The 41,430-nt window shown below is 70.1% G+C and carries 26 protein-coding genes, 2 tRNA genes and 2 pseudogenes; 18 read left to right on the top strand and 12 right to left on the bottom strand.

Annotation, left to right across the window (positions count from 1 at the left end; genetic code table 11):
- The first annotated feature begins 752 nt into the window (after positions 1–752).
- The 5 genes from D473_RS0100150 to D473_RS0100130 all read left to right on the top strand — a co-directional run bounded on the left by D473_RS0100150 (position 753) and on the right by D473_RS0100130 (position 16,829).
- Positions 753–1,121 carry a YbaB/EbfC family nucleoid-associated protein gene (locus D473_RS0100150; RefSeq protein WP_083917869.1) on the top strand — a complete coding sequence of 123 codons (369 nt, stop codon included), beginning with the start codon at positions 753–755 and terminating at the stop codon, positions 1,119–1,121.
- 85 nt (positions 1,122–1,206) lie between these two features.
- Positions 1,207–1,560, top strand: a complete 354-nt coding sequence (locus D473_RS0100145; protein WP_026126460.1) for a hypothetical protein — start codon at positions 1,207–1,209, stop codon at positions 1,558–1,560.
- Between the two features lie 11 nt (positions 1,561–1,571).
- Positions 1,572–11,753: a WXG100-like domain-containing protein gene (locus D473_RS23855; RefSeq protein ID WP_051042898.1), complete on the top strand. Its 10,182-nt coding sequence runs from the start codon at positions 1,572–1,574 to the stop codon at positions 11,751–11,753.
- A gap of 102 nt (positions 11,754–11,855) precedes the next feature.
- On the top strand, positions 11,856–13,448 hold the full coding sequence (locus tag D473_RS0100135) for a hypothetical protein (protein WP_020380406.1): 1,593 nt from the start codon (positions 11,856–11,858) through the stop codon (positions 13,446–13,448).
- 93 nt (positions 13,449–13,541) lie between these two features.
- Positions 13,542–16,829 (top strand): right-handed parallel beta-helix repeat-containing protein, encoded by a 3,288-nt coding sequence (locus D473_RS0100130; protein WP_017607062.1) that lies wholly within the window; start codon positions 13,542–13,544, stop codon positions 16,827–16,829.
- A gap of 448 nt (positions 16,830–17,277) precedes the next feature.
- Here D473_RS0100130 and D473_RS0100125 read toward each other — a convergent pair whose 3' ends face one another.
- The 3 genes and pseudogenes from D473_RS0100125 to D473_RS0100115 all read right to left on the bottom strand — a co-directional run bounded on the left by D473_RS0100125 (position 17,278) and on the right by D473_RS0100115 (position 19,057).
- Positions 17,278–18,075 carry a peptidoglycan recognition protein family protein gene (locus D473_RS0100125; RefSeq protein WP_017607061.1) on the bottom strand — a complete coding sequence of 266 codons (798 nt, stop codon included), beginning with the start codon at positions 18,073–18,075 and terminating at the stop codon, positions 17,278–17,280.
- A gap of 138 nt (positions 18,076–18,213) precedes the next feature.
- Positions 18,214–18,723, bottom strand: a pseudogene (locus D473_RS23850) (RNA-guided endonuclease InsQ/TnpB family protein); the annotation flags it as partial.
- Between the two features lie 261 nt (positions 18,724–18,984).
- Positions 18,985–19,057 (bottom strand) — tRNA-Arg (locus tag D473_RS0100115).
- A gap of 419 nt (positions 19,058–19,476) precedes the next feature.
- Between D473_RS0100115 and D473_RS0100110 the strand changes: the two genes are divergently transcribed.
- Positions 19,477–20,580 carry a D-alanyl-D-alanine carboxypeptidase family protein gene (locus tag D473_RS0100110; RefSeq protein WP_033352323.1) on the top strand — a complete coding sequence of 368 codons (1,104 nt, stop codon included), beginning with the start codon at positions 19,477–19,479 and terminating at the stop codon, positions 20,578–20,580.
- A 75-nt stretch (positions 20,581–20,655) separates the two neighbouring features.
- On the opposite strand, the gene mscL is transcribed toward D473_RS0100110, so the two are convergent.
- The 4 genes from mscL to D473_RS0100090 all read right to left on the bottom strand — a co-directional run bounded on the left by mscL (position 20,656) and on the right by D473_RS0100090 (position 23,210).
- Positions 20,656–21,096, bottom strand: a complete 441-nt coding sequence (gene mscL, locus D473_RS0100105; protein WP_017607058.1) for a large conductance mechanosensitive channel protein MscL — start codon at positions 21,094–21,096, stop codon at positions 20,656–20,658.
- A 172-nt stretch (positions 21,097–21,268) separates the two neighbouring features.
- Complete coding sequence (locus D473_RS0100100; RefSeq protein WP_026126459.1) at positions 21,269–21,919, bottom strand: SAF domain-containing protein; 651 nt, start codon at positions 21,917–21,919, stop codon at positions 21,269–21,271.
- A gap of 140 nt (positions 21,920–22,059) precedes the next feature.
- On the bottom strand, positions 22,060–22,410 hold the full coding sequence (locus D473_RS26175; RefSeq protein ID WP_026126458.1) for an FmdB family zinc ribbon protein: 351 nt from the start codon (positions 22,408–22,410) through the stop codon (positions 22,060–22,062).
- Between the two features lie 164 nt (positions 22,411–22,574).
- Positions 22,575–23,210, bottom strand: a complete 636-nt coding sequence (locus D473_RS0100090) for a 5-formyltetrahydrofolate cyclo-ligase (protein ID WP_017607054.1) — start codon at positions 23,208–23,210, stop codon at positions 22,575–22,577.
- 193 nt (positions 23,211–23,403) lie between these two features.
- On the opposite strand from D473_RS0100090, the gene galU reads away from it, so the two are divergent.
- The 8 genes from galU to D473_RS0100050 all read left to right on the top strand — a co-directional run bounded on the left by galU (position 23,404) and on the right by D473_RS0100050 (position 30,483).
- Positions 23,404–24,351 carry a UTP--glucose-1-phosphate uridylyltransferase GalU gene (gene galU, locus D473_RS0100085; protein ID WP_017607053.1) on the top strand — a complete coding sequence of 316 codons (948 nt, stop codon included), beginning with the start codon at positions 23,404–23,406 and terminating at the stop codon, positions 24,349–24,351.
- 92 nt (positions 24,352–24,443) lie between these two features.
- Entirely contained in the window at positions 24,444–25,664 is a 1,221-nt protein-coding gene (glp, locus tag D473_RS0100080; RefSeq protein WP_017607052.1) for a molybdotransferase-like divisome protein Glp, read from the top strand.
- Positions 25,665–25,838: 174 nt separating this feature from the next.
- Positions 25,839–26,348: a cyclic pyranopterin monophosphate synthase MoaC gene (gene moaC, locus D473_RS0100075; protein ID WP_017607051.1), complete on the top strand. Its 510-nt coding sequence runs from the start codon at positions 25,839–25,841 to the stop codon at positions 26,346–26,348.
- Entirely contained in the window at positions 26,341–26,853 is a 513-nt protein-coding gene (locus D473_RS0100070; protein ID WP_026126457.1) for a MogA/MoaB family molybdenum cofactor biosynthesis protein, read from the top strand. Before moaC ends, D473_RS0100070 begins: the two co-directional genes overlap by 8 nt.
- 242 nt (positions 26,854–27,095) lie before the next feature.
- Positions 27,096–27,785, top strand: a complete 690-nt coding sequence (locus D473_RS0100065; protein WP_017607049.1) for a GNAT family N-acetyltransferase — start codon at positions 27,096–27,098, stop codon at positions 27,783–27,785.
- Between the two features lie 398 nt (positions 27,786–28,183).
- Positions 28,184–28,801: a divisome protein SepX/GlpR gene (gene sepX / locus D473_RS0100060; protein WP_017607048.1), complete on the top strand. Its 618-nt coding sequence runs from the start codon at positions 28,184–28,186 to the stop codon at positions 28,799–28,801.
- Between the two features lie 56 nt (positions 28,802–28,857).
- Positions 28,858–28,931 (top strand) — tRNA-Ala (locus tag D473_RS0100055).
- 1,066 nt (positions 28,932–29,997) lie between these two features.
- Positions 29,998–30,483: a hypothetical protein gene (locus tag D473_RS0100050; protein WP_017607047.1), complete on the top strand. Its 486-nt coding sequence runs from the start codon at positions 29,998–30,000 to the stop codon at positions 30,481–30,483.
- Between the two features lie 24 nt (positions 30,484–30,507).
- On the opposite strand, the gene D473_RS0100045 is transcribed toward D473_RS0100050, so the two are convergent.
- The 3 genes from D473_RS0100045 to D473_RS0100035 form a co-directional block, all read right to left on the bottom strand.
- Positions 30,508–30,819 carry a sec-independent translocase gene (locus D473_RS0100045; protein WP_017607046.1) on the bottom strand — a complete coding sequence of 104 codons (312 nt, stop codon included), beginning with the start codon at positions 30,817–30,819 and terminating at the stop codon, positions 30,508–30,510.
- A gap of 153 nt (positions 30,820–30,972) precedes the next feature.
- Entirely contained in the window at positions 30,973–31,176 is a 204-nt protein-coding gene (locus tag D473_RS0100040; RefSeq protein WP_017574366.1) for a cold-shock protein, read from the bottom strand.
- 299 nt (positions 31,177–31,475) lie between these two features.
- Complete coding sequence (locus D473_RS0100035; RefSeq protein ID WP_026126456.1) at positions 31,476–33,110, bottom strand: dolichyl-phosphate-mannose--protein mannosyltransferase; 1,635 nt, start codon at positions 33,108–33,110, stop codon at positions 31,476–31,478.
- A 436-nt stretch (positions 33,111–33,546) separates the two neighbouring features.
- On the opposite strand from D473_RS0100035, the gene rsmI reads away from it, so the two are divergent.
- Together rsmI and D473_RS0100025 are read left to right on the top strand one after the other, a co-directional pair.
- Positions 33,547–34,431 (top strand): 16S rRNA (cytidine(1402)-2'-O)-methyltransferase, encoded by an 885-nt coding sequence (rsmI, locus tag D473_RS0100030; RefSeq protein ID WP_017607044.1) that lies wholly within the window; start codon positions 33,547–33,549, stop codon positions 34,429–34,431.
- Positions 34,432–34,513: 82 nt separating this feature from the next.
- Positions 34,514–35,176, top strand: coding sequence for an AIM24 family protein (locus tag D473_RS0100025; RefSeq protein WP_017607043.1), 663 nt, complete (start codon positions 34,514–34,516; stop codon positions 35,174–35,176).
- Positions 35,177–35,261: 85 nt separating this feature from the next.
- Here D473_RS0100025 and secD read toward each other — a convergent pair.
- Together secD and D473_RS0100015 are read right to left on the bottom strand one after the other, a co-directional pair.
- Positions 35,262–37,905: pseudogene (gene secD / locus D473_RS25380) on the bottom strand (protein translocase subunit SecD).
- 83 nt (positions 37,906–37,988) lie between these two features.
- Positions 37,989–38,372, bottom strand: a complete 384-nt coding sequence (locus D473_RS0100015) for a hypothetical protein (RefSeq protein WP_017607042.1) — start codon at positions 38,370–38,372, stop codon at positions 37,989–37,991.
- Positions 38,373–38,658: 286 nt separating this feature from the next.
- Between D473_RS0100015 and metG the strand changes: the two genes are divergently transcribed.
- Together metG and D473_RS0100005 are read left to right on the top strand one after the other, a co-directional pair.
- Positions 38,659–40,527, top strand: coding sequence for a methionine--tRNA ligase (gene metG / locus D473_RS0100010; protein WP_017607041.1), 1,869 nt, complete (start codon positions 38,659–38,661; stop codon positions 40,525–40,527).
- 76 nt (positions 40,528–40,603) lie between these two features.
- The coding region (locus tag D473_RS0100005; protein WP_017607040.1) for a TatD family hydrolase at positions 40,604–41,430 on the top strand (827 nt) is incomplete at its 3' end.

Here is a 41,430-nt window from a genome sequence, read left to right as displayed (position 1 = left end):
TTTCACTGGAGAGGCGGGTCGTGAGGGGTCGGAGTTCCCGGTCCCGGGGTCTGGTGATCTCGGTGATCGGGGTGGGCTGGATCTGTCGTCCTCGGCCGGAGATGGTTTCACTGGAGAGGCGGGTCGTGAGGGGTCGGAGTTCCCGGTCCCGGGGTCTGGTGATCTCGGTGATCGGGGTGGGCTGGATCTGTCCTCCTCAGCAGGATCGGGTTCCTCGGAACTCCTCGGCACGGAAGGCGTGAGCGGCCCCGGAACCAGTGGGGGCCCGTCTTTGATCGGAAGCGGCGGTTCGGTGCTCACACCGCCGCCCCCGTCGACGGGTGACGGAACAGGTGGCACCGGCGCGGGCGAGCTCACGGCCCGGCCCGACTCCGGATCGGCCGGCGGAGCAGGCGGGGCCGACGGAAGCAGGGGACCGGGCTCGAACGGTACCGACCCTTCGGGCGGCTTCGGCGGGGGAACCGTGTCGGAGGGTTCCGGGGCCGCACCACCCGGGCAACAGGCGGCTCCGGGACAGACGGGGGGCGCCGGAGGGTCACCCATGATGCCGCCCATGATGCCGCCGGGCGGTGGCGCGGGCGGAGGCGGAGGCGGAGGCGGGGGTGCGCAGGAGCGCAGCCGCACCACGTGGCTCGCCGAGGACGAAAAGATCTGGGGCACCGCGGCTCGGGGCGGCCCCTCCTCGTTGGGACGGCCGGTCCCCGGACGCGACAAGGGAGTGAGTGGCGTTGGACATGTCTCTGCAGGCCCGGATGGAGGAGTCTCTCCGGGAGCTCCGTTCGACACAACAGCGCCTGGCACGGGCAAGCGCAAACCTGGAGTCGGCTACCGCCGAAGCCGTGTCCAAGGATCGGATGGTCAGCGCGACGGTGAACGCGAGAGGGGAGATCGCTGAGCTGAGGTTCCACACCGACAAGTACCGGTCGATGGCCCCGGCCGAACTCGCCTCGGCCGTCAAGGACGTGGTGGAACGGGCCCGGCGCGATGTGGCACGGCAGGTCTCCGACGCCATGGGAGGCCTGGCACCGGGAGACTCCGCGGCCCGCGCGCAGGCGGTCGCCGGTGATCCCTCGGCCCTGTTGCAGGAGCTGGGGCTGGGGCCGGTGGAACCGCCGCGGTGACGGTCCGCTCTCGGCACGGGTGTCGACCGCCCGGCCCCTGAACCACTCGGACGACGTGACGACACAGGACAGGGAGGAGCATGCCATGACCGACCGCATCTCGGTCGACCCGGACGCGGTGGCCAAGGACAGCGCCGGCATCGGAGAACTCGCCGAAGAGATGCGTGCCATCCACCGGTGGCACGAGGACGCCACGGAAGCACTGGGCCGGTGCTGGGGCGAGGGCGACGCCGTGGCCAAGTCGTTCGAGGAGAACTACGTTCCGGCCCGCGACCAGTTCAGCGACTTCCTCACGGCGATGACCACCGCGCTGGAGAAGACCGAGGAAGGCCTCATGGACACCGCCGAGCAGTACGCGCTCGACGAACAGTACGGCCTCGACAACGCCATGCGGCTCACCGGTGTCCAGGACGGCGGAGACATCGGCGGGAGGCACTGACACCCATGGGAATGGAGCTGCCCCCCGAACTGCGGAACCTGTTCATGGTCCTGACCGGGTCCGAGTGGCCCACGGCCGACGAGACGCGGCTGTGGGAGCTCGCCCAGGTCTACGGCACCACGGCGGACCGTCTGGAGATCGATCTGCCCCAGATGGTCATCCGGATCAAGAACAGGGTCCGGGAGAACTTCGACGCCACGGCGGCGGACTTCTTCGACGAGTCGGTGGACCAGTTCACGGCCGGGGAACGCAATTACCTCGGCGAAGGCACGGCGGTGGCCCGGGAGCTCCAGGAGTACGTTCACAACGCGGGCACACAGGTGCAGTACGCCAAGTGGACGATCATCGGCCAGCTCGTGCAACTGGCCGCGGAGATCGCGTGGGCGATCGCCATGGCTCCGTACACGTTCGGGGCCTCGATGTCCCAGATCCCGATCTTCCAGGCGATCGCGCGGACGGTCATCGGCCGGGTCATGTTCCGGCTGCTCTCACAGCTGCTCCAGCAGATGATGATCAGCCAGTTCTTCGCGCTCACGATGGACGCACTGATCCAGCGGATCCAGATCGACAACGGGGTCCGCGACGAGTGGGACCAGGACCTCACCGAGCAAGCCGCGCAGGGAGCCACGCTCGACGCCCTGTTCGGCACCGCCGCCGCGTTCGGCGGCCAAGCGCTGTCGGACCGGTTCAACCGCCTCCTGGGCAACAACACCGGGCCGGCCATCGCCCACCGGCTCGACGACGAGCTCCCGTCAGGACTCGGTCCGGGGGCAGGCGGCGGGTTGCCCGAAGCGGTCGGTTCGGTGATGGGCCGCAACAACGACGAGCTGCTGCGCCCGTACGGCATGGACAACACTCCGGGGTGGTCGCGGCCGGTCGACGGTGAGCGTTTCCGTACCGACATGGGGGAGGGCTTCGCCGACTCCTTGGGGACGACGATGGGCCGCGACCAGGCACGGGAGTTCGGGGAGCGCTACGCCGACGCGTTCGCCCGCAACTGGGGCCGCAGCGGTCTGGACGAGGCTCTGAACAACGTGGTGGCGACACACGGCCGCGACCTCGACCCGCGGATGCGTGACTTCCTCACCACCGGGGTTCCCAACGGGGTACGCGAGGGGCTCTCCGATGTCGGTACGCACTGGAAGACCTTCCTGGCACAGCTCGGTGGGCAGGGCATCGCCAACGCCGGCCAGGGGATGCTCAGCGAGGGTTTCTACAACCTGCTCTTCAGCGATGAGAAGTCCTTCTCGATCACCTGGCTCTCGGGGGTGTCCGGCCTGGTCTCGGGTGCTCTGCAACAGTCCCTGACCCAGGGCGGGCTGCTGCTCGTCGCGCACCTCGAGCGAGCGGGACTTCCCGACGGGGTCCCCCCGTTGCCCGAGCCCCCGATGGGCTCGGCCCCGGACGGGGGCACGACTCCCGGGGCCGGGGGGACGGCGCCTGGGGGCGGCGGAGCCTCCCCGGAGACCACCGGCGGAACGCACGGGGAAGTGTCGGCCGCCGACCGTTCCCCCTCGGGCCAGGGGGAGGGCGAGGGAGCGAAGGCCCCGGACCCGCAGCCCGCCTCGCCCGAACGCGTCACCACCGAATCCTCCGGGACGGACGGACCGACCACCGCGCCGACCGGTTCCTCCACCGGAGCCGGCCGCGACGGCGACCCGGCCCCGGAAACAGCACCGTCTCCGAACGACCACGGTCCCTACCGGCCCGCGGCCCCACCGGCAGAGGACGGCGCCTCCGAGGAGGACGCCGTGGCAGGGCCGGGCCGCGACCAGGGCGGCGACCGGGACCCGGACAGCACGACGTCTACCGAAGACGTCCATCTCCCCGCTGCCCCGGGGCAGGAAGAGCAGGCGCCGGAAGAGTGGGCGTCCGACGCCCCGGAGTCGGAAGGGCGGGCACCGGAAGGGCCGGAACAGGAAGAACGGGCGTCCGACGCCCCGGTGCCGGATGCGGAGGACGGGGCCGGTACGGAGGGAACCGGTGCCCGGTCCCCGGAGGAGCGCCCCTCTTCCGTGGCCGTAGGCCAGGAGCACGAGGACGGGATCCCCCCTTCCACGGAGGGCGAGACCCCCGTGGCGGGCGAGGACGGTCCCACCGCCGGGGGAAGCGATGGTGCGGCCTCCGATGGCGCGGACCGGGTGCTCGGAGGTGAGGAAGAGCAGGTCCGGGGGACGGCCGGCCCCCCTCCATCGGCCTCCGACAACGCCGGAGACGGCCCGGGCCGTCCCGGCGCTCCGGATCCTTCGACCACCCGCTCCCCTCAGGAGGAGGCCGACCCCGACGCGCCGGCCCCCGTCTCCTCCGGGCTGCACCCGCCGGCGAGCTGGCAGGCCACCCGTGAGGGCGCCGAGCCCGCACGTGTGGGCACACACCCCGGCAGGTCGGGGGTCGACACCCGCGGGGTCGAGATCCTGGACGGATCAACCAAGGACCGCCCGATCACCTCGATCGCCGAACGCGGCTTCGACGTACGCCGGATCCCGCTGCCCGACCCCGAACCCGGCGGCCCCGACCACGTCACCGAACTGACGGTCCGGCTCCGTTTCGACGCCGGGGAAGGGGTCCGCCCGGAGGAGGCCGAAGCAGCGCGACGTACCTTCCTGGATCGGGCCGACGAAGTCCTCAACCAGCGGTACCGGCTCCCCGGCAGCGGGGACCAGTTCCACGTCCGGGTGGAGCCGGTCGGCCCCGAGGGCCGTCCGCACTCCGAGACCACCTGGTCACGCGACAACCCCGACCTGCCCGGACGCAGCGACACCGCCCATTGGCGCCTCGACGACGGGGCCGACTTCTGGCTGCACGAGTTCCTGCACCGCATCGGCCTCAATGACGAATACCTCGACCCGTCCCGGGAGGAGGGCGGCCGTCCCCCCGCCGTCCTGCGGAGTTCACCGGACTCCACCGCCGTGCACCGGGCCGGCGGTTACATGGACGCGCCGGTCGGGCGCGGGGGACGCCCGCCCCAGGTCCTCAACCACTACCTGGAGCAGATCGAGGCCCAGGTGCGGGAGGCCTCCCGGTACGATCCACCGGCCCGCCCGGCCGACCTGCCCGAGAGCTCCCACCGTGACCTGACGGCCCTGCTGGACCCCGAGGGGACGCGGGACGGCGCCGACACGATGGACCTCTTCGGTGCTGCCTACGACAGGCACGTGCGCGGCAGGGACGAGGAACGTGTCCGCGCCGACCTCCCGCCCCGGCTGAGGGGCGAGTTCGACCGTACGGTCACCGAGTGGACCGGCGACGGCAGGTGGGAGCGCGCTCTCGACGCGGCCCGCGGGGCCGGGATGGAGGGGCCGCTGTCGCAGATGCCGACCCCGGCCGCGCCCGTGACCACCCAGGGGGACGGCGACCACCGGGCCGCCGCGCCCTTCTCCCGGTTCTTCGGGTCAGGCGGTGACAAGAGGCGGGGCGAGGAGAGCCATCAGCTGCAGGAGCGGCCGCGGCACGGCCGGAACCGTGGTGAAGGCTCCGGAACGGGGGAGGGGCCCTCGAGCCCTCCCCGCAGCCGGGTCCAGCCGGACGGGGACGCGTCGGACCCCGTGGACACCGAGGGCGACACGTCGAGTCCGGGCCGGTTGCCGGACGGGAACAGGGTCGAGGGTGAGACCGAGCGCCTGCTGACGGAGTTCACCCGCCCCGGTTTCACCCTCGAAGAGGGCGGATTCCCCGGAGTGCGCCGCAGCGGTGCCGACGTCGACGGGCTGCGTCAGCGGCTGCTCGACTTCATGCACCGTCAGGGTGTGGAACCGGTGGGCGAGGGATTCGGAGAACGGGTGGCCCGCTTCGTCGACAGGCCCTCGGGCCCGGAGCTCGAGATCCCCGTCCGCGGTCGTTCTGGGAACACAGGAGCAGCACAGGGGCAAGCCGGCCCGCCCGAGCGCGGCCGTCTCCGGGTGAGCGCCGAGCAGGTCTGGTACGACACCACCGACAGCTCCGGAGCGCGGAACCGTCCGGCCCACACGGCCGAGTCGCGTGCCAAGGCCGTGGGGTCCGGCTCCCAACAGTCCCGCAAAGCGGTCAACGTCGCGGCACCGCTGACCATCATCGGGGACGTCGCCGGCCATGTCTCGCTGTTGTCCCCCCGGGGCAAGGTTTCCTACGCCCACCGGCAGCGGGGCACCGACTACCAGACGAGCAGGGAACGCCGCCACAAACGTAAGATCGACGTCGTCGGAGACACGCCCGCACGCTTCACCGGGCATCTCGGGATCAAGGCCGCCCTCGACCTGGACCCGCCCCGGACCGCGGGCCCCGACGGGAACGGACCGCCTTCGCAGCAGCCTCGGGAGGGGGGCGATCCAGCGGACCGACCGGCTCGGGAGGAAGAGGCCGAGGGCCGCCGGACCGTGGAGTACAGCGATGCGCTGAACGGTGTGTTCGACGTGGTCCTTCCCGGCAGATTGCGCACGTCCGGCCAGGCAAACGCCCCCGAGAACTTCCGCACCGACCACGCCGGTGTCCCGGTACGTGCCGCGCGCTTCTCACGTGCGTTGAAAATCCTCCCGGGCCCTGGATTGGACCAGCTCCGGAGGCGGCTGCCGAATGTGTCGATCGAGACGTCGAAACTGCACGAGAACCTGGGCCGGATGGATCTCGGTGAGGTGCTGCGCCTGCCGTACAAGGACGCCGAGGGCCGTTGGCAGTACGCCGAGATCAGCGGTGGCCCCGTCGCCTACGACCGGATCGGCCCGGAGATGTCCGACTCCTCGTTCTCCGACACGGACAAGACCTCTTCCACCGCACAGACCAGCGCGAGCAGGTCCAACAAGCTGGACGGCCGGATCGGTCTGGGTGCCCGCATCGGATCAGAACCTTCGGTGGTGGTCAGGGCCGGTCCGGACTTCGGCGGCGGCGGCAAGTACGTGGGCAAGTCCACGCGCAGCACCGAGCACGGGAGCGAACGTGTGCGCGGCCCCGGCGCCAAGGGCGATTCCGCCTATTACACGGTGGAGCGCAGGTACCGGATCACGACCACCGAGGACCGTCCGGTCCCGGCACGGCCACGGGCCGGCGCGCAGGGGGGCCGCGGAGCCGGGGGCCGGGCCGGGCCGTACACGCTGTCGCTGACCACCCTCGACCAGGTACTGACCTCGGAGGCCTCGCAGTTGGCCCGGGCCGGGACCGGGGACGGCAACGGCGGAGACGGCGGCCGTGACGGCAGGGCCGGAGCCGACGAGACCCGGAGCGGTGCTCACGGGGACCAGGACGCCCCCGCACAGCGCGGACCCAGCACCGGACGCCGGCACCTGGGCGATTCCGTTCCGGTCCAGGCCGAATGGAGCGACGGGCACCTCCGCGATTCCCGGCACCGGGCCCCCTTCACCGCCGTGGCGGACCGTGTCCACAGGCAGGTCTTCGCCGCCCACCCCGAACTCGTCAACGATCCCGGCGCCGCGAGCGACCCCCACCGCGGGTTCTTCGGGCAGGTGTGGAAAGGACCGGACCTGCGGGCGGCCAACACGATGGCGATCTACGAACAGGTCGAGCGCGCGGTCGCCGAATCGGACACTCTGCTGTCCGGGGGGCTGCCCGTCGTTCTGCGCACCGGGGGCATGGGCAACGCCCTGACCCCCGCGGGCAGGGACGATCGCGACGGGGCCGGCTTTCTCACCGTCCGTGTGACCGGATCACTGGAAAGGGGCCGACCGGACGGTTCCCGCAGCGACGGGTCCCTCAGCTCCGGCCTCAACGCGTGGACGACGCAGGGCTCGGGCAAACAGGTCACCACGTCCGGCGGGGCCGACCTGTCGGGCGGGGCCCAGCTCCGTTTCGGAGAGACCGGCAGCGGCCTGCCCGCGGGCATCTTCGAGGTCGGAGCCAGCGGCTCCTACGAGAAGGAATGGGTCAAGCCCGCCTCCTACACCCGCAAGTCCGGTGTCCAAGCAGCTTCCACCGCGAAGGGGGACGTGGACTCCTGGATCTACGACTTGCGGTTGGAGGCCTCGATCGGGACCGGTGCTCCCGTCGACGTCACCCCGACCACCGAGGAGGGAGGCCAGAGCCGTATCCGGCTGAGGGTGGAGGGGCCGAGGACGAGCCGGCTCCCCGGAGAGCCCGGGCCCGACCGCGCGGCCGGGACGCCCCTCGGGAACGCCGTGAACGCGCTGGAAGAGGCACGGGGCAACGTGGAGACTGCCCGCACACGGCTCGTGGACGACGAGCAGCTCGCCGGGGATCTCCCCGATCGGGTGGAGGACCTTCGAGCCGCCTATGAGGAAGCGACCGCCACGCGCGAAACGGTCCGGGAGGCCGTGCAGGCATCCACCGAGGCGGTCGAGGCGTCCGAGGCGGCCGACAGGGCTGTCCCCGAGGCGGACACCAGACACCGGGAGGAAGAGCGAAGAGCGGTCCGGGCCCGGGCGGCCGCGGCCCTCGCCTGGCAGGAGGCCGCGAACCGTCTCAGGGAAGCGGCCGAGGCGAAACTGGATCACGCCGACGCGCTACGTGGAGCGAGCGGCCCGCCCCAGGGACAGGACGGCGGCGGTCGGCCTCAGCAGCCGGCGCGCCCTTCTCCGCCGGAGTTCGTCGAGGCCGGCACGGCAGACCTCGACCACGAGTCCGGTCGAGACGCGGTGGACTCGGCCCGCCGGGCCGCCGGACGCAACTGGGCAGCGGCCGACGCGGCGATGCGATCGGCCTCGGACCACGCCGACCGGATCTCCGCGGCGGTGGCGCAGGCGCCGAGGGGCACCCGACCGGAGACCGCTGCGGCGGAACAGGCGTGGGCGAGGGCCGAGGAGGCAGAGAAGGGGGCCCGGGCCCGCGCCGAGGAAGCGGGCGAACAGGAGAAGGCGGCGAACCGGAGCAGGAAGGAGGCCGCGGCGCAGGCGGGAGAGGCCAGGCATGAGGCCGTGACACGGGCCGAGGGGTCCAGGCAGGCGAGAGACGAACTGGCCAGGGCCCGAGATGCTGATGGCTCGGCCGCTGAACGATTTCAGCGAGCGGAAGAGACCCACAACGCTTCCGAAAGCGCTCGCGACCGGCTCGATACCGTCCGGGAAGCGTTCCACGCCAGCCAACGGGAAGAGCTGAAAGCACACCACCGTGCTGCGGAGGACCACCGACGCCGGGAGGCCCAGAATTTCGCAGACGAGCGCGACGCGCGCCTGCGCGGGCGCACCGAGCTGGACCTCGACGCCCTGCCCCACGCCCCCGGGAACACCGACGCGCGCCAGCTCGGGGAGGCCATCGAGGACGCCGTCCGCGAAGCCCCCGGATACGAGTCGTCCTCGCGTTCAGGGGAGGCCGTGGCCCAGTACCGGCGCCACTTCGGCTCGCCCAAGGCCCTGGCCGCGCACTCGTCGGACCTGCACAACGGAGCTCTTCCGCTCCAGTCCCAGTTCGAGGACGGCACCTTCCAACGCGCCAACATCTCGCACGATCTGCGAGCGGAACGCACGTCGATGCGCGTCTCCGACGCGGTGCCCGACAGCAGCATCCAGCTCACGTACAAGACGGAGTCCACCCGCTCCTCCGGGACCGGCGGCGGATCCGCCGTCAACACCAACATCGGCTTCAAGGGCGAGGGCACGCCGAACCCGTCCGACTCCCGGCACAACCGCCTGGGGGGCCAGGTCGGCGTGGTGCCTTACTCGACCAAGGGGGACCGGAACAAGGGCAGCTCCCTGACCTTCACCGAGGAGGACGCGCTCACCCTGCCCGGAACGACCGTGAAGGTGACCGCCACCGAGGAACTGACACTCGATTCCACGATCCGCAACCGTTACAACTTCGGAGCTTCCCTCCCCTACGGATCCACCGATTCCGCCCAGAGGGTTCTCGGCTCACCGACCGGAGACTACGGCGAACAGGTCACCTCCGAGACGCGCTACCGTGCGCTCGATCTCGCCCAGAACGGCTCCCTGGCGGGTCCGCACGGCCTCGACACCGCATTGACGGACGCGCGCTCGGCGTCCCCGAGGATCGGGTTCGTGCCCGGCAACGAGGGAACCGGATACGCACTGGACGGTATCGACACGAAGAGGGCCCTCCAGGGCATCGTGGATGCAGTGGGCAACGAAGGGTTCACGCTCACCGAGCAGAGCAAGCACGACATCCGGGTGGCCCTCTCACCGACCAACACCCGCGGAACCAACCGGCGCCTGCAGAACGGCGGCCTGGTGCTGTCCGTCAACACCCTCAGGAGCGGGAGCGAGCGCGGATTCAGCACCGGCGGCTGGATGCGCCTGCAACTGGCCGGCGACAGTGACGGCGCACCCGGTTTCGGGTCGGTCGAGTCGGGGTTCTCCTCGGCACGTACCGACTCCGAGTCTCCCGAGCAGAACAGTTCCGAGGGCAAGCAGAGAAAGCACGGACTGACCGCCGGGGTCGGGGGCGGTTTCAACCCCGTGCCGGCCACCGGCACCGATTCCGACGGGGCCCCCGTGTTCCCGTCCGACCGCTACTGGGCCGTCCCCTTCTCGGCCGGCACCGGGTGGGAGAGCGCGACCACCAAGACCGATCTGACCTCGGACACCAAAACCGAGAACACCACACGCACCGTCACTGCTCCGGGGATCAATGTCACCCGACCGATGAAGGTCCGCTTCACCCTGTCGCTGGACAACAGGGCCGGGACGGTGTTGACCGGTGACGTCCGCGCCGGCACTCGCCAGGAGATCGCCCAGACGGGATCGTTCCGTCTCCGCCCCGAGCAGGCCGGTACCCCGGAAGCGCCCCCGAGCGTCCCGGTCCCGGCAGGGGACCGCCGAGAGGACCTCGCCGCCGATCCCGACGCCTTCGCCCGCACCTGGCGCGGGCAGGACGGCCGCTCGGCGCTGCCCGAGGCGATGGTCGAAGACGTGGGGTACGGCCCGATCTCGCACGCGATGCTCACGGCGCAGGCACGGGCCCTCGGCTGGGAGCCCAGCGCTGCGGACCGGTCCGACGCAGGGGCAGCCGTCGACCACCTCCGCAAGAAGAAACCCGGTGCTCGGGCCCCCGTGCTCGGCGCGGCCGCAGACGGCCAGGTCCTGCGCGAGCAGTTCGGAAAGGCGTCCAGGGACGATTCCGGTGCGTTCCTGGTCGGTAAGGACGGCCAGGGCCCCTTCGCCGTCCCCGGCCTCGAGACCCAGCTGTACACCCGTCCCGACCCGTCGGGTGCCACCATCCTCGGGACCGGGGAGATGGAGACCGAACGCGACCACCAACACCTGCACCGCCAGGAGCGTTCCGAGGCGCAGGCGGGATCGACCGCGCTCAACACGGGCACGGACGCGTCCGGGATGAAGGGTCTCGACCCCACTTCTGCCTCCGATTTCCAGGAGGACTCGGTGATCGTCGGGGGCGGACCGAGCACCGCCGGTGCCAACAGCACCGCGGCCGGCGGAGGCAAGCATTCCTCCTCGAGCATGCGCACCGACACGGGGTCCCTGCCGGAGAAGGGGCGGGGGTACCTGGTTCGAGTACCCGTTCAGGCCCTGCTCGTCGCGCAGGCCGGCTCCGGCAAGAAAAAGGTCGCGGCCGAGGAGGTCGGGACCACCGTCGACCTGTGGCTCAGCCGCGAGCAGATCACGGCCCTCGGTGCCGGGGTGAGCGACCAGACGTTCGAACTGTGGAACACTGTGGCCATCTCCCAGGCCGCTGCCGCCGGTACCGAGAAGGATCTCGGTACGGCCTTGGACGGGGAACTCGGACTGAAGCGGGACGAGAACCCCCGGGTCGACACCCGTGCCGCCCTGGACCTCCTCACCTTCCCTGGAGCAGACCCCCAGTTGTGGTCGCCCGAGACGTCGGACGCCGTCGGGGTGCTCCGCGACTATTTCGGCCCCGCTTCCGGAAACGGCATGGGTCGCCAGACCGCCGGCTGGGGGACCGACCAGGCAGCCGGGGAGCGAGCGGCCCAGGAGCAGAAGAACCGGGCCGAGGAAGCCGAAAGAGCGTTGCAGGCCCTGAGGCGCGGTTCGGGCCCCCCGGAAGGGCTCGCCGCGGACACGGTCGAGGCCTTGGACGAGCTGTACGTGCGACGCGATGCGCTGCACGAGGCACTGAGTAAGCACAGGCAGGCTCTGGACCACTACTTCGACGCCTTGCGGGGCGCGTCCACCCCCGAAGACCGGACCACCGACGGCCCGACCGACCGGACCCAGGCGGTCGGGCCGCCAGGAACCCCCGCAGCAGCGAGCTCCAGCGGAAGCAGGCAGGAGCAGCTGAACAGGGACTACTCCGAGGCGCTCGGCACAGCCTGAACCAACCCACTGACCACACCAGTCCCCTCCGACCGCGCGACCCACTGCGGCCGGCCCCTGACCACCGGAAGACGTCCGGTGACCGAAAGGACACGACGAAGAATGACGGAGCACAACGAGGCAGCACGCGGGCCCGCTCGTACAGGCCCCGTACTCAGCTCGACGGGGGAACCGCCCACCGAGCGGGCCACCGATGCCGTCGGGGCCCCGCCGGCACCCCTCCCGGGGCGATCCGCCGCAACCGAGAAGACCGAGGCCGCTGCCACGACCGCCGAGGAGAACGGCCGTGGGCGCAGCGCCCTGCGCGCCGCGCTGGCGGCGCGCAGAACAGGAACGGGACAACAGCCGTCCGGGGACGCGGAGTCCGCGCACCAGCGGCCCGGTAGACCCTTCATGGCGGTCGCTGCCATCGCGGGTCTGGTCCTGGTGTCCGCACCCTTCGGGCTCTCCCTGGCCCAGGAGCAGAGCGCCGGGACCGCCGCTCTCGACAGCGACCCCGCCTCGGCCGCCCTTCCCGAGCAGGCGGCCGACACGGCGGTCGGAACCGGAACCGGAACCGGCTCCGGCTCCGGTTCCGGGCTCGAGGGTTATGTCCCCGAAGTGTTGCCGGAGAGCCCGGCGGCCCCCGGAGGTGACCCGGAGGGACCGGCGGACGGCGGTGGTCCGCCGGAACGGCCCGTCGAGCCCCAGGACGGCTCCGGCGGCCCGGACTCCGGCAACGGTGATCCGCTTCCGGGTACGGCCGGGGCCGATGACCAGGACGGGCAGGAGGAGGACGGGGACGCCGACCGGGAGGTCTCGGTCGAGGAGGCCTCTCAGGAACAGACCCCGTTGATCGACCTGCTGACCGGCCGCGGTGGCGAAACGGACGACGAGGAAGAGGACGGTTCCGAGGGCGACCGGGACGGCGGATCCTCCGAGGACGAAGAGGAACAGCCCGGCCCCGACCATGGCGACGCAGAGGACGCAGAGGACGCAGAGGACGCAGAGGACGCAGAGGACGCAGAGGACGGGGAGGAGCCCGATGGCGCCGCGGCCGAGACCATGAGCGCCGCCGAAGACGACAGCGGCAAGGACGACAGCGGTGGGGGCGGTGGTGGCGCCCAGGCCGGAACCGAGGAGGACCAGGGTTCAGGCGGAGAGCCCGCACCGGAGGAGCCCCGGGCCCACGAACCTCAGGCTCACGAGCCCCAGGCACAGGAGGCCCCCGAACCCTTCCGCGCCGTGGCCGGTCCGGGTTGCGAGCAGGAAGGTGCCCGTTACGGGATCCAGGGGGACGGTGTCTGGCGTTCCGGCCCGGCCGGCTACTCTGGGGCCGGGTGCGACGACGGTTACGATGTCATGGCCGTGAGCGGCGACCCCGACAACGGCGGCACCGCCGCCGAGTGGACGTTCCTGCCCGGACGCGCCGGTGCCACCTGCACGGTGAAGGTCCTCGTCCAGCCCGGAGCCGATCCGCTCTGGGCACACGGTGTCCACGCCCACTTCCAGGTGTTCGACGGAGAAACGACCGACGGCGCCCCCCGCGCCGGGTTCGAACTCACACCCCCGGACGAGGGCCGCTACTGGGGGCTGGCCGAGCTCGAGAACATGGGTGAGTCGTTCACCCTGCGTATGGCCAACAGGGGTGCCTACCCCGAAGGGGAGGAAGCCCCGCAGCTCCCGGCGTCGGTCGTCGAGACCGAATGCCGCTGAACGCGATCCCCCGGCCGGTCCGTCGACCGGCGCAGTAGTACGGAGCCCGCGGGCCGGACCGGCCCGCGGGCACAGAAAGGAAGACGACAGGACATGAACCGTCACGTGCGCGCGGTCGACCCCGCAGGCGGAGCCGAGTTCCGAACCATCGGCGAAGCCCTCGCCGCCGCCGGCGACGGCGACGTGTTGTCCTTGGCGCCGGGCCGCTACGAGGAGCAGCTCGTCCTCACCCGAGTGGTGACCCTGGTGGCGGAGGAGGGGCCCGGGACCGTCGAGATCCTCTCTGCCTCCGGAACCGCGGTGACGTCGGTGGCCGAAGCCGTCAAGCTCAACGGTCTGCTCCTGCGGGGGCGCGACCCGGAGGCTCCCGTGGTCGACGCGGCGGCCGGACAGATCGAGCTGGCCGACTGCGAGGTCGAAGGGGCCGCCTGGGCGGCCGTGCTCGCCCGAGGAGACGGAGCCCTGGCCCTCCGCGGCTGCACGGTCCGCTGCACGATCGGAGCGGGGATCGTCGTCACGTCCGCCCGTCCCAGCGTCATCGAGGACTGCGTCGTCGAGGACGTCGGTACGAGCGGTGTGGTGATCAATGACAAGGGGGCCCCCGAGGTCCACCGGTGCACGATTCGCGACACGGGCGCCAACGGTGTCTACGCGGCGGGCAGCGGCGCCGGCCGGATCAGCGACTGCACGATCTCCGGCACCGCAAAACCCGCGGTGGTCATCGATGAACACGCAGCCACCGCACTCAGCGGCCTGCGGGTGCGCGCCGTCGCCGACGACGGCGTCGTACTGACCACACGCTCTCCCGTGGCCGTCGGCGACCTCGTGGTCGACGGGACCGCCGGACACGGTCTGCTCCTGCGGGCGGGTACCGACCCGCGTCTGGACCGGATCAGCATCACCAGGAGCGGCGGCATCGGTATCGCCGTCGAGGACAAGGCACGCGGGAGTTTCCGGTCCTGTGACGTTCGCGACACCGGGGCCGAAGGGGTCAGTGCCTCGGGCCGGGCCTCCACCTCGTTCAACGACCTGACCGTGCACGGCACGAAGGCGGCCGGGATCCACATCGCCGAGGACTCCACCGCCGAGTTCGACCGTGTCACCGTGGACCGCACCTCGGGGCCGGGCGTCGAGATCGTTTCGGGGGCCGCCCCGTTCCTCCGCAACGGTTCCCTCTCCGGGGCCCGGGGCCACGGCGTGCGCCTGGACGGCGGTGGCGGGCGCATGGAGGACATCGAGGTCACGGGCGCACGCCGGAGCGGGATCCACGCCTCTGGAAGGGCGCGTGCCTCCCTCAGCGGCCTGCGGGTCCTCGGCCCCCGGGAGAACGGTGTCGCCGCGTTCGGCGGGGCCGAGCTCGACCTGCGCGACGCCGAGGTGTCCGAATGCGGCGGTGACGGGCTCGCCGTGCAGGCAGAGGGAGAGATCATCGCGCTCCGTGTGCGCTCGCACGGCAACACCCGTAACGGGGCCCTTGTGGCCTCGGGAGGCCGGGGCGTGCTGCGCTCGTGCGAGCTGTCCCAGAACGGAGGTGACGGTGTCCTCGTCGGGAGCGAGGAGGACGTGGTCGTCGACGGCTGCACGGTAAGGGGCAACGCCCGCTCAGGTCTGCGCCAGACCGTGCCGGGCGGTCGGATCCGGGCCGACTCGCTGGTCAGTGAGGACAACCGGGCGGAGGACCTGTACGGACCGGATGCCGTACCGGCCGCCCCCTCTCCGGGAACGCACGGTGCGGAAGGTGGTGACGAGGACGCTGAGGAACGGGGACCGCTGGCGGACCTGGAAGCCCTCATCGGACTCGACAACGTCAAGGAAGAGGTCACCACCCTGGTCAACCGGAACAAGATGGCCCGGCACCGCGCCGAGATGGGACTGCCCTCGCCTCCGGTGGCCCGGCACCTGGTCTTCGCCGGCCCTCCGGGCACGGGCAAGACGACCGTGGCCCGCCTCTACGGCCGGGTCCTGGCCGACCTGGACGTCCTGCGCTACGGGCACGTCGTCGAGGCGGCACGGGCCGACCTGGTCGGGCAGTACGTCGGGGCCACGGCGATCAAGACCACCGAGGCCTTCCAGAAGGCCCGCGGCGGGGTGTTGTTCGTCGACGAGGCCTACACGCTCTCGGCCGAGGACGGCGGCGGCTTCGGACAGGAGGCCATCGACACCCTGGTCAAACTCATGGAGGACCACCGCGACGAGGTGGTGGTGATCGTCGCCGGGTACGAGGCCGAGATGGAAGGTTTCCTGGCCTCCAACCCCGGTCTGGCCTCGCGGTTCGCGCGCACGATCACTTTCCCCAACTACCGGGCCGAGGAGTTGGTACTCATCGTCGAGCGCCTCGGTGCGGATCACAGTTACAGCCTCTCGGCGGAGCTGCGAACGATGCTGCTGCGACACTTCGAGGCCGTACCGAAAGGTCCGGCGTTCGGCAACGGCCGGGAGGCGCGCAAGGTCTTCGAGGAGATGGTCGACCGCCAAGCACACCGGCTCAGCGCGGATCCGCCCGCCGATCCCGCGGAACTGACCGTGCTCACCCCCGAGGACCTGGGGAACAGAGCCGAGGCCCCTTCCGGGTCGGGCGGGAGCGACCTGGCCGCTCTACGCGCGGAACTCGACTCGTTGACCGGATTGCACGAGGTCAAGACCACGGTCAACGACCTCGTCAACGTGCTGGTGGCGAGCGCGCGCCGTCGGGAACTGGGCATGCCGGCGCCCAGCCTCGGCCACCATCTGGTCTTCGCCGGCCCTCCGGGCACGGGCAAGACGACCGTTGCGCGGCTCTACGGCCAGTTGCTGCGTGCCCTGGGGGCGCTCCCCGAAGGGCACACGGTCGAGGTCGCCCGCTCCGACCTCGTCGGCCGTTACATCGGACACACCGCCCAGCTCACCGCCGAGGCTTTCGAGAAGGCCCGTGGTGGGGTGTTGTTCGTCGACGAGGCCTACACGCTCACCCGGCCCGGTGCCGCGGGGGACTTCGGACAGGAAGCGGTGGACACCTTGGTCAAGCTCATGGAGGACCACCGCGACGATGTGGCGGTGATCGTCGCCGGCTACACCACGGAGATGCAGGGTTTCCTCGACTCCAACCCCGGGCTGGCCTCACGGTTCTCCCACCACGTGCCGTTCACGGACTACTCCGACGAGGAACTGGTCTCCATCGTGGCCGGCATGGCCGCCGGAAGCGGGTTCGTCGTCCCGGCCGAAACGGATTCCGCGCTGCGGGAGCATTTCGCCGGGGTCAACAGGACGGAAGCTTTCGGGAACGCCCGCTACGCCCGGCAGGTACTGGAACGCATGATCACCCTGCAGGCGGGGCGCACCGTCGATCTGGCCGACCCCTCCCGTGAGGACCTGACCCTGCTCACCCCTGCTGACGTGCCCTGAGCACGGGACGTTCGCTCCACCTGGCGCCGGGGCCCGCGCACCTCCGCGGGCCCGGCAAGAGGCGGCGGGTCCAGGAGCGATGGGACGTGGACCCAAGCGGCCCGGTCCGCGAACCGCGACCGGCCGGCCGTCCCGGGGGCTCCGAGGAGGGGCCCCGGGTGAACAGGTCGCGGACCTTCTGGCAGAAGCGCTTCTCCGAGGACCGGATGTCCCGGACGCGCTGATCGATGTAGGACGGCTACGGCCGCGGTCTCCATGGTTACGGTCTCGCCCGAGCCGACGAGCTCATCCATCCCGGCCGCGGCGCCGGTGCCGACGGTGACCACCAGGGCCTGCTCGAACGTGCGGGCGAACCGGGCAACGGCGTCGATCTCGTCATCCACTGCGCTCATGCCCCTCCTTACACGTTCACCCCGGCGCGTGGCCGGGGTGAACGTGTAAGGAATCCTTACGAGTCGGGCTGCTCCGCCTCGGCGCGGGCCACCGCCCGCATCAGCTGGGCGTAGGCGTAGCCGGTCACGGTGTCGCCCCAACCCGCTCCGGCCTCGGAGCCCACGGACGCGCGCACCTGTCGCAGCCCTTCAGCCGTTTCGTCGCCGTAGTCGCCGTCCACTCCGTACTCGGGCAGGTCCTGGCCCGCGTAGCCGATGAGTACCTGCAACGCCTTGACGGCCTCGCCGCTGTCGCCCTTCTCGAGCCCGATCATCGGGTCATCTCCTCCGTTGGTAGGTGCGCCCGGGGCGCCGGTGAATGTGCCGTCCTGCACCATCCGGTACGCCCGGTCCCCGGGGCAGGAGGTGGCGATGAAATCCCGGTGGCCCAGGACGGTCCCGCTGATGCTGGTGTCCGGCTCCATGAGCCACGCGCGCAGCTGCCGGACGGCGTTGATCTGGTCGTCGGTGATGGTGTCGGTGGGGCCGGTCATCAGCGTCACGCTGTAGTGGGAGGTGTTACCTCCGGGCTGGGCGGCCTGAGCGCGGTAGAGGCCGCGGCCCTCCATCACGTAGCCATGGGCACAACTTCCCCAGCTGTAGCCGATGTCCACCCAGCCGCGTGAGGGGCCGGTGTGGAAGTTGCGGGTGCTGTCCCAGTACGCCTCGCAGGCGCTGTGCGTCTTGTTGGCGAGGTTCTGGTCGCTGCTGTCGTAGTGCACCACCAGGCCGGACTTGGGGTCAGCCCAGGCAGCAGGGGAGTTCGGGCTCCATCCGAGATCGGATCGCCACTGGAGCTTGTCGGGTTGGGGCAAGATGCCTCCTCGGGCATGAACAAGCCGCCTATCAAGGGCGGTCAGGTCGGTCGGGTCTTTTGTCTTCCCGGGGGGGAACCGAGCTCAGACGGGTCACCGCCGTGGCGCACGCACGCCGACCAGATGTCGACGGCCCGCTGTCTCCACGGCGAAGGTCACATGGAATCGGCCCTCGCTCTCGCGGGAGACGATGACCGTGGTCGGGTTCAGGGCCGCCGGATCCACCTGTGGCCAGGACCAGGCCGCCGGCAAGGGCCGGGTCTGTTCGGCCAGGAACAACTGTCCCTGGCGGAGGCGGAAGGCCGAGCGGGTGTAGTGGGCCGACTGGCGTCCGTTGCGGGACTTGAATCGGGGGTGGCGGGCGCGCCCTGCGAAGAAGTTCGCGAACGCGGTGTGCTGGTGGTGCAGGGTCTGCTGCAGCGGGACCGAGGACACCTCGGACAGGAACGCCAGGTCCTGGCCGCGTTTCCACGCGGTCAGCGCCGCATCGGTGGCCTTGGAGGAGGTCTTCTCCCCGCGCTGGTGGTAAGCGACCCGGCGTGCGCTGAGGGTCTTGTTCCACACCAGGCGCACGCACCCGAACGTGCGGCCCAGCCGGGCCGCTTGCTCGGGGGCCGGGTAGGCCCGGCACTTGTATGCCGTCCGCATACACAAAGTTTAAGGGTGGCTACGTTATGAGTACAGCCGTTTCCGGATTCTTCCCCGGATTGAGGGCCGGGACATCCTCCGGAAAACAACGGGTGAGTAGCGCACACACCCGGGGCGCGGTGGGCCGGAGGAGTTCGGCGCTCCTGGATGACTGGCAGAGGCGTGTAGAGACACACGGAGCCCTGTGGGTTGCAACCCGCGTGCAACCCACAGGCCCCCTTCTGTTGCTGACTATGTGGAGTTTTCACAGGTCAAGCACTGCGGCTCCGGCAGGATTCGAACCTGCGGCACCCGCTTTAGGAGAGCGGTGCTCTATCCCCTGAGCTACGGAGCCAATGCGCGCGGGAGGTATGTGTTGCCCCGCCACGGGGCCAAGCCTAACCCAGGATGGGCGTGCTCGGGGTGTCGCATCGCCCCGGACGGGGGACCCTGGGGGACTCTGCGTGCAGGGCGCAGTACGCTGACCTACGATTGGTTGTCCTGGTGGCATTGTGATGTTGTTCATGGCGCGCGTCGCATTATGGCCCCATTCACACCCTGGTCATTGTGGAAGCCAGGCGGTGACGACCGATCACCCCATCGTGACCAGGGATGATTCCGAGGTCCGGTGGAACGGGCCGCGCCCAGGCGCTCACGGCCCGGTCCGACGTCCGTGTCGAACGGATCAGTCCTGTGTGTCCGCAACCGGACATGTAGTACCTTGCGTTTCGGCCACGGGTACGTGTTCGAGGAAAATCAGCCGGAGGATCATTCGTGCCGTTCGATTCTGAGCAGGCGCGGCGCAGGTCCCGCGTTCCGGGTAACGGGGAGACGCCGGTCCTCCCGGCGCCGCACGGTTTCCGGGGGCGTGTGGCCCGAGCGTTCGTGCTGGTCCTCACGACCACGCTGTGCGTTGTCCCGTTGCCGAGCTCCGCCTACGCCTCCGACCTGGAGGAACTCCGCGAGCAGGCCGAGCAGGCCTCCACCGAACTCGAGGAGGCCACCGAGCAGCACGTGGAACGCCAGGAGGAGCTCGAGTCGGCCCAGGAGGACCTGGTCGGCACGCTCCACGAGCTCCAGCAGACCGAGGTCGAACTCGGTGAGATGCGTGAACCGCTCGCCCGCCTGGCCAACGCCCTGTACCGCCAGCCCGACGGGGGCATGCTCCAGATCCTGGTGGAGGGCTCGCTCGACGACGACATGCAGATGCAGTCGTATGCGGCGAAGCTGTCCGAGGACAACCAGGCCCTCATCCAGGACGCCACCGACCTGCGCGAGGAACAGGCGGATCTGGCCGTCGAGGCCCAGCAGATGCAGACCGACACCCAGCTGGAACAGGCCGAGCTCGCCGCCGAGGTCGAGGAGCTGCGCGAGCAGTCCGAGGAGAGCACCGAGCGGCTGACCACGGAGCTGGAGGACCGCGGGCTCGACCCCGGCACCTTCCAGGCGGCCGCCGACTGCGACGGTTCCAAGGCCAGCGAGGCCGACAACTACCCCAACGGCCTGGTGCCCGAGGAGGCGCTCTGTGCGCTCTACGACGACGGCGAATACCTGAGGGCCGACGCCGCCGAGGCCTTCCTCGAACTCAACATGGAGTACGTCGAGGAGTTCGGCGAGAACATGTGCATCAACAGTTCCTACCGCGACCTGCCGAACCAGCACCGCGTCTACGCCGAGCAGCCGCCTGGGTTCGCCGCCGTTCCCGGCACCAGTAACCACGGGCTGGGGCAGGCCATCGACCTCGGGTGCGGCATCCAGAACTACCAGTCCGAGAGGTGGAACTGGATGGAGGAGAACGGCGCCCGCTACGGCTGGATCCACCCGGACTGGGCCAAGAACAATCCGTTCGAGCCATGGCACTGGGAGTACGAGTCGTGATCGGCCGCCGATGACACGACGAGGGCGCCGCCACCGGCATTCGGTGGCGGCGCCCTCGTCGCATGTGCTGCGGGATCAGGAGGAGGGGGATCCCTCCTCGAGGGTCTCCTCCGGGGGAGTCTCCGGGATGACCTCGCTGGTGCAGTTGGAGCACCGGCCGGCCCTCTTGTCGATCTCGCTGTAGCAGTAGGGGCACTCGCGAGTGGTGGCCTCCTCGACCTTGGCGGTCCTCTCCAACAGCTTGGCCACCGGCAGGACCACGAAGAAGTACAGGATCGCTGCGGTGATCAGGAACGAGATCACCGCGTCGATGAACTGGCCGTAGTTGAAGACGCTCCCGTTGACCGTGAACGAGGCGTCGCCGAACTCGGGGACCCCGCCGAAGATCCCGAGCAGCGGTGTGATGAAACCTTCGGTGAACGCGGTGATCAGGTTGGAGAAGACCGTCCCGATCACGACCGCGACCGCCAACTGCACCAGGTTCCCCTGGAGCAGGAACTTCTTGAAGCCTTCCATGGAACAGCCCTCGTGATCGTGCTTGTCTCGACTGGACGGCCCCTGGGCGGACCACGGGGGGCGGGTGTGTCGAGAGGGCGGCCTGCCAGGGGCACCCGAACAGCCTTCCGCACCTCGGAGCGGGCGGTCAAACGCGGAATGCGATGTTCGGTTCCGGTGCGTTCCGGGGGTCTCAATGCCGGATCGAGACCGTGAGGCGGGAGTCGGCCGCGAACCCGGCCAGGGCCCGGGCCTCCTCCGTATCGGCGGCCACGAGCAGCAACGCACCGCTCTCACCGCCGCCGGCGTCCTCCTCGGGTACGGCCAGCACAGGACGGTCCGAGACCACCTCGACGGCCGGACCGGCGCGGGCGGGGGCCGAAGGATCGGAGGCCGATGCGGCCAGCACGTCGACCCGGTCGCCGGGGGTGAGGAGTGTGGCCGTTCCGGCATCGGCCACCCGCACCGGTGCGGCCACCAGGCCGGGGCCGTAGGGGCGCGCGGGAGGATCGGCCAGACGGGCATCGGTGAGCACCTCCCCCTCGCGCACCGGGCCACTGAGCCGGCGCCCGGCCGCGGTGGTGCCGGCGGCCAGGGCCCCCTCGGGCAGCACGGTGTCGGGCAGGCGCCGGGGAGCGAGGTCGGAGTCACCGAGCGGGGAGGAGGCGTCGAGGTCGCGTGCGGCCACGAGTACCTCGCGTCCGGGCTCGGGAGGGGGACGCAGCACCAGGACCGCGCTCAACAGCGCACACGCCGCGAGCAGGGCGGTCAGGGCCCGCCGGTGGCGGTCGAGGAACCGGTGCACCGCACGCCGGTGCCGGTAAGGGGACAGTGCATCGGCCATGGTCCGACGGTAGACCGGACGGGGCCGCCGCGGACGGTTGTCCACAGGCCCTTTTCCCGGGAGCGGGGCCGGCCGGGCCGGTGCGCCGCCGGGCGTGCGGCGGCGCATCGAGGGGCCCGGCGGTCAACGGCAGGGATGCCTCAGGAACTGCTGGTGGTACTGGTGCTCTTGGAACCGGAGTCGCTGCTGCTCGAACCGGTGGAGGAGGACTCCGAGGAGGACGAGGAGCTGGAGGAACCGGAGGAGCTCTCGGATGAACCGGAGTCCTTGCCGTTCTCCTTGCTGGACCCCGAGAGCACCGAGTTGTTGCTGGAGGAGACGCTGTCGGTCTTGTAGAAGCCCGAGCCCTTGAAGACGACGCCCACCGCGGAGTACACCTTGCGCAGGCGTCCCTCGCACTCGGGGCAGACGGTGAGGGAGTCGTCGCTGAACTTCTGCACGACTTCCATCTGGGCTTCGCACGCGGTGCACGCGTACTGGTACGTAGGCACGGTTCGGGTCCTCCTTGCTGGCACTCTCACCCGTTGACTGCCAAATAGTACGTGGTCACCGATGGAGGCGGGGACAGCACCTCACCCGGGACGCGTCGGAGCAGGGAACGCCGCGGGGCACGCCCCGCGGACGGACGCCACCGACAACGCCGGGGCGCAGGGCGTTAATCCCTTGGCCCGCCCGGGACCGGGGGCACCGGCCACACCGGGGAACCCGGGTCGAACACCCGCAGCCCCGCAGGGGTGACCACCGCGTCCACCGGGAGGTCGTGTTCCTCGGCCGGAAGTTCCTCCACCAGCTCGCCCTCGTGCAGGGGCACCACGACAGGGGTGTGCGGGCCCTTGTGGGACAGCGCCCGGTCGTAACACCCAGCGCCCCGGCCCAACCGGACCCCGCGCCCGTCCACCGCCAGTGCCGGGCACACCACGAGGTCGGCCCGGGCGGGGGCGTCCACGCCGTAGCGGTGGCCGGTCGGCTCCAGGAGCCCGTACCGGGCCTCTTCCAGGGAGTCCGGGCCTTCGTAGGCGGCCCAGTCCAGGTCGCCGCCCGGCAGGAACACCGGCAACAGCACGTACACCCCGTGTTCCCACAGGGCGCTCACCAGGTGGTGCGTGCCGGGTTCCTCGTCAACGGACCAGTAACAGGCCACGGTCCCGGCCGTCGACATCCACGGCTGTTCCCACAGGGCCTCGCGAAGGACCCGGCCGGCGCGTTCGCGCTCGGGGGCCTCCAGTGCCCGTCGGCCTTCCAGGAACTGCTTGCGCAGTCGCCGCTTGTCGGCCCGGTCCAGATCGCTCACGGTCGCCTCCGGTGTCCCTTCCGCGCTCGTCCAGCCGGGAGCGTACCACCGGCATTTCCGGTGCCACCGGGGAGCGAAGGGGTGAACAGCCGGTGGCGCCTGCGGGACCGGCCCCGGAAGGGGGGCCTACTTCTTGTCCGAGCAGGCCGTGTGGCAGCCACGGGTGTTCTCGCGGCTGTCCTAAAGTGCCGATATGAACGCCGAAACCGAGCACACACGGCTCCACCCCGCTTCCACCCCCGTCACCAAGGCCGTCGTGCCCGCAGCCGGCCTCGGCACGCGTTTCCTCCCGGCCACCAAGGCCACACCCAAGGAGATGTTGCCGATCGTGGACAAACCCGCGATCCAGTACGTCGTGGAGGAGGCCGTCGCCGCGCGCCTCGACGACGTGCTCATGATCACGGGCCGCAACAAACGCTCCATCGAGGACCACTTCGACCGCGCCCACGAACTCGAGGAGACGCTGGAGACCAAGGGGGAGTACGAGCGCCTCAAGGCCGTGCGCGAACCCGACGGCCTGGCCCAGGTGCACTACGTCCGCCAGGGCCAGCCCCGCGGCCTGGGCCACGCGGTGCTCTGCGCCGAGGCGCACGTGGGTGACAACCCCTTCGCGGTGTTGCTCGGCGACGACATCATCGACGGCGCCGAGCTCCTGCGCCGCATGATCGAGGTCCGCCAACAGCGCGGAGGCAGCGTCGTCGCCCTCATGGAGGTCGATCCCGAACAGGTCTCCCGATACGGGTGCGCGGGAATCCGGCCCACCGACGAGGACGACGTCGTCACCGTCACCGACCTGGTCGAGAAGCCCTCGCCGGAACAGGCCCCCAGCCGGTGGGCGGTCATCGGCCGCTACGTGTGCGACCCCGCCGTCTTCCCGGTCCTGCGCCGTACCCCGCCCGGCCGCGGCGGCGAGATCCAGCTGACCGACGCCCTCCTGGAGCTGGCCCGTAGCGGTACCGAGGAGGGCGGTCCCGTCTACGGTGTGCTGTTCCGCGGGCGCCGCTACGACACCGGCGACAAGGGCGACTACATCCGTACTCTCGTGGAGTTCGCCTGCCGCCGTCCCGACCTGCGCGAGGAGCTCCTGCCGTGGCTGCGCGAGTTCGTCGGGGAGCACGACCGGGGCGACGCCGGCCACTGAGGGCGGGGTACTGCCGGGGACGGGGCGCGTGCCATCTCCTGTGGGAGGTGAGAAGCTCGGGCTGCACGAAGACCACACCCGGGAGGGCCCCTGTGAAGAGCGTCGAACAGCACATCGAAGACTGCCTCGGGCTCGTCGCCGCAACGCAGCCGACCGAGATCGATCTGAACCACGCCCACGGCACCGTTCTGGCCGAGACGGTGGCCTCGCCGGTCTCCCTGCCCGGTTTCGACAACTCCGCCATGGACGGCTACGCGGTGCGTTCGGACGACGTGGCCGAGGCCTCGCCCGAGGTCCCGGCCCGCCTCGCCGTGGTCGCGGACATCCCCGCGGGCGACCCCACCCCGGTCGCGGTACGGCCGGGCATGTGCGCGCGCATCATGACGGGTGCGCCCATGCCGGACGGCGCCGACGCGGTCGTCCCGGTGGAATGGACCGACGGCGACACCGTGCGGGTGACCATCGATCGCCCCGCCCGTCCCGGAAACGCCGTACGCAGGGCCGGTGACGACATCACCGCGGGCACGGTCGTCCTGGAAGCGGGCTCCCTCATCGGGGCGGGCGAGATGGGTGTGCTCGCCGCGGTGGGACGCCGCTCGGTTCCGGTCCACCCCAGGCCCCGCGTGGTGGTGCTCTCCACCGGCGAGGAACTGGTCGAACCGGGCCGCCCCTTGGGCCCCGGCCAGATCTGGGAGTCCAACAGTTTCATGATCGCCGCGGCCGCCCGCGACGCCGGCTGCGAGGTCTACCGGCACGGGTTCGTGGGCGATGACCCGCGGACCGTCATGCAGACCCTGGAGGGCCTGCTGCTGCGGGCCGACGTCGTGGTCACCACCGGCGGCGTCAGCATGGGCGCCCACGACGTCGTCAAGGAAGTGCTCTCCCAGCAGGGCGTGCACTTCACCCAGGTGGCGGTGCAACCGGGCAAACCCCAGGGCTACGGCTCGATCGGCCCCGACAAGACCCCCATCCTCACGCTGCCCGGCAACCCGGTGAGCGCGTTCGTCTCCTTCCAGGTCTTCGTACGCCCCGTCCTGCTCGAGCTCCGGGGCTTGGAACCGGACCCCCTGACCGAGCACCGCGCCCGGCTCACCGATTCCGTCACCTCCCCGCCCGGACGCCGCTCCTACCTGCGGGGCTCCCTGAGCGCTCCGACCGCGGACGGGCGGCGCACCGTCACCCCGGTCCGCCGCCAGGGCTCGCACCAGCTCTCCGTCCTCGCCGGGTCCGATGCGCTCGTGGTCGTGCCCGAGGACGTCACCGAGCTCCCGTCCGGGACCGAGGTCGAGGTGCGGGTCCTTCCCGGTACGTGAGCGGGGGCCGGTGCCCGCGGAAGGGACCGCAGGCGGTGTCCCGCGGGCGGCGTTCCCGGAACGGGACGGGTACACGGTGCCGTACGGTCGGGGGGAACGGAGCGGCGGAGCCCTTCGCCCCGCCCCGCGGCCGCCCCGGCCGCGCCCCCAGCACGAACGCAGGACGTGTCGACGATGAGCCACACCCCAGGGCCGGACGAGTCCGGTCACCCCTCCGGTTTCACGCACCTGGACGAATCCGGCGCCGCACGCATGGTCGATGTGTCCGCCAAGGGCGTCGGCGCGCGCACCGCGACCGCCACGGGCCGGGTCCTGCTGTCCGCGGACACGGTGGCGGCGCTGCGCGGAGGAGAGGTACCCAAGGGTGACGCGCTCGCGGTGGCACGCATCGCCGGGATCCAGGGGGCCAAGCGCACCCCCGACCTCGTTCCGCTGTGCCACCCCATCGCGGTGCACGGCGTCGACGTCGACCTCACCGTGACCGACGAGGGTGTGGACATCAGCGCGACCGTGCGTACCGCCGACCGCACGGGTGTGGAGATGGAGGCCCTGACCTGTGTCATGACCGCCGGGCTCGGGCTGGTCGACATGGTCAAGGCCCTGGACCCCGAGGCCGAGGTCACGTGCGTGCGTGTGGAGGAGAAGACCGGGGGCAAGAAGGGCGACTGGAGGCGTGGTGACTGAGAACGCCCGTTACAGGGTCGCCGTCGTCACGGCCTCCAACCGCGCGGCCGCCGGGATCTACCCCGACCGTTCGGGCCCCGTCATCGCCGAACGCCTGAGTGAACTGGGCTGCGAGGTCCTGGGGCCGTGGGTGGTACCCGACGGTGAACCGGTCACCGAAGCGCTCGAAGGGGCCCTGGGGGAACGCTGCGCGGCCGCACTGACGACGGGCGGCACCGGCCTGACCCCGGGGGACCACACACCCGAGGCCACACGTGAACTGCTCACCCGCGAGATCCCCGGCATCGCCGAGGCGCTGCGGGCCGCCGGGCGCGAGAAGGGGATCCCCACGGCGATCCTCTCGCGCGGCCTGGCAGGCGTGGCCGAGCGGGACGGGCACCGGATGCTCGTGGTCAACCTGCCCGGTTCCCGGGGCGGGGCCGCCGACGGGATGGATGTGCTCGCCCCGGTACTGAGGCATGCGCTCGATCAGCTCGGTGGCGGCGACCATGTCCGGGCCGAATGACATCGGACCATGACCGGAATCACAGGTGGCTGCCGAGGTGTATCGGCCATTCCTTGACCACACTTTCCTTTCCGGTTCATTGGTGCGGAGGTTAAGAATCGACCGATTCGCGATACACCTTCGTGACGCACGCCACGGAGCGCCTTCGGGGTGGAATACTGGAAGGCGCCACCGGCGGTGCGCGTCCGCGAGTGTCGTGTCGTCCGGGGCCGGCGGTCTCGGAAGGTTCGGAAGGGGCGGTTGTGAATCGCAGACAAGGGTGGCCCGTCACCCTGCAGGACGGTCCGGTCGCGCTGCGCCCGTTGCGCCTCAGGGACGCCGCCGCCCTGCGCGAGACCCGCGGACGCAACGAGTCCTGGTTGCGCCCCTGGGAACCGACCTACCCCGAGATGCCGCTGCGCAGCGACGGGCTCACCCAGTACGCGGCCATGCTCCAGTCGATCCGGCGCGAGGCGCGCCAAGGCTTGTCGATGCCGTGGGCGATCACCTACGACGGGGTCTTCGCCGGCCAGCTCACGGTGGGTGCCATTGTGTGGGGCTCTTCCAGATCGGCGCAGGTCGGGTACTGGATCGACCAGGTCTACGCGGGCCGTTCCATCACACCCGTGGCCGTCGCCCTGGCCGTGGACCACTCCTTCTTCCGTGTCGGACTGCACCGCATCGAGGCCAACGTGCGCCCCGAGAACCGTGCGAGCAGGCGGGTCATGACCAAGCTCGGGTTCCGCGACGAGGGGGTGCGGCGGCGCCAGCTGCACATCGACGGAGCCTGGCGTGACCACATCTGCTACGCACTGACGGCCGAGGAGGTGCCGCGGGGGGTCCTGCGCCGTTGGAAGGGTGATTCGTCCCCCGGTTCCGCTTTGAGGCCCCAGGGCCCGAACAGTGGGGAAGATCCACGTGGCCGGGCTCGCAATCATCACGGATCCGGGTGAAGTCAGCGCATCTATCCAGCGGTCCGGACCCTAAACCTGAGTTTGCTCACATTGGCTCATTACTTTGTGTTGAATTGGCGCTACGCTCTGGGTTGAGCCCGTGGCCTGTGCTTTCCCTCCGGCGGCCGAGGAGCCCGAAACTGAAGTCCAGAATCTTGCGACACTCCGGTCAGAATGTGGCGCATTTATGGACACGGGGTCGTACCGTGCGGAACATAGACGCATTGACGATGCGGGCAACGCGTGGATATGGCGGGAGATTCACCCCCGGTCCGGGAGGGGCCAGGAACGATGATCCCACCGGAGTCGTCTGTACTCCGGGGAAGGCCACAACCGCGCTGCGCGGTGTCGACGACGTGTCGAACAACGTCCAGCGGCCGTCATCGTGAGGAGGGGTGATGAGCAGCTCTCCTCTGTACTTGGCCATCGTGGTCGTGTGGCTCATCGTCCTCGTGCCCATGCTCCTGCGGAAGGACTCGATCGCCGAGGCCGCCGCCGAGGAGACCAGGCGCGAGGACGACGAGGTCGAGGAGGACTTCGAGGAGGAGCACGCCGACGACCGGAGCCCCGACGCCGCCGAGACCCAGGTGCTCCGCCGGGGGGCGCACAGGATCCCCGAGCCGGTTGCCGAGGAGCCCGAGATGCCCGAACCGCTCCGCGAGCCCCGGGGCCGCGTCATCGCCCGTCGGCGTCGCCGCACCAGCGCGCTGGCCCTGCTCAACGTCGCCACGATCGTCGCGGTTTCCCTGGGCCTGGGGCCCTGGTGGGTCCTCGCTCCGCCGGTTCTGTTGCTGGCGGGGCACATGGCGCTGCTGAGGGAGGCCGCCAAAGCCGATGCCGAGCACCGGGAGGCGGCCCGCCGGGCCCGCCGCAGGGCAGCTCTCAGAGCACGCAGAGAGGTGGAGGAGCGCCGCCGCGATGCCGAGCGCGAGGCCGAGGTCATCGCGCTCAAGGCGCGCCGCAGCAAGGTCTACGACCAGTACGCCGATGCCCGTATGCGGGCAGCCGGCGACTGATCCGGACAGAGCGTTCGGAGCACGGCGCCAGGGCTGCTAGTCTTGGAGGCGTCTTCGGGGCTGTGGCGCAGTCCGGTAGCGCATCTCGTTCGCATCGAGAGGGTCAGGGGTTCGAATCCCCTCAGCTCCACCGACAGACGCAAGGGCCTGCCACCCATGGGTGGCAGGCCCTTCGTCGTGCGTGTCCTTCCATGGCGAAGGGCCCGCTCCGTCGGGAGCGGGCCCGTGCCGTGCATGCACGGCGGGGCGGTCGGGAGGGGACGTATTCCCTCTGGCGGGAGGTCCTCCGGACCGGAGCCCCGAGTCTCACCGGCGAAGCGTCCATCCCCTGGGGCGGGGAGCGCCGGGCTCACCGCCACGATACCGCTGCTGCCCCGGTGCGGACAGAGTCTCCGGCCGGTCCTCGTCCCACGTCCGGCGCCGGGGGAAACGAACGGGAAACATACTCGCGTTCTGGCTTGACCGAAACTGAGGGTGGGGCGCGTTCACGAGGAGCGCGTGGGGTGTGGTGGGGGCGCGTTCGCCCCTTACGGGCAGTGACGGGGCTCGCCTCTCCCAGTGGGGTGCTTGTCCGTGCATGGGCAATTTTGGTGTTTTGCGTGGAGTGTCCCTCACCTGCGGTCAGGCCCTCCGGGGCCGTGTCCCGCTCGGTGCCGGTATGGAGAGCCGTATCTCCGTAAAGGCTGATGAATTCCATGCCTGTCGCTCTCGGTGATGATTGTCGGGTCCGCGCATTTGCCGTTTCGGTGTGATGTTTTTGCAGCTCGGGGCGGAGGGGTCGCTGATGTGATCTAATTCCACCGTCATGAGCTGGGGAGACAGGTGTGTGAGATCTGTTCTCCCGAACTTCGTGCACGCTTGGGAGGTTCTTCCCTCGGCGGTCTTGCCTTCTCGCTTTCCGTGCGTCATCTTTGGTTGGGTAAGGAAACGGAACCGTCCCGAGAGGTGGAAACCATGATTGAGTACGCCGTTTCCCGCAACAACGGTTGGTCCTGGGCGTAGTACAGGATCCCCTGAGGCCCTCGGCCGCACAGGGACGACGGTCCCGGCAGCGGATGCACTGCCGGGACCGCTTCTTGTGCGGGGCCACCGGCCGGTAGGCGCCTGCTTTGTGGTTTCCCACGCCGGGGTAGGGGAGGGAAGCGAACACGTTTCACGGGCCGAGTCGGCCCGACGAGAAGGGGCGGAGAGCACCCGTGTCCAACTCCCCTCAGTACCCTGGCGGTTACCTGCCGCCGGAAGGAGAGCCCGAACCCGAACGCGATCCGGAGGAAGAGAGCCAGGAGGAGAACCGGCTCGACACCGAGCGCTTCCGGCGCACCACCCCGGCCCGGTTGCGACCGATCCCCCCGCGCCGCAGCCACGGTTACTGGCGCCTGATCGCCGGGGCGACCACCTATGTCATGGTCGTCGGGGGTATGGCCGACTACAGCGAACCCCAGACGCGGGCCGCGGCCCACGTCCTCTTCTGGCTGTTGATCCTGGCAGCGATGCTGATGACCCTCTCCCGTGAACAGAAGCACGGTTGGGAGCCCGGCCCACGCTGGCCCTACGCCGTGGCAGCACTGGGCGGGGCCGTGCTCGTGGAGCTGTTGGTGCTGCTGGTGGGGTCGCCGGCGATCATCGTCGGCTCGGTCATCCTGCTGGGGTTCGTCAGCTTCGTGCTGATGCTGGCCGGCTGAACCGGCGGGGAGGACGTGCGGGCCTCAGGTGGCCTCGTCGTCGAAGGGGGGACGCTTGCCGTTGAGGCGCGCGGCCTTCTTCGGCTGCTCGTCCTCCTCGCCCTCCCAGAAGTGCTTCTGGACGAACCGCTTGGGGTTGAGGTCCTGGACGTCGAAGTCCTTGTACTCCGGGCCCAACCCCTCCTTGATGTCGTTCGAGGCGCTGTTGGCCATCTTGCGCAGCTGGCGCAGGACACGACCCACCTGCTGGGCCGCCTTCGGGAGCTGGTCGGGGCCGAAGATGAGCAGCGCGAGCAGGAGGAGGAGGGCGAACTCGCCTCCGCTGATCCCGAACATGTGCTTCCTCGCTTCGTCTACCGGCCGATCCAAAAAGGTTAACCGGTATGGGAGGGCCTGGGCGACGGTGCCCCGGTTCGAGTGCAAGATCCTACGAGAACCGGCCCCCGCTCCGCGGAGCGGGGGCCGGTTTCCGTCACGCCTGAAGTGTGATCAGACCGAGCGCACGTCGGCGGCCTGCGGGCCCTTGGGACCCTGGATGATGTCGAACTCGACCTTCTGGTCCTCTTCCAGGTTCCGGAAGCCGGTACCCGCGATCGCCGAGTAGTGGACGAACACGTCGGGCTGACCGCCCTCGACGGCGATGAACCCGAAACCCTTCTCAGAGTTGAACCACTTCACGGTGCCCTGAGCCATCTGCTCTCCCTTGGGGACTGCTTCAGGACCGCACCTTGCTGGCCCCGGGTCGCCGGGCGCCGACCGACGAGGCATCCCCGATAAAGCGCCCGCGTGAAGTTCCGCGAGGCCCTGGGGCATCCATGGAAACAACAACAGCAACCAATGGCTGACGCTATCAGGGAGAGTGTGCACTTGCCGAGGGTTTCCTCTGGCAAATTTCGCGCCGGATTGTCCTGTTTCGGCTACGCGAAACTGTTGATTTCCGGCGTTCGGGAGGCTAAAGGAAGCGGGGCGGCCCGTGAGCCGCCCCGCGTGGATCAGGAACCGCCGTTCCCGTAGATCCAGACGTCGAACCACAGCCTTTCCCGCCACAGTCCTTCGTCCATCGGATACGCGGACATCACTGGATAGAGATAGGCGAAGTTGGCTACCACGAGCAGGAGCACGACACCGAAGACCACACCGCCCAGAGCCCGCGTGTACGGAGCGAATCTCGGGCTCTCCTCCCCGGCGCCCATGACGAGACCGAGCATGAGCACGATCGCCAGGATCAGGAACGGCAGCATCGGCAACGCGTAGAACAGGAACGTCGGGCGGTCGGGGAAGGCCAACCAGGGCAGCCATCCCGCGGCCACACCGATCAGGACCGCGCCGGCGCGCCAGTCCCTCAGAGTGAGCCACCAGGCGAGCATGACCGCGATCGCCAGCAGGCTGATCCACCATACGATCGGGGTGCCGATGGAGACCACCGAGGTCACGCAGTTGCCGGTACCGCACCCGACGGCCTCGCCGTCGTAGTGGAACATCACCGGTGTGCGCATGACCAGCCACTCCCACGGGGCCGAGATGTAGGAGTGGTCGCTGGTCAGACCGTTGTGGAACTCCATCATCCGTCTGTGGTAATCGGCCAGGCCCACCAGGGCCTCGTAGGAGGAGGCCAGGAAGCCGGGCATCCAGTCCGGGGCCGTGCCCGCGGAGTGCTCGCGGTTGTACCCGCCGGCGGTGAACAGCCAGCCCGACCAGGAGACCAGGTACACCAGCCCGGCCACCACGACGGTCTGCACGAACGCCGGCACAGCGTCGATACCGAACCAACGGAGGAAGGCGCGGCGCTGGCCCACGCTGCGCCGCGCACCGTAGTCCCACGCCACCGTGAGCAGGCCGAAGACCGCGATGAAGAACAGGGCCGACCACTTCGTCCCGACCGCCGTGCCGAAGCACAGGCCCGCGGCCAGGCGCCACCAGCGCATCCCGATCCAACCCGCGGTGGTGACGTCCACCCCGGCCTCCGCGAGGCGGACCCACCGTTCTCTGGTCTTGTCCCGGTCGATGACCAGGCACGCGAAACCCGCCAGCACGAACAGGGTCAGGAAGATGTCGACCATGGCGATGCGGCTCAGCGTGAAATGCAAGCCGTCCAGCGCCAGCAGCAGACCGGCGGCCGATCCGAGCAGCAACGACCGGGTGAGGCGGGTCGCCAGACGCACCAGGACCAGCACCGAGATCATCCCGGCCAGGGCCGCCGCGAAGCGCCAGCCCTCCGGGGTCATCGCCGAACCGAACGGGAACAGTGACCACAGCCAGTCACCGAGGGCGATCAACCACTTGCCCATGGGCGGGTGCACGACGAAGTCGCCGGTGCCGGTGAAGATCTCCTGCTGCCCCTGAGCGAGGAGCTCGTCGGCGTTCTCGACCGTCTGGTGCTCGTGGCCGTGGGACCAGAGCCCGTAGGCGTCCTTGGCGTAGTAGGTCTCGTCGAAGTAGATGCGTGCGGGTTCGCCGAGGCCGACCAAGCGCAGGGCGCCTGCGAAACCCGCGACGACCACCGCGGCCAGCCAGCCGAGCCACAGGGGGACGGGGTCGGCCGGGAGGAAGCGGGAACGGAGGGAGGCGAACCGGGACGGGGGTGGCATGTCTGGGTCTGACGCGGAAGATGTGGCGGTGGTGGTCATCTGAGGATGAGCGTGGATACAGCCGCCTTCAGGCGGGACAGGAACCACCTTCTCCTTTCTGATCTGGCCTTACGAGATGTGGACCGGACTGGGAAAAGTGGCCGGGTGCACGGTGGAGCGGCCGTTCGAGCGCCGCTCCCGCCCCGTGTGTCCCTGGTCCGTGACCGCGCCTGGACCGAACGTACCCGGGACTGCCGGACGGCCTTTCCCGGGCCCTGCTCTCCCGGCCCCGCTGCGTGATTCCGGCGGAGCCCGCACAGCAGGGCGGGGATCGGTGCGAGACCTCGACGGAAACCTTCCCTGGCGGGGGAGAGGACTCCGACTCGGCTCGTAGGTTGGGGACGGAGAACGGGAGTCCGTGTTCCGGACGGACCACGAAACCATGTTTCGGATGGCGTGACAGAGCCAACCGTAGCGCGACAGAACGGGGATCACAGTGGTTGAGGGTGTCGGTGATGAGCGGCGGGTCGGGACGCTCACGCTCGCGGGATTGCCGATCGGGAACCTGGAGGATGCCCCACCCCGGCTTCTGCGCGCGCTGGAGTCCTCGGCCGTCGTCGCGGCCGAGGACACCCGGCGTCTGAAGCAGTTCGCCGGGCGCGCGGGGATCCGGATCGGTGCGGAGGAAGGGGCCCGCGTGGTCTCCTACTACGACGCCAACGAGTCCAAACGTTCCGAGGAACTCCTCGCCGGTCTGCGCGGGGGCGGCGACGTCCTGGTGGTCACCGACGCGGGCATGCCGGGGGTCTCCGACCCGGGCTACCGGCTGGCATCGGCCTGCGCGGAGGAGGGCATCCCCGTCACCGCGATCCCCGGACCCTCGGCCGTGACCACCGCCCTGGTCGTCTCGGGTCTGCCCACCGACCGGTTCTGTTTCGAGGGGTTCCCGCCCCGCAAAGGCCTGGCCCGGTACCTGGCCGGGATGGCCGGCGAGCGCCGCACCATGGTCTTCTTCGAGAGCACTCACCGCATCGCCGCCACCCTCACGGCGATGGCCGGGGCCTTCGGTACCGATCGGCGTGCCGCCGTGTGCCGGGAGCTCACCAAGACCTACGAACAGGTCCGTCGCGGCACTCTGGGCGAGCTCGCGGAATGGGCCGGGGCCGGGGTGCGCGGGGAGATCTCCGTCGTCGTGGAGGGCGCGGGAGGAGCATCCGCCGACACGACCGACGAACACCTGAGAGCAGCCGTGGCCGACCTGGTGGAGGAGGGTGTGCGCCGCAAGGACGCCATCGCCCGTGTGGCCAAGGAGACCGGGGTACGCAAACGGCACGTCTACGACCTGGTGCACGGCATCGGTGAGACGTCCTCCCAGGCCTGAGCCCCTGTCGCCGGCCCGGGCCATGGAGCCGGGACGACGTCCGGCGCATCGGAACCCCGAACCACGAGCCGAGGAGAGAATTGTGCGCAGCCAACTGTTCGAGCAGGCCCAGGAGAGCGCCCACCGGGGCATGCACCTGCAGAACCGCAAGATGCTCAAGGTGGGCCTGGAGGGGGAGTTCCTGGCCCGCCAGGGGTCCATGGTCGCCTACCAGGGCGAGGTCGGATTCTCCTACCAGGGCTCCGGCAGCGTCGGGCGGTTCTTCAAAAAAGCCTTCACGGGGGAAGGGCTGCCGCTCATGCGGGTCTCCGGCCGGGGCGACGTGTTCCTCGCGCACGAGGCCTGGGACGTCCACCTCCTCGACCTGGAGAACGAGTCCCTCACCGTCAACGGCGACAACGTCCTGGCCTTCGAGTCGAGCCTGGGCTGGGACATCCAGCGCATCAAGGGGGCCGGCATGGTCGCCGGAGGGCTCTTCAACACCGTCCTCACCGGTTTCGGCCGTGTGGCCGTGGTCTGCCACGGCTCGCCCGTGCTGTTGAACGTCGACCAGCCCACGTTCGTCGACACCCAGGCCGCGGTCGCCTGGTCCAGCACCCTGAGCACCAGTGTGCGCAGCACCTTCAAGGCGGGCGCGATCATCGGCCGGGGCAGTGGCGAGGCCTTCCAGCTCGCCCTGCAGGGGCAGGGGTTCGTGCTCGTTCAGGCCTCCGAGGGGGCCCGGGAGGCCCGGAAGCAGAGCTGACGTCCCGGGGCAGACGCACGAGGGCCCGGCCTCCCGACGAGGGGAGACCGGGCCCGATGCGTGTGGTGCACCTCCTCGGAAGGTGTCAGACCACGGCGCCGTCGTCCTGGTCGCGAGCGGCCTTGGCGGCGTTGCGCTGCTTGGCCTTGCGCTCACGGAGCACGTGCGGCGGCGGGGTCTTGTCCCACCGCTGCAGCCAGATCGCCAGCGGCACCGCCACGAACACGGTCGAGACCACACCCGTGGTCAGACCCACCAGCATGGCGATGGAGAAGTCCTGGAGCGAGGACCCACCCAGGAAGGTGAGGAAGCCCAGGATGATCCATGCGCCGGCCGTGGTGTTGACCGTACGCGGCAAGGTGTTGATGATCGCCCGGTTCGCGATGGCCGGGAACCTCGACTTCTCGTCCTTGGCCCATTCGTCCCGGACACGGTCGAAGACCACGACCGTGTCGTTGACGGTGAANCGGCTTCCCCAGCCACATGAACAGCCCCACGACCAGGAGGATGTTGAAGCCGAGCGAGAGGATCGTGGAGACACCGAAGGACCAGCGGAAACGCCAGGCCAGGTAGGCCATCTGCGCGATGAGCGCCAACCCCAGGGCGATGAGTGCCTGGTTGCGCAACTCCTCACCCATGCTCGGGCCGATGAACTCGTCCGAGGAGACCTCGACACCGCCGGTCGCCTCCGATAGGGACTCGGTGATGTCACCCATCTGATCGTCGTTGATGTCGCCCGTGCGCACCGACAGGTCGGCGTCTCCGGACTCCTGCACCACCGCGGTGTCCGAGCCCGGGAAGTCCGCCGCGGAGACGACGTCGCGCGCCTCGTTCACGCTGATGGGCTGGTCGCCGGTGACGTCGTACTCGATGACGCGTCCGCCGGTGAACTCCACACCGAGGTTGATGTCGCGGACCAGCGGGGCGGCCACGGCCGTGACCACGATGAGTGCTGCCACGATCAGGCCGTACTTGCGGAACTTCATCAGGTCCGGGCTCTTGCGGACCAGCCACTCGCGCACCCTGCCGATGCGGTCGATACCGGTGACCGACGGGTGCTTCTTGATGATGGCGCGGCGTACCGCGAACTCGACGAAGACCCGGGCGATGACCAGCGCCGAGATCATCGACGCGATGGTACCGATGCTCAGGGTCACACCGAAGCCCTGAACGGTGCCGGAGGCGAAGAAGAACAGCAGCCCCGCGGCCAGGAGCGTGGTGATGTTGGTGTCCAGGACCGCGCTCCAGGCCTTCTTGGTGCCCTCGACGAAGCCCTTCTCCAGGTTCGGCGGGATCGCACGGCGCCTGCGCCGCTTGAGCACACCCGCCTCTGCGTCCTCGGCCTCGTCGTCGGTGGCGTCCTTGAGCCCCGCCGACTTGTTGGCCTCGTAGTTGTTGCGTTGTCGCTGGTACTCCTCACGCGCGCGCTCGAAGATCAGCACGTTGGCGTCGATGGCCATACCGATCGCCAACACGAAACCCGCCAGGCCCGGCAAGGTGAGTGTGGCCCCGATCCCGACGAGCATGCCGTACGCGAGCAGGGTGTAGAAGGCCAGTGCCAGCGACGCCAGGAAACCGGCGAGGCGGTAGACGACCGTGATGTACAGCGCGGTGAAGGCGATACCCAGCACAGCGGCGATCGCGCTGGCGTTGATGGCCTCCTCGCCCAGGGTCGGGCCGACCGTCTGGCGCTGGACCTCGGTGACCGGCAGCGGCAGCGAACCGCCCTCGATCAGCACCGCCAGCTCCTCCGAGGTCTCCGCGGTGAAGTCCTGGCTGGTGATCGTGGTGGAACCGCCGGGCATGCCGACGTCGCAGCCGATGTCCTGGTTGACCTGCGGCGCCGAGATGATCTGCTCGTCGAGCACGATCGCGACGCGGCGCTTCGGGTCGCCGACCGGGTTGCAGGCTGCGTCACCGGTCAGGTTCGCCCACTGGTCGCGGCCCTCGCCCTCGAACTCGACGTTGACCTGCCACTGGGAACGGTTCTCCGGGTTGAGCAGGGACTCGGCGCTGGAGACCTGGTCACCCTGGATCTGGGCCTCACCGAGCTGCAGCGGTGTGCCCTCGTCGTCCGGGAGCGTGGTGACGACGTCCTCGGGGTTCTCGGCCGGCTGGCCGCCACCGCCCTGCTGCTGGGGCGGCATCATGCCCTCGAGGTCCTCCATGCCCTCGGGCATCTGACCCTCGGGCGGGGCCTCTCCTCCGCCGTCTTCTCCTCCGCCGTCGGAGGGCGCGCGGGCCTCGTCGGCCGGTGCCTGGGCGGAGTCGCCTCCGCCGCCGGGCATGCCGCCGCCCCCGGGCATTCCTCCGCCGCCGGGCATGCCGCCGCCGGGCATTCCTCCGCCGCTCTGCTGTTCCACACCCAGGACGGGGTGGAAGGACAGCTGGGCGGTCTGGCCGACGATCTCGGCCGCCTCGGCCGGGTCCTGGACACCGGGGAGCTCGACGATGATCCGGTTCTCACCGGAACGCGACATGTCCGCCTCGGCGACACCGAGGCGGTCGATGCGCTGGCGCAGCACCTCCAGGACCTGGTCGGTGTTGTCGGAGTCGGCGACCGTGCCGTCCTTGCCGTCCTGTGCCTCCAGGACGATCTGTGTGCCGCCGCTCAGGTCGAGCCCGAGCCGTGGCGGGATGAACCACGCCGCGCCGAACGCGACGACGATGACGAGCAGGGATATCAGGGCGCGCGTCCAACGCGCCCCCGATCCCGTTTGACTGGACAAGGGGTGAACCTCTCACTGCGGTTACGGGTGGCCGGCCACTCACCCGGTATGAGCCGTGTCGGGGGGTGGTGAGCCGGGGATGGTCAGGTGGCGGTGGACGCGGTGAGAGGCGGAGCCCGGGTCGGTGGCAGATCCTCCGGGACGCCCAGTTCGGGAACGGGGCCGACGCGCGGGAGTTCGGTCGGCCACCAGGGCTGGTCCCACACCACCAGCCGCAGCATGCGGCTGGGGAGCGCGTCAGGGAGGTCGCGCACGGGCGAACGCTGGTCGCAGACCGAGGAGGCCGCCGAGAACGTGACCCGTTCGTCGGCCTCCTCGCCCCGGTCGTCCGAGGCCTTGGCGGCCTGCGCGTCGCGGTCGTGCGGGTCGTCCAACACACTGGCCACGCCGTAGGAGGGGACGGCCCCCTCCGCCGGGCGCACCTGCAGCCATGAGGCCGAGGGGGTGCTCAGGACGACGAGCAGCACCACGCTCGCGACCAGAGCCGTGGTGCATCGGGCAGGGCGGGGTACAGCACGGGTAACCGTGGTGACCACCGCCTCGCGTGAAGGGCCGGGGCTGTCTCGTCGCGACGCCACGGGCCCCGGCGGCACGTGCCGTCGTGCAGCCGAGCATAAGGGCAACACCCGTCCGCTCAGGAACCACCTCCCTCCCCGGTCCCCTACGGGAGGCCTGGACACAGGAGGCCTCACCGGGCACGGGGCCGCCGTGCAGGAGTACCGGGCCGTGTCCGGCCACCTTTAGTCTTGGAGTATGTCGTCGAAACGCCACATCCTGACCGCGGTCGCCTGGCCCTACGCCAACGGACCGCGCCACATCGGCCACGTGTCCGGCTTCGGGGTCCCCTCCGACGTCTTCTCCCGCTTCCAGCGAATGTCGGGCAACCACGTGCTGATGGTCAGCGGCACCGACGAACACGGCACCCCCATCCAGGTCCTGGCCGACCAGGAGGGTGTCACCCCGCGGGAGCTCGCCGACCGCTACAACAAGGTCATCGCCGAGGACCTGGTCGGTCTCGGACTGTCCTACGACCTGTTCACCCGCACCACCACCGGTAACCACTACGCCGTCGTCCAGCAGCTGTTCACCGCGCTCTACGAGAACGGCTACGTCTTCACCCACACCACCAAGGGCGCCGTCTCGCCCTCGAACGGGCGCACCCTGCCGGACCGCTACATCGAGGGCACCTGCCCCATCTGCGGTTACGACGGGGCCCGCGGCGACCAGTGCGACAACTGCGGCAACCAGCTCGACCCCATCGACCTCCTCGGTCCGCGCTCACGTGTCAACGGTGAGACGCCCGAGTTCATCGACACCGAGCACTTCATGCTCGACCTGCCGGCCTTCGCGGACGTGATGACGGAGTGGCTCAAGGGCAAGGGAAGTGACGAGGCTGCGCCGGAGGCGTCCGTTGGGGGCGGTGGCGGGCGACGGGTGGGCTGGCGGCCCAACGTCCTCAAGTTCTCCATGAACTTGCTGGAGGACCTCCAGCCGCGCGCGGTCACCCGCGACCTCAACTGGGGCGTTCCCATCCCGCTGGAGGGCTGGGACGAGGACCCCAACAAGCGCCTGTACGTGTGGTTCGACGCGGTCATCGGGTACCTGTCGGCCTCCATCGAGTGGGCCAGGCGCACGGGGGAACCGGAGTCCTGGCGCCTGTGGTGGCAGAGCGAGGAGGCCGAGTCCTTCTACTTCATGGGCAAGGACAACATCGTCTTCCACTCGGTGATCTGGCCGGCGATCCTCCTGGGGGCCAGTGGTGAGGGCGACCGGGGCGGCGAGCTCGGCCCGCTCGGCGCACTGAACGTGCCCTCCGAGGTCGTCTCCAGCGAGTTCCTCACCATGGAGGGGCAGAAGTTCTCCTCCTCGCGCCGCGTCGTCATCTACGTGCGCGACTTCCTGGAGCGCTACTCCGCCGACGCGCTGCGGTACTACATCATGGCCGCCGGCCCCGAGACCCAGGACACCGACTTCACCTGGTCCGAATTCGTGCGCCGCAACAACGACGAGCTCGTCGCCGCCTGGGGCAACCTCGTCAACCGCTCCATCTCGATGGCCGCCAAGAACATCGGGCACGTGCCCGGACCGGGCGTGCTCACCGAGGAGGACGAGCAGGTCATGGCCGCCTCCCGCGCCGCCTTCGACACCGTCGGCGCCCGTCTGGAGAACTCGCAGTTCAAGGCCGCCCTGCAGGAGGCCATGCGCACCGTCGCCGAGGCCAACAAGTACATCTCCGAGCAGGCCCCGTGGGCGCTCAAGAAGACCGACCCCGAGCGGATGGCCACCGTCCTGCACGTGGCCCTGCAGCTGGTCAAGGACGCCAACACGCTGCTCACGCCGTTCCTGCCCGAGTCGGCCAACAAGGTGCACGCCATGCTCGGAGGCCAGGGGCAGTGGAGCGGTATGCCGTACCTGGCCACCGGCCACGACACCATCGGCGGTTCCGGGGAGCCCGTGGACTACACGGTCATCACCGGGGACTACGCCGAGGACCTCGCGCGTTGGACCTCGGTGCCGATCACCCCGGGCACGCCACTGGAGCGGCCCCAGCCGCTCTTCGCCAAGCTCGATCAGTCCGTGGTCGACGAGGAGCTGGCGCGCCTGCGCGGCGAGATCGACTGAACCGACAGGCCGCGCCGGTGGGCGGGCGCCCCGAGCGGCACCGCCCGCCGGCGCCTTCGTGGAAGGACCAGACAGTATGGGCAAGCGCAGTGGCAAGGCCGTCGACGAACGCAACAGACAGACGCCGCCGCCGGTCCCCGAGCCCCTGCGTGTCCCCGTGGCAGACAGCCACACCCATATGGACATGCAGACCCCCGAGGTCGAGGAGATCATCGGGGTCGCCGAGAGTGTCGGTGTGACCCCGCTCCTGCAGGTCGGCGTGGACCTGCCGTCGTCGCGGTGGGCGGCCGAGGTCGCCCGGGCCCACCCCGGACGGGTGTGGGCGGCCGCGGCCCTGCACCCCAACGAGGCCCCGCGGATCGTGCACGGCGACGGGGCCGAAGGGGTGGAGACCGACGACACCGACTGGGCCGGCAAGGCCCGCGCGGGCGCCGGTATCCAGGGGCTGGAGCGCGAGGTCGAGCAGATCGCCGAACTGGCCGCGCTGCCGCAGGTGGTCGCCGTCGGTGAGACCGGTATGGACACGTTCCGTACCGGACCCGAGGGCAAACGCGCGCAGGAGGAGTCCTTCCGCCGCCACATCGACATCGCCAAGCGCACCGGCAAGGCGCTCATGATCCACGACCGCGAGGCCCACGAGGACGTGCTGCGTGTGCTGGCCGAGGAGGGCGCGCCCGGGACCGTGGTCTTCCACTGCTTCTCCGGTGACGCCGACATGGCCAAGCTCTGCGCCGAACAGGGCTACTACATGAGCTTCGCCGGGAACGTGACCTTCGCCAGCGCCGAGTCCCTGCGTGAGGCCGCCAAGGCGGCCCCGGCCGAGCGGATCCTGGTGGAGACCGACGCGCCCTTCCTCACGCCCAAGCCTTACCGGGGACGCCCCAATGCGCCTTACCTGGTGCC

This window comes from Nocardiopsis xinjiangensis YIM 90004, from assembly GCF_000341145.1.
GTDB lineage: Bacteria > Actinomycetota > Actinomycetes > Streptosporangiales > Streptosporangiaceae > Nocardiopsis > Nocardiopsis xinjiangensis.
This window is presented reverse-complemented; position numbering and strand designations above follow the sequence as displayed.

Excerpts from the sequence above, each read along its gene's own strand:
- D473_RS0100150 (WP_083917869.1), top strand. The coding sequence starts at position 753 with ATGGAGGAGTCTCTCCGGGAGCTCCGTTCGACACAACAGCGCCTGGCA.
- D473_RS0100145 (WP_026126460.1), top strand. The coding sequence starts at position 1,207 with ATGACCGACCGCATCTCGGTCGACCCGGACGCGGTGGCCAAGGACAGC.
- D473_RS23855 (WP_051042898.1), top strand. The coding sequence starts at position 1,572 with ATGGAGCTGCCCCCCGAACTGCGGAACCTGTTCATGGTCCTGACCGGG.
- D473_RS0100135 (WP_020380406.1), top strand. The coding sequence starts at position 11,856 with ATGACGGAGCACAACGAGGCAGCACGCGGGCCCGCTCGTACAGGCCCC.
- D473_RS0100130 (WP_017607062.1), top strand. The coding sequence starts at position 13,542 with ATGAACCGTCACGTGCGCGCGGTCGACCCCGCAGGCGGAGCCGAGTTC.
- mscL (WP_017607058.1), bottom strand. The coding sequence starts at position 21,096 with ATGGAAGGCTTCAAGAAGTTCCTGCTCCAGGGGAACCTGGTGCAGTTG.
- D473_RS0100100 (WP_026126459.1), bottom strand. The coding sequence starts at position 21,919 with ATGGCCGATGCACTGTCCCCTTACCGGCACCGGCGTGCGGTGCACCGG.
- galU (WP_017607053.1), top strand. The coding sequence starts at position 23,404 with ATGAACGCCGAAACCGAGCACACACGGCTCCACCCCGCTTCCACCCCC.
- moaC (WP_017607051.1), top strand. The coding sequence starts at position 25,839 with ATGAGCCACACCCCAGGGCCGGACGAGTCCGGTCACCCCTCCGGTTTC.
- sepX (WP_017607048.1), top strand. The coding sequence starts at position 28,184 with ATGAGCAGCTCTCCTCTGTACTTGGCCATCGTGGTCGTGTGGCTCATC.
- D473_RS0100045 (WP_017607046.1), bottom strand. The coding sequence starts at position 30,819 with ATGTTCGGGATCAGCGGAGGCGAGTTCGCCCTCCTCCTCCTGCTCGCG.
- D473_RS0100040 (WP_017574366.1), bottom strand. The coding sequence starts at position 31,176 with ATGGCTCAGGGCACCGTGAAGTGGTTCAACTCTGAGAAGGGTTTCGGG.
- D473_RS0100035 (WP_026126456.1), bottom strand. The coding sequence starts at position 33,110 with ATGACCACCACCGCCACATCTTCCGCGTCAGACCCAGACATGCCACCC.
- metG (WP_017607041.1), top strand. The coding sequence starts at position 38,659 with ATGTCGTCGAAACGCCACATCCTGACCGCGGTCGCCTGGCCCTACGCC.